General features: G+C 68.2%; 69 protein-coding genes and 2 pseudogenes (1 of these 71 only partly in view). 32 read left to right on the top strand and 39 right to left on the bottom strand.

The window, feature by feature from the left end; all coding sequences use genetic code 11:
- Nucleotides 1-101 carry the final stretch of a hypothetical protein gene (locus ACFPZ3_RS32910; RefSeq protein ID WP_379518195.1) on the top strand. The gene continues 688 nt to the left of window position 1, outside the view, so the window shows 101 of its 789 coding nt (coding positions 689-789); its start codon lies off the left edge, out of view; the stop codon is at nt 99-101.
- Between the two features lie 47 nt (nt 102-148).
- A pseudogene (locus tag ACFPZ3_RS32905) lies at nt 149-250 on the top strand (ArsR family transcriptional regulator); the annotation flags it as partial.
- A gap of 363 nt (nt 251-613) precedes the next feature.
- Here ACFPZ3_RS32905 and ACFPZ3_RS32900 read toward each other — a convergent pair.
- On the bottom strand, nt 614-1,912 hold the full coding sequence (locus ACFPZ3_RS32900) for a tetratricopeptide repeat protein (RefSeq protein WP_379518194.1): 1,299 nt from the start codon (nt 1,910-1,912) through the stop codon (nt 614-616).
- Nucleotides 1,913-2,190: 278 nt separating this feature from the next.
- Here ACFPZ3_RS32900 and ACFPZ3_RS32895 point away from each other — a divergent pair, with 278 nt between their 5' ends.
- Both ACFPZ3_RS32895 and ACFPZ3_RS32890 read left to right on the top strand, forming a co-directional pair.
- Nucleotides 2,191-2,655: an RNA polymerase sigma factor gene (locus ACFPZ3_RS32895; protein WP_379518193.1), complete on the top strand. Its 465-nt coding sequence runs from the start codon at nt 2,191-2,193 to the stop codon at nt 2,653-2,655.
- Nucleotides 2,609-2,914 carry a hypothetical protein gene (locus ACFPZ3_RS32890; protein WP_379518192.1) on the top strand — a complete coding sequence of 102 codons (306 nt, stop codon included), beginning with the start codon at nt 2,609-2,611 and terminating at the stop codon, nt 2,912-2,914. Before ACFPZ3_RS32895 ends, ACFPZ3_RS32890 begins: the two co-directional genes overlap by 47 nt.
- 257 nt (nt 2,915-3,171) lie before the next feature.
- Here ACFPZ3_RS32890 and ACFPZ3_RS32885 read toward each other — a convergent pair whose 3' ends face one another.
- Together ACFPZ3_RS32885 and pafA are read right to left on the bottom strand one after the other, a co-directional pair.
- Nucleotides 3,172-3,537 (bottom strand): hypothetical protein, encoded by a 366-nt coding sequence (locus tag ACFPZ3_RS32885; protein WP_379518191.1) that lies wholly within the window; start codon nt 3,535-3,537, stop codon nt 3,172-3,174.
- Between the two features lie 165 nt (nt 3,538-3,702).
- Complete coding sequence (gene pafA / locus ACFPZ3_RS32880; protein WP_379518190.1) at nt 3,703-5,061, bottom strand: Pup--protein ligase; 1,359 nt, start codon at nt 5,059-5,061, stop codon at nt 3,703-3,705.
- Nucleotides 5,062-5,223: 162 nt separating this feature from the next.
- Between pafA and ACFPZ3_RS32875 the strand changes: the two genes are divergently transcribed.
- On the top strand, nt 5,224-6,717 hold the full coding sequence (locus ACFPZ3_RS32875; protein ID WP_379518189.1) for a CehA/McbA family metallohydrolase domain-containing protein: 1,494 nt from the start codon (nt 5,224-5,226) through the stop codon (nt 6,715-6,717).
- A 305-nt stretch (nt 6,718-7,022) separates the two neighbouring features.
- On the opposite strand, the gene ACFPZ3_RS32870 is transcribed toward ACFPZ3_RS32875, so the two are convergent.
- Nucleotides 7,023-7,670, bottom strand: a complete 648-nt coding sequence (locus ACFPZ3_RS32870; protein ID WP_379518188.1) for an NAD(P)-dependent oxidoreductase — start codon at nt 7,668-7,670, stop codon at nt 7,023-7,025.
- Between the two features lie 88 nt (nt 7,671-7,758).
- Between ACFPZ3_RS32870 and ACFPZ3_RS32865 the strand changes: the two genes are divergently transcribed.
- Nucleotides 7,759-8,175: a winged helix-turn-helix transcriptional regulator gene (locus tag ACFPZ3_RS32865; protein WP_379518187.1), complete on the top strand. Its 417-nt coding sequence runs from the start codon at nt 7,759-7,761 to the stop codon at nt 8,173-8,175.
- Between the two features lie 274 nt (nt 8,176-8,449).
- Here ACFPZ3_RS32865 and ACFPZ3_RS32860 read toward each other — a convergent pair whose 3' ends face one another.
- Nucleotides 8,450-9,499 carry a saccharopine dehydrogenase family protein gene (locus ACFPZ3_RS32860; RefSeq protein WP_379518186.1) on the bottom strand — a complete coding sequence of 350 codons (1,050 nt, stop codon included), beginning with the start codon at nt 9,497-9,499 and terminating at the stop codon, nt 8,450-8,452.
- 142 nt (nt 9,500-9,641) lie between these two features.
- On the opposite strand from ACFPZ3_RS32860, the gene ACFPZ3_RS32855 reads away from it, so the two are divergent.
- The gene (locus tag ACFPZ3_RS32855) at nt 9,642-10,568 is read left to right on the top strand and encodes an AraC family transcriptional regulator (RefSeq protein WP_379518185.1); all 927 of its coding nucleotides are present in this window, start codon (nt 9,642-9,644) and stop codon (nt 10,566-10,568) included.
- A 293-nt stretch (nt 10,569-10,861) separates the two neighbouring features.
- On the opposite strand, the gene ACFPZ3_RS32850 is transcribed toward ACFPZ3_RS32855, so the two are convergent.
- A complete protein-coding gene (locus ACFPZ3_RS32850) occupies nt 10,862-11,722 on the bottom strand; it encodes an alpha/beta fold hydrolase (protein ID WP_379518184.1) in 861 nt (286 codons plus the stop codon).
- Nucleotides 11,723-11,968: 246 nt separating this feature from the next.
- On the opposite strand from ACFPZ3_RS32850, the gene ACFPZ3_RS32845 reads away from it, so the two are divergent.
- Entirely contained in the window at nt 11,969-12,235 is a 267-nt protein-coding gene (locus ACFPZ3_RS32845; protein WP_379518183.1) for a hypothetical protein, read from the top strand.
- 239 nt (nt 12,236-12,474) lie between these two features.
- On the opposite strand, the gene ACFPZ3_RS32840 is transcribed toward ACFPZ3_RS32845, so the two are convergent.
- Nucleotides 12,475-12,909 carry an ATP-binding protein gene (locus ACFPZ3_RS32840; RefSeq protein ID WP_379518182.1) on the bottom strand — a complete coding sequence of 145 codons (435 nt, stop codon included), beginning with the start codon at nt 12,907-12,909 and terminating at the stop codon, nt 12,475-12,477.
- A 196-nt stretch (nt 12,910-13,105) separates the two neighbouring features.
- Here ACFPZ3_RS32840 and ACFPZ3_RS32835 point away from each other — a divergent pair, with 196 nt between their 5' ends.
- From ACFPZ3_RS32835 to ACFPZ3_RS32825, 3 genes are all read left to right on the top strand, one after another.
- A complete protein-coding gene (locus tag ACFPZ3_RS32835) occupies nt 13,106-13,465 on the top strand; it encodes an STAS domain-containing protein (protein WP_379518250.1) in 360 nt (119 codons plus the stop codon).
- Between the two features lie 193 nt (nt 13,466-13,658).
- Entirely contained in the window at nt 13,659-14,009 is a 351-nt protein-coding gene (locus ACFPZ3_RS32830) for a PRC-barrel domain containing protein (RefSeq protein ID WP_379518181.1), read from the top strand.
- A 218-nt stretch (nt 14,010-14,227) separates the two neighbouring features.
- On the top strand, nt 14,228-14,563 hold the full coding sequence (locus tag ACFPZ3_RS32825) for a hypothetical protein (RefSeq protein WP_379518180.1): 336 nt from the start codon (nt 14,228-14,230) through the stop codon (nt 14,561-14,563).
- A gap of 40 nt (nt 14,564-14,603) precedes the next feature.
- Here ACFPZ3_RS32825 and ACFPZ3_RS32820 read toward each other — a convergent pair whose 3' ends face one another.
- From ACFPZ3_RS32820 to ACFPZ3_RS32800, 5 genes are all read right to left on the bottom strand, one after another.
- Nucleotides 14,604-14,831 carry a hypothetical protein gene (locus ACFPZ3_RS32820; RefSeq protein ID WP_379518179.1) on the bottom strand — a complete coding sequence of 76 codons (228 nt, stop codon included), beginning with the start codon at nt 14,829-14,831 and terminating at the stop codon, nt 14,604-14,606.
- A 264-nt stretch (nt 14,832-15,095) separates the two neighbouring features.
- The gene (locus tag ACFPZ3_RS32815; RefSeq protein ID WP_379518178.1) at nt 15,096-16,601 is read right to left on the bottom strand and encodes an FAD-dependent monooxygenase; all 1,506 of its coding nucleotides are present in this window, start codon (nt 16,599-16,601) and stop codon (nt 15,096-15,098) included.
- Complete coding sequence (locus tag ACFPZ3_RS32810; protein ID WP_379518177.1) at nt 16,598-17,221, bottom strand: TetR/AcrR family transcriptional regulator; 624 nt, start codon at nt 17,219-17,221, stop codon at nt 16,598-16,600. Before ACFPZ3_RS32810 ends, ACFPZ3_RS32815 begins: the two co-directional genes overlap by 4 nt.
- Nucleotides 17,222-17,440: 219 nt before the next feature.
- Nucleotides 17,441-17,797, bottom strand: coding sequence for a transposase (locus ACFPZ3_RS32805; protein WP_379518176.1), 357 nt, complete (start codon nt 17,795-17,797; stop codon nt 17,441-17,443).
- Nucleotides 17,798-17,849: 52 nt separating this feature from the next.
- On the bottom strand, nt 17,850-18,254 hold the full coding sequence (locus ACFPZ3_RS32800) for an ester cyclase (protein WP_379518175.1): 405 nt from the start codon (nt 18,252-18,254) through the stop codon (nt 17,850-17,852).
- A gap of 126 nt (nt 18,255-18,380) precedes the next feature.
- On the opposite strand from ACFPZ3_RS32800, the gene ACFPZ3_RS32795 reads away from it, so the two are divergent.
- From ACFPZ3_RS32795 to ACFPZ3_RS32785, 3 genes are read left to right on the top strand one after another with little or no spacing between them, the layout of a single operon-like run.
- Nucleotides 18,381-18,941, top strand: a complete 561-nt coding sequence (locus ACFPZ3_RS32795) for a TetR family transcriptional regulator (RefSeq protein WP_379518174.1) — start codon at nt 18,381-18,383, stop codon at nt 18,939-18,941.
- A complete protein-coding gene (locus ACFPZ3_RS32790) occupies nt 18,904-19,179 on the top strand; it encodes a hypothetical protein (protein ID WP_379518173.1) in 276 nt (91 codons plus the stop codon). Before ACFPZ3_RS32795 ends, ACFPZ3_RS32790 begins: the two co-directional genes overlap by 38 nt.
- On the top strand, nt 19,176-20,069 hold the full coding sequence (locus ACFPZ3_RS32785) for a hypothetical protein (protein WP_379518172.1): 894 nt from the start codon (nt 19,176-19,178) through the stop codon (nt 20,067-20,069). The genes ACFPZ3_RS32790 and ACFPZ3_RS32785 overlap by 4 nt, the downstream gene beginning before the upstream one ends.
- Nucleotides 20,070-20,297: 228 nt before the next feature.
- Here the strand turns inward: ACFPZ3_RS32785 and ACFPZ3_RS32780 are convergent, their stop codons facing one another.
- The 3 genes from ACFPZ3_RS32780 to ACFPZ3_RS32770 all read right to left on the bottom strand — a co-directional run bounded on the left by ACFPZ3_RS32780 (nt 20,298) and on the right by ACFPZ3_RS32770 (nt 22,089).
- Entirely contained in the window at nt 20,298-20,846 is a 549-nt protein-coding gene (locus ACFPZ3_RS32780; RefSeq protein WP_379518171.1) for an RICIN domain-containing protein, read from the bottom strand.
- A gap of 152 nt (nt 20,847-20,998) precedes the next feature.
- Nucleotides 20,999-21,502 carry a hypothetical protein gene (locus ACFPZ3_RS32775; RefSeq protein ID WP_379518170.1) on the bottom strand — a complete coding sequence of 168 codons (504 nt, stop codon included), beginning with the start codon at nt 21,500-21,502 and terminating at the stop codon, nt 20,999-21,001.
- Entirely contained in the window at nt 21,499-22,089 is a 591-nt protein-coding gene (locus tag ACFPZ3_RS32770) for a hypothetical protein (protein ID WP_379518169.1), read from the bottom strand. Before ACFPZ3_RS32770 ends, ACFPZ3_RS32775 begins: the two co-directional genes overlap by 4 nt.
- A gap of 228 nt (nt 22,090-22,317) precedes the next feature.
- Here ACFPZ3_RS32770 and ACFPZ3_RS32765 point away from each other — a divergent pair, with 228 nt between their 5' ends.
- The 4 genes from ACFPZ3_RS32765 to ACFPZ3_RS32750 all read left to right on the top strand — a co-directional run bounded on the left by ACFPZ3_RS32765 (nt 22,318) and on the right by ACFPZ3_RS32750 (nt 24,518).
- Nucleotides 22,318-22,800: an NUDIX hydrolase gene (locus ACFPZ3_RS32765; RefSeq protein ID WP_379518168.1), complete on the top strand. Its 483-nt coding sequence runs from the start codon at nt 22,318-22,320 to the stop codon at nt 22,798-22,800.
- Nucleotides 22,797-23,174 (top strand): hypothetical protein, encoded by a 378-nt coding sequence (locus ACFPZ3_RS32760; RefSeq protein WP_379518167.1) that lies wholly within the window; start codon nt 22,797-22,799, stop codon nt 23,172-23,174. The genes ACFPZ3_RS32765 and ACFPZ3_RS32760 overlap by 4 nt, the downstream gene beginning before the upstream one ends.
- Before the next feature lie 119 nt (nt 23,175-23,293).
- The gene (locus ACFPZ3_RS32755) at nt 23,294-23,557 is read left to right on the top strand and encodes a hypothetical protein (protein ID WP_379518166.1); all 264 of its coding nucleotides are present in this window, start codon (nt 23,294-23,296) and stop codon (nt 23,555-23,557) included.
- Between the two features lie 40 nt (nt 23,558-23,597).
- Complete coding sequence (locus tag ACFPZ3_RS32750; protein ID WP_379518165.1) at nt 23,598-24,518, top strand: phosphotransferase; 921 nt, start codon at nt 23,598-23,600, stop codon at nt 24,516-24,518.
- A gap of 126 nt (nt 24,519-24,644) precedes the next feature.
- On the opposite strand, the gene ACFPZ3_RS32745 is transcribed toward ACFPZ3_RS32750, so the two are convergent.
- The 4 genes from ACFPZ3_RS32745 to ACFPZ3_RS32730 all read right to left on the bottom strand — a co-directional run bounded on the left by ACFPZ3_RS32745 (nt 24,645) and on the right by ACFPZ3_RS32730 (nt 27,888).
- Entirely contained in the window at nt 24,645-25,160 is a 516-nt protein-coding gene (locus ACFPZ3_RS32745) for an ATP-binding cassette domain-containing protein (RefSeq protein WP_379518164.1), read from the bottom strand.
- A 228-nt stretch (nt 25,161-25,388) separates the two neighbouring features.
- On the bottom strand, nt 25,389-26,030 hold the full coding sequence (locus ACFPZ3_RS32740) for a zinc metalloprotease (protein ID WP_379518163.1): 642 nt from the start codon (nt 26,028-26,030) through the stop codon (nt 25,389-25,391).
- A 743-nt stretch (nt 26,031-26,773) separates the two neighbouring features.
- Complete coding sequence (locus ACFPZ3_RS32735; RefSeq protein WP_379518162.1) at nt 26,774-26,977, bottom strand: hypothetical protein; 204 nt, start codon at nt 26,975-26,977, stop codon at nt 26,774-26,776.
- Nucleotides 26,974-27,888: an NAD-dependent epimerase/dehydratase family protein gene (locus tag ACFPZ3_RS32730; protein ID WP_379518161.1), complete on the bottom strand. Its 915-nt coding sequence runs from the start codon at nt 27,886-27,888 to the stop codon at nt 26,974-26,976. Before ACFPZ3_RS32730 ends, ACFPZ3_RS32735 begins: the two co-directional genes overlap by 4 nt.
- Before the next feature lie 391 nt (nt 27,889-28,279).
- On the opposite strand from ACFPZ3_RS32730, the gene ACFPZ3_RS32725 reads away from it, so the two are divergent.
- Nucleotides 28,280-28,714, top strand: coding sequence for an STAS domain-containing protein (locus ACFPZ3_RS32725; protein WP_379518160.1), 435 nt, complete (start codon nt 28,280-28,282; stop codon nt 28,712-28,714).
- An 8-nt stretch (nt 28,715-28,722) separates the two neighbouring features.
- Here the strand turns inward: ACFPZ3_RS32725 and ACFPZ3_RS32720 are convergent, their stop codons facing one another.
- Complete coding sequence (locus ACFPZ3_RS32720; RefSeq protein WP_379518159.1) at nt 28,723-29,100, bottom strand: STAS domain-containing protein; 378 nt, start codon at nt 29,098-29,100, stop codon at nt 28,723-28,725.
- Between the two features lie 387 nt (nt 29,101-29,487).
- Between ACFPZ3_RS32720 and ACFPZ3_RS32715 the strand changes: the two genes are divergently transcribed.
- Nucleotides 29,488-29,958, top strand: coding sequence for an ATP-binding protein (locus ACFPZ3_RS32715; protein WP_379518158.1), 471 nt, complete (start codon nt 29,488-29,490; stop codon nt 29,956-29,958).
- A gap of 69 nt (nt 29,959-30,027) precedes the next feature.
- Here ACFPZ3_RS32715 and ACFPZ3_RS32710 read toward each other — a convergent pair whose 3' ends face one another.
- Nucleotides 30,028-30,171, bottom strand: a complete 144-nt coding sequence (locus ACFPZ3_RS32710) for a hypothetical protein (protein ID WP_379518157.1) — start codon at nt 30,169-30,171, stop codon at nt 30,028-30,030.
- A gap of 376 nt (nt 30,172-30,547) precedes the next feature.
- Nucleotides 30,548-31,165, bottom strand: coding sequence for an STAS domain-containing protein (locus tag ACFPZ3_RS32705; RefSeq protein ID WP_379518156.1), 618 nt, complete (start codon nt 31,163-31,165; stop codon nt 30,548-30,550).
- A 509-nt stretch (nt 31,166-31,674) separates the two neighbouring features.
- Between ACFPZ3_RS32705 and ACFPZ3_RS32700 the strand changes: the two genes are divergently transcribed.
- Entirely contained in the window at nt 31,675-32,067 is a 393-nt protein-coding gene (locus tag ACFPZ3_RS32700) for a MerR family transcriptional regulator (RefSeq protein WP_379518155.1), read from the top strand.
- A 106-nt stretch (nt 32,068-32,173) separates the two neighbouring features.
- On the top strand, nt 32,174-32,581 hold the full coding sequence (locus ACFPZ3_RS32695) for an STAS domain-containing protein (protein WP_379518154.1): 408 nt from the start codon (nt 32,174-32,176) through the stop codon (nt 32,579-32,581).
- A 338-nt stretch (nt 32,582-32,919) separates the two neighbouring features.
- Here the strand turns inward: ACFPZ3_RS32695 and ACFPZ3_RS32690 are convergent, their stop codons facing one another.
- The 7 genes from ACFPZ3_RS32690 to ACFPZ3_RS32660 all read right to left on the bottom strand — a co-directional run bounded on the left by ACFPZ3_RS32690 (nt 32,920) and on the right by ACFPZ3_RS32660 (nt 38,260).
- On the bottom strand, nt 32,920-33,096 hold the full coding sequence (locus tag ACFPZ3_RS32690) for a hypothetical protein (protein WP_379518153.1): 177 nt from the start codon (nt 33,094-33,096) through the stop codon (nt 32,920-32,922).
- A 230-nt stretch (nt 33,097-33,326) separates the two neighbouring features.
- Complete coding sequence (locus ACFPZ3_RS32685; RefSeq protein ID WP_379518152.1) at nt 33,327-33,728, bottom strand: arsenate reductase ArsC; 402 nt, start codon at nt 33,726-33,728, stop codon at nt 33,327-33,329.
- A complete protein-coding gene (gene arsB / locus ACFPZ3_RS32680; protein ID WP_379518151.1) occupies nt 33,721-34,821 on the bottom strand; it encodes an ACR3 family arsenite efflux transporter in 1,101 nt (366 codons plus the stop codon). Before arsB ends, ACFPZ3_RS32685 begins: the two co-directional genes overlap by 8 nt.
- 26 nt (nt 34,822-34,847) lie before the next feature.
- Nucleotides 34,848-35,189 carry an ArsR/SmtB family transcription factor gene (locus ACFPZ3_RS32675; RefSeq protein ID WP_379518150.1) on the bottom strand — a complete coding sequence of 114 codons (342 nt, stop codon included), beginning with the start codon at nt 35,187-35,189 and terminating at the stop codon, nt 34,848-34,850.
- A 191-nt stretch (nt 35,190-35,380) separates the two neighbouring features.
- The gene (locus ACFPZ3_RS32670; protein WP_379518149.1) at nt 35,381-35,713 is read right to left on the bottom strand and encodes a sialidase family protein; all 333 of its coding nucleotides are present in this window, start codon (nt 35,711-35,713) and stop codon (nt 35,381-35,383) included.
- 226 nt (nt 35,714-35,939) lie between these two features.
- On the bottom strand, nt 35,940-36,326 hold the full coding sequence (locus ACFPZ3_RS32665) for a hypothetical protein (protein ID WP_379518148.1): 387 nt from the start codon (nt 36,324-36,326) through the stop codon (nt 35,940-35,942).
- A 56-nt stretch (nt 36,327-36,382) separates the two neighbouring features.
- Nucleotides 36,383-38,260: a sialidase family protein gene (locus ACFPZ3_RS32660; RefSeq protein ID WP_379518147.1), complete on the bottom strand. Its 1,878-nt coding sequence runs from the start codon at nt 38,258-38,260 to the stop codon at nt 36,383-36,385.
- A 222-nt stretch (nt 38,261-38,482) separates the two neighbouring features.
- On the opposite strand from ACFPZ3_RS32660, the gene ACFPZ3_RS32655 reads away from it, so the two are divergent.
- Nucleotides 38,483-39,181, top strand: a complete 699-nt coding sequence (locus tag ACFPZ3_RS32655) for a TSUP family transporter (RefSeq protein ID WP_379518249.1) — start codon at nt 38,483-38,485, stop codon at nt 39,179-39,181.
- 75 nt (nt 39,182-39,256) lie between these two features.
- On the opposite strand, the pseudogene ACFPZ3_RS32650 reads toward ACFPZ3_RS32655, so the two are convergent.
- The 7 genes and pseudogenes from ACFPZ3_RS32650 to ACFPZ3_RS32620 all read right to left on the bottom strand — a co-directional run bounded on the left by ACFPZ3_RS32650 (nt 39,257) and on the right by ACFPZ3_RS32620 (nt 45,164).
- Nucleotides 39,257-39,926, bottom strand: a pseudogene (locus ACFPZ3_RS32650) (hypothetical protein).
- Nucleotides 39,923-40,294: a metalloregulator ArsR/SmtB family transcription factor gene (locus ACFPZ3_RS32645; protein ID WP_379518146.1), complete on the bottom strand. Its 372-nt coding sequence runs from the start codon at nt 40,292-40,294 to the stop codon at nt 39,923-39,925. The pseudogene ACFPZ3_RS32650 and the gene ACFPZ3_RS32645 overlap by 4 nt, the downstream one beginning before the upstream one ends.
- Nucleotides 40,295-40,325: 31 nt before the next feature.
- Entirely contained in the window at nt 40,326-41,570 is a 1,245-nt protein-coding gene (locus tag ACFPZ3_RS32640; protein WP_379518145.1) for an MFS transporter, read from the bottom strand.
- Nucleotides 41,567-41,839: a hypothetical protein gene (locus tag ACFPZ3_RS32635; protein ID WP_379518144.1), complete on the bottom strand. Its 273-nt coding sequence runs from the start codon at nt 41,837-41,839 to the stop codon at nt 41,567-41,569. Before ACFPZ3_RS32635 ends, ACFPZ3_RS32640 begins: the two co-directional genes overlap by 4 nt.
- Before the next feature lie 14 nt (nt 41,840-41,853).
- Nucleotides 41,854-43,227 carry an FAD-dependent oxidoreductase gene (locus ACFPZ3_RS32630; protein ID WP_379518143.1) on the bottom strand — a complete coding sequence of 458 codons (1,374 nt, stop codon included), beginning with the start codon at nt 43,225-43,227 and terminating at the stop codon, nt 41,854-41,856.
- A gap of 381 nt (nt 43,228-43,608) precedes the next feature.
- A complete protein-coding gene (locus ACFPZ3_RS32625) occupies nt 43,609-44,832 on the bottom strand; it encodes a GNAT family N-acetyltransferase (protein WP_379518142.1) in 1,224 nt (407 codons plus the stop codon).
- Between the two features lie 11 nt (nt 44,833-44,843).
- Nucleotides 44,844-45,164 carry an ArsR/SmtB family transcription factor gene (locus ACFPZ3_RS32620; RefSeq protein ID WP_379518141.1) on the bottom strand — a complete coding sequence of 107 codons (321 nt, stop codon included), beginning with the start codon at nt 45,162-45,164 and terminating at the stop codon, nt 44,844-44,846.
- 306 nt (nt 45,165-45,470) lie between these two features.
- Here ACFPZ3_RS32620 and ACFPZ3_RS32615 point away from each other — a divergent pair, with 306 nt between their 5' ends.
- The gene (locus ACFPZ3_RS32615) at nt 45,471-45,959 is read left to right on the top strand and encodes a DinB family protein (protein WP_379518140.1); all 489 of its coding nucleotides are present in this window, start codon (nt 45,471-45,473) and stop codon (nt 45,957-45,959) included.
- Nucleotides 45,960-46,014: 55 nt separating this feature from the next.
- Here ACFPZ3_RS32615 and ACFPZ3_RS32610 read toward each other — a convergent pair whose 3' ends face one another.
- The 3 genes from ACFPZ3_RS32610 to ACFPZ3_RS32600 are packed head-to-tail and all read right to left on the bottom strand — an operon-like array spanning nt 46,015 to nt 47,299.
- Complete coding sequence (locus ACFPZ3_RS32610) at nt 46,015-46,161, bottom strand: hypothetical protein (RefSeq protein ID WP_379518139.1); 147 nt, start codon at nt 46,159-46,161, stop codon at nt 46,015-46,017.
- Complete coding sequence (locus ACFPZ3_RS32605; protein WP_379518138.1) at nt 46,158-46,517, bottom strand: ASCH domain-containing protein; 360 nt, start codon at nt 46,515-46,517, stop codon at nt 46,158-46,160. Before ACFPZ3_RS32605 ends, ACFPZ3_RS32610 begins: the two co-directional genes overlap by 4 nt.
- Nucleotides 46,514-47,299 carry a hypothetical protein gene (locus ACFPZ3_RS32600; RefSeq protein ID WP_379518137.1) on the bottom strand — a complete coding sequence of 262 codons (786 nt, stop codon included), beginning with the start codon at nt 47,297-47,299 and terminating at the stop codon, nt 46,514-46,516. Before ACFPZ3_RS32600 ends, ACFPZ3_RS32605 begins: the two co-directional genes overlap by 4 nt.
- On the opposite strand from ACFPZ3_RS32600, the gene ACFPZ3_RS32595 reads away from it, so the two are divergent.
- From ACFPZ3_RS32595 to ACFPZ3_RS32560, 8 genes are all read left to right on the top strand, one after another.
- Entirely contained in the window at nt 47,255-47,764 is a 510-nt protein-coding gene (locus ACFPZ3_RS32595; RefSeq protein ID WP_379518136.1) for a hypothetical protein, read from the top strand. The two genes, ACFPZ3_RS32600 and ACFPZ3_RS32595, sit on opposite strands and share 45 nt — an antisense overlap.
- A gap of 88 nt (nt 47,765-47,852) precedes the next feature.
- Nucleotides 47,853-49,130, top strand: a complete 1,278-nt coding sequence (locus ACFPZ3_RS32590; RefSeq protein ID WP_379518135.1) for a CpaF family protein — start codon at nt 47,853-47,855, stop codon at nt 49,128-49,130.
- The gene (locus ACFPZ3_RS32585) at nt 49,127-49,993 is read left to right on the top strand and encodes a type II secretion system F family protein (protein WP_379518134.1); all 867 of its coding nucleotides are present in this window, start codon (nt 49,127-49,129) and stop codon (nt 49,991-49,993) included. Before ACFPZ3_RS32590 ends, ACFPZ3_RS32585 begins: the two co-directional genes overlap by 4 nt.
- Nucleotides 49,990-50,829, top strand: a complete 840-nt coding sequence (locus ACFPZ3_RS32580) for a hypothetical protein (RefSeq protein ID WP_379518133.1) — start codon at nt 49,990-49,992, stop codon at nt 50,827-50,829. Before ACFPZ3_RS32585 ends, ACFPZ3_RS32580 begins: the two co-directional genes overlap by 4 nt.
- A gap of 14 nt (nt 50,830-50,843) precedes the next feature.
- Nucleotides 50,844-51,053 carry a hypothetical protein gene (locus tag ACFPZ3_RS32575; RefSeq protein ID WP_379518132.1) on the top strand — a complete coding sequence of 70 codons (210 nt, stop codon included), beginning with the start codon at nt 50,844-50,846 and terminating at the stop codon, nt 51,051-51,053.
- Nucleotides 51,054-51,065: 12 nt separating this feature from the next.
- Nucleotides 51,066-51,455 carry a TadE/TadG family type IV pilus assembly protein gene (locus ACFPZ3_RS32570; protein WP_379518131.1) on the top strand — a complete coding sequence of 130 codons (390 nt, stop codon included), beginning with the start codon at nt 51,066-51,068 and terminating at the stop codon, nt 51,453-51,455.
- The gene (locus ACFPZ3_RS32565; protein ID WP_379518130.1) at nt 51,452-51,871 is read left to right on the top strand and encodes a hypothetical protein; all 420 of its coding nucleotides are present in this window, start codon (nt 51,452-51,454) and stop codon (nt 51,869-51,871) included. Before ACFPZ3_RS32570 ends, ACFPZ3_RS32565 begins: the two co-directional genes overlap by 4 nt.
- A gap of 3 nt (nt 51,872-51,874) precedes the next feature.
- Nucleotides 51,875-52,297 carry a pilus assembly protein TadG-related protein gene (locus ACFPZ3_RS32560; protein ID WP_379518129.1) on the top strand — a complete coding sequence of 141 codons (423 nt, stop codon included), beginning with the start codon at nt 51,875-51,877 and terminating at the stop codon, nt 52,295-52,297.
- Nucleotides 52,298-52,326 lie beyond the last annotated feature (29 nt).

The raw sequence follows: 52,326 nt of genomic DNA, 5'->3' as shown, positions 1-52,326 counted from the left end.
CGGAGGTCGGCGAGCGGTCCGGCGAGTGGGCGGTCGGCGTATACGACCACCCGGCCGCCGAGACCCCCGCGACCTTCGGACCCGTGCAGAGCACTCCATGACCGCCGGGCACGATGTCGAGCGGGCGGGTTGAGGTTGTGAAGAGCGGCGTCTGCTGCTGGAGCTGCTGAACGAGCCCGCCTACCCCGCCGACCTGGCCGAGCGCCTGGGCGTGACGCGCGGCAACGTCTCGAACCACCTGGCCTGCCTGGTGCTGCTGGTCGACCAGGGCGAGAGCGCCCCCGCCGACGAGGCCTGCTCGCCCGCCACTTCTGAGGAGTCTCGATGATCAGCCCCTGCTTCTCGCTAATGGCCATCGGCGGCGAACTTCACACGGTGACTGCGCCCGCAGGTTCGGTCTGGATGTTCGAAGATGTATCCGGCGCCCTGCACCGCGATAACACTGCTCCGGACGTTTCTGCAGGTCGCCGGGTTCCGGCCGCGCAGGGCTGCTGCGGCGCCCGGGACACTACCGTGTGCGGTACCTGTCGCGGGTGGAAGGGCTGTTGGTTCGCCCTTCCACCCGCGACCGTACGAGCCGGCGGCTCCTACGACTCCCGTGCGGTCGCGGTGATCAGGCGGCCTTGCCGCTGGCGACGTAGAGGTTCATGGCGGTGAAGTCGAGGGTGACATTGCTGGGCTTGAAGAAGCAGTGGAAGAAGGCGACTCGCGTGTCGAACCCCAAGGGGGCGATCTCGGCCCCTGGGTGATTCTCGCAGTAGATCCCCTTGGCGGTGATGTCGCCGAGGCGGAGCTCCTTCGGGTAGCAGGGGTAGGTGACGGCTGGGTGGCTGTGGGCGAACGTCCCGATCGAGCGGTCGAGGTCGGTGCGGACCCCCAGCTTCTCGGCAGTGTCCGCGAGCACGACCGCGGCCATCGTGCCGCCTCCGCCGAGGTTCACGCCCACCACCTGCTGGCCGGAGCCGGCGATGCTGCCCATGCTGTGCACATATTGCTCACGGGCCAGCCACATCGGCAGGGGCTCGGCACCCGCCTTGGTGGCGGCGGCGCGTGCCTTCTTGGCCGTTTCGGAGGTTCTGGGGCGCAGGATCAGCGACCGGCCCGCGTAGTCGAAGGTGGTCAGCAAGTGGTAGAACACCCACGTGCCGATCAGGCCGTCCTTGTCAGTGTCGACATCTGCGCCCGACTCCGTCGTCGACCAGCTCACGGGGACGTTGCGCAGTTCGATGCCGCCCAGCTTGAAGGAGTCCAGTATCCCGTAGTACATCCATATGCTGCCGTTCTCGTACTCGATCTTCTGACTGGCGACGGCGCTCAGCCCGGCTTCCTTGGCTACCGTCGCGCTCACGCTCAGATTCGGGGCGCCGGTGTAGAACATGAAGCGTTTCGGCGGTCCGCCGTTGACCGAGCCCTCTACCAGCGGAAGCGGGTCCATCTGCTGGAATGGCAGCCGCGCGATGTCGCCGTGGACCTGATAGGGCTTGCCGCTGAATGCCGCGAACCATTTGGCGTAGGCATCGTCGCCGGACGCTTTCCAGTGCGGTGCGGAGAGGGCGAACTTGTCCTGCCGGATGTAGCAGTCGGCCAGGAAGTAGTTGGCATCCTTGTCGTCGGGGGCCAGCCCGATGGCCATCTTGAGGTATTTCTCGGCGTCGGCGAACCTGTTGCCCAGGAGTCCGATATAGCCGCGCTGGCGGGCCGCCCGCACGTTCTTGGGGTCCTTCTTCAGGATCTCCTCGTACGCGCTGCCGGCCTGCTCGAACTTCCCGGCCTTGAACAGCGCGTCGGCGTCACCGTCGGCGGCCAGCGCCGTGGCCGCCCCGCCCAGCAGCGGCGCGGTCGCGGCAGCACCAGCCACCAGGGCGGCGCCCCGGAACAACGAACGCCGGTCCCATCCTCCGTCATCAGCCAAGACCTTCTCCTCTTCGTGATCACCTTCGGCGTGACTTTCTGTCCAGCGGGCGGTCAAAGCAGCTCCGGCCGGTTCCTCTCGCCCTGCTTGATGAAGGCGACGCCGCAGTCGCCGGGGCGCCACGATCACCAGCACCCGCGACACGCCCCGGGGTTTCACCGCGCACTCCGCGACTCGCCCGCCGGTCGACCCCGTCCACTCTCGACCGGCCGTGTTCCCGCCTCGTCCGCGCCGCGTCATGGTCGTGTCACGGCCGCAACCGACGATGACATGCGCCCATGTCGGTGGGGGTGAAGCGCGGGGTGTGCTGCTTCGTCGCGGTCTTCCACCGCGGGTGCGGCACGCGCTTCGCCGCGATATTCGACGCGCACTTCGCCGAAATCCACCGCTATGTGGCGAGCCGGTTGGGGCTGAGCGCCGCCGAGGACGTCGTCGCCGACACCTTCCTCACCGCGTTCCGTAACAGGTCGCGCTACGAGGCCACCCGCAGCGGCGTCAGGACCTGGCTGTACGGCATCGCGACCAACCAGATCAGCATGCAGCGCCGTGCCGAGATGCGCGCCCTGCGGGCGATGGGCCGCCAGTCGCCCGACCTCGCCGTCGAGGGACCGGAACACCGGGTCGTCACCAGCGTCACGGCCCAGGGGTTGCAGCCGGCCATCGCCAAAGCGATCACCTCGCTCAACGACGGCGACCGTGGCCTCCGCCGAGGTCAGGGCCGCGACGTTCCGTCTGCTCGCTGACCTGCCCGGTGTACGGACCAAGGGCGTCACGACCTCCGACGGCCGTAGCGGGATCGCGATCGCCGCGGACGGCGAGATACAGGATGGCAGCGCCGCCTTCGAGTACACGATCATCCTTGAGCCGAAGACCTACCAGCTCATCGGTGGCAGGCAGGTCGTCAAGGACGGGTCGTTCCGTGGGCTGGGGCCGGGCACCCCCCTGGAGGAGACCGACGTCTACACGGCAGGCTGGACCAGCGAGGAACCGCACCACGACTGATCGTCCTCCCGGCCTCCTGCGCATCAGCGAGAACGGCCCGCGCCCTTGACGAGGGCGGCCCAGGACCGCGCACTCCTCCCACGACATCAGCTGCGCGCCCAGCCACCGCGATGTCCCCGACCGCAGCTCGGCGGCCAGGTGAGAAACACACACACACCTCTAAATGGCGTCGCGCGAACATCCCGGACGATCCTGTGCCGCACCACCCTGCACCAGGCCACCGTCGCGTCGACGGTGACCGTACTCGCGCATCAAGGTCAAACCCAACGGCGAATGGCGTCGATCGTTGTTTCCGGTGAGGTGTTGAAGCAGAAACGAATTCCGGGAGTCGCCGCCAGAACGTTGATCAGCCGTTCGAACAGGAGGGTGTGCTCAGGGGCCATGCGCACCCCACCTCCGATCATGACCACGTCGAAGGGCCCCTCCGGCAACCGTTCGCGGACGGTCTTTTCTGCCTCGTCCGGGTCGGTGCCGACCATGCACGGCACCGCGTCGATGCCCGCCGCGCGCAGAGCCGCGTTGCCCTGCTCGATCCGGGCGGTGAGCGTCGCCTCGTCAAGGCCGGGGAACGCGGTGTAGTCGATCGTGCTCGGATGCAGGCCGATCGTCAGGATCTTGGTCATCTTCACTCCTACCGTGGGACGGGGCCATCACTGCCGAAGACGCCACTCGTCGGCCCGCCGGGGTCCAAGGTGGCCAACCTGATGATCGCATCGGTTCCCTCCTCGACGGTGTGGACACCCGTGTGACCCTTGCCGGCCAGGCGGTGGCCGGAGCCGGCCGCTCGGTCACATGCCGGCGATGAGCTTGTCCACCCGCTCGTCAACGCTGCGGAACGGGTCCTTGCACAGGACGGTGCGCTGCGCCTGGTCGTTCAGCTTGAGGTGCACCCAGTCCACGGTGAAGTCGCGCCGCTTCTCCTGCGCCTTGCGGATGAACTCGCCGCGCAGCCGCGCCCGGGTGGTCTGCGGCGGCACCGACTTAGCCTCGAAGATCTTGATGTCGGCGGCCACCCGCTCCACCGCGCCACGGCGCTGTAGCAGGTAGAACAGCCCCCGCTTGCGGTGCACGTCATGGTAGGCCAGGTCGAGCTGCGCCACCCTCGGCGAGGACAGCGGCAGGTCGTACTTCTTCCGGTAACGCTCGATGAGCTGGTATTTCGTCACCCAGTCGATCTCCCGCGAGACCAGGTCGAGGTTGCCCGTGTCGACCGCGTGCAGCGTACGCTCCCACAGCTCCAGCACCCGGTGCGCGATCGCGTCGCCACCGCGGCGGTCGACGAAGTCCTTCGCCTTCGACAGATATTCCCGCTGGATCTCCAGGCTGGAGGCCTCACGCCCGTTGGCCAGACGCACCCTACGCTGGCCGGTCATGTCGTGGGAGACCTCGCGGATGGCCCTGATCGGGTTCTCCAGCGACAGGTCGCGTATCACCGTGCCGGACTCGATCATGCGCAGCACCAGGTCGGTGGCGCCGACCTTGAGCAGCATCGTGGTCTCGCTCATGTTGGAGTCGCCCACGATCACGTGCAGCCGCCGGAACCGCTCGGCGTCACCGTGCGGCTCGTCACGGGTGTTGATGATCGGCCGGGACCGGGTGGTGGCGCTGGAGACGCCCTCCCAGATGTGCTCGGCCCGCTGCGAGACGCAGTAGACCGCCCCGCGCGGCGTCTGCAGCACCTTGCCCGCCCCGCAGATGATCTGCCGCGTGACCAGGAACGGGATCAGCACGTCGGCCAGCCGCCCGAACTCGCCCTGCCGGCCCACACAGTAGTTCTCGTGGCAACCGTAGGAGTTGCCGGCTGAGTCGGTGTTGTTCTTGAAAAGGTAGATATCGCCCGCGATGCCCTCTTCGCGCAGCCGCTTCTCGGCGTCCACGAGCAGGCCTTCGAGGATGCGCTCGCCCGCCTTGTCGTGCGTGACGAGCTCGATGACGTTGTCACATTCGGGTGTTGCGTACTCGGGATGGCTGCCCACGTCGAGATAGAGACGTGCGCCGTTGCGGAGGAAGACGTTGCTCGATCGGCCCCAGGACACGACCCGCCGGAACAGGTAGCGCGCGACCTCGTCGGGGGACAGCCTGCGCTGTCCCCTGAACGTGCAGGTCACGCCGTACTCGTTCTCCAGGCCGAAGATGCGACGATCCATTGCCTCACGCTACTCCCCCATCACGGTCTCGCCCAGGTCGCCCAGCAGCTCGCCATGGTGGATTTGTTCTTGATTGTCCCGTTGCCCGTTAATGCTGCGTTCAGCGCCTCCTTGGACACTCGCTGGTTAGCACCCTCTCCCTGCAGCACGAAAGGCATCGCTGTGAAGGACAAGAAGACCGAGGAGTCCGAGCACTCCGGGCTTTCACGACGCCGTCTGGTCAAGTACGCCGGTGTCGGCGCGACCCTGGCCGCGGCGGCCCCCCTCGTGGGCGGCACCCCCGCGCAGGCGGACGACGAGCGCACGTTCGGAAACGGCGGCAACAACGGGCGGATGTGGCGCGCAGGCGATCACCACATCCATTCGGAGTACAGCGGTGAGTTCGACACCAAGACCAACCCGCCCACCTTCCACAAGGGCGCGGACGCGGTCTACCCGATCGTCACCAACGCGATCATGGCCAAGTACTTCGGCCTGACCTGGGCGATGTGCACCGACCACGGCGGCCCGACGCACTCGAAGGTGAATCTGGAGCAGGCCTACCCCGACCTGCTGCGCTCGCGCGTGCTGGTGCCCGAGGTGCTGCAGTTCTGGGGTATGGAGTTCGACGCCCCGGCCCTGGACCACCACACCCTGATGATCCCGCACCACGGCGACGAGGCTCAGCAGTTGTTCGAGTTGGAGAGCCGCTTCGCCAAGTTCGACGCCTTCCCGACCGACCCGGGCCGCGACACCGAGGCCAAGATGGTGGAGTTCCTCAAAGCGGCCCGTGGCATGGGGCAGAAGCCGCTGGTGATCGCGCACCACGCGTCGCGGTCGGCGACCGGTTTGGGCGTGTGGGGCCAGGACACTCCGCGCGAGTTCCGTAACGGCAACAACGTGGCGCCCGACGTCTATGTCGGTTTCGAGGGTGCGCCGGGCCACCAGGCGGGCCCGCTGAACGGCGGCGCGCGCGGCGGGTACGGCAACCACCCGACCTACGGCGGCTTCGACCAGATGACCGCCCGGGTGGGCGGCCTGTGGGACTCGCTGCTGGGTGAGGGCCGGCACTGGTGGATCACCGCCACCTCCGACTCGCACGTGCACTGGACGCGCGGCGGCTCGGACTTCTGGCCGGGCGAGTACAGCAAGACCTACGTGGCGGCCCGGCAGGACTACGGCGACATCATGGACGCCCTGCGCAACGGCCGGATCTTCGTCACCACCGGGGACCTGGTCACCGCGCTCGACGTCACCGCGAGCAGCCAGGGCCGACGGGCCACGGTGAGCGAGACGCTCACCGTCAGCAGCCGCGACCGCAACGACGTCGAGGTGGAGATTCGCTTCCGGCCGCTGGACGGGAAGAACGGCAACGGCGACCGTCCGCAGGTGCGGCGCGTCGACCTGATCGTCGGCCAGGTCACCGGCGTGAGCGCCGACCTCGACGCCGCCACCAACCCCACCACCAAGGTCGTGGCGCGCTTCGGCCCGAACGACTGGCGCCGCCAGGGCCGCGACTATGTCATCAGGCACACGCTGCGTGAGGTGGGCCAGGACAGCTACCTGCGGGTACGCGGCACCAGCACCGACGAGATGGAGCCGCAGGCCGACGGCAAGGAGAGCCCGTGGGAAGACCTGTGGTTCTACTCCAACCCCGTCTTCGTCCGCGTCCGCTAGCCGACCTCAAGAACTAGACGGGCCTCGCCCGCGAGACCTCGGGCGTGAACATGAGCGTGGTAACTGGCGAAAGCGTATCGCCGGTTACCGGCTCAACCCCTGGCAGCCCGTGCTTCCCGACCAACTCCACGCCCTCGGCGCGGGCCTGGTCGACCAGTTCCCCATGTCCTTGGGGCTGCCTGTGCGCCACTGCGGCGTCCTCCAGGTCGATCTCCGTCGACGGCTCCTGAGCTTGGTGGTTGTCCCAGCCAGAGGCTGAACGTCGCAGCAACGGACCATATGCGGACGGCATCGCCTGTGACGCTCTAGTGGCCGAGGTTGACCTGTGCCCTGTGGTGGTCGCCTTTCTCGATCAGGTCGACGAGCCCGAGGGCGTAGTCCGCTGCGGAGATCGCGCCGCCGTCCTCGGGCTGAACCGCGACGTCGTCGCCGAGCCGATAACGGCCGAGTCGTTCGCCGGGCATATGTGCGCCGAACCTGAGCGCCGGGCTCACAAAGACCCAGTCGAGTGTCGCGGGCGTGGCCGGGAGGTCCTCGATGATGAGCGCCGCCCCGGCGCGGATCTCGTCGTGGAGCTCTGCGGGGATGTGGCTGAGGTCGGTGACGAAGCGATCCGCCCCGGGCGCAGGGCGCAGCGAGGAGTAGCCGCCGACGACGAACAGGGGTACGCCTGCGGCATCGGCCAGACGCGCGATGGCCCTGTAGACGTCGCGGAAGGTGCCGGCCAGCGGGCCGCGTGGGGCGAGTGCGGCCACTACGACGTCCGCGCCCTCGATGGGTGCCGAGAGCGTTGCTTCGTCGGTGGCGTCGCCTTGGACATAGGTCACGTTCGGGATCGGCGCGTCGGGGAGGGAGCGGCTCAGTGCGGTGACCTGGTGACCGCGAGCAGCGGCCTCCGCGACGATGGCCGAACCGGCATAGCCGGTCCCGCCGAAGACGGTGATGCGAGACACGAGATGCCTTTCTACGGTACGGGTGGCGTCGGACGACGCGCTGCGATTACCGTATGAGAGCAGCTCTCCATTGGGAAGAAGGCACCTTGTGGTAACCACCCAGGCCGAGTCGGTGCTCCGCGGCAGCCCCTACCGCGCGGACTGCCCGACTCGCCGCATCCTGGATCGCATTGGCGACCGTTGGACGGTGCTCATCGTGGGCGCCCTCTGGGATGGCAACGTCCGCTTCTCAGAGTTGCGCCGACGCATCGAGGGCGTCTCGCAGAAGATGCTCACCCAGACTCTCCGCAGGCTCGAACGAGACGGGCTCGTGCGCCGCACCGTCTACCCCGAAGTTCCGGTCCGCGTCGAGTACACGCTCACCGAGGCGGGCCGCACCCTGCGCGAGCCGTTGCGCGCGCTGGAGGAATGGTCGATCGCGCACCTCGGCGACGTGTCAGCCTCGCAGGAGGCCTACGACCGCGCGGATCGACCTCCTCCTGACTCCACGGATCGCGACAAGTAACACTGCGATATCGGCGCTACTTACTGCTGAGGGGCCACGGTGGTTTAGCGAACGACTTTTGGGTTCTGGATCAAAGGTTGTGGAGTAGTGGCGGCGTGTGATCATGGTCCGCCGCTTGGCATGAGGATTGCGAAGTCCCTGCTCCATGAAGTTGATCTCTAGGCAAGACCACTTCTAGCAGGGGCTTCACGTCGTTCTGGGACCTTCGCTCAATCCAGCGGACCGTCCAGACGATCACACACCGTGGCCGATTGTTACCGGAGAAGGCTCATTGTCAGGTTGCCGGCGCGTCCTCGATGATCCACTGGATCCCATGCGGGATGAGAAAGTCGAGGAAGGCGGTCGGGTGGTAGGCCTGGGCGGGTGCGAGTACTCCCGGCTTGGCGGGGTCGGCGATGAGACGGCGGGCGCTTTCGACGGCGATCACCGCGGTAGTGCCGTAGGTGTCGGGGCCGTGGACGATGCCGCGGGCGCGGCGGCCGTCGGTACTGGTGGCGTCGAGCACGTAGGTGAAGTGCTGGGTGCGTCGGCTGTTCTCATCGGGTCCTTCAGGCAGGCTTTCGATGATCTCCGGCGTGAGCGGGGTGTTCAGCTGGGCGCCCAGCGCCGCCTCGGTCAGGCCCTGGACATGCCGGACGCGGATGTGACGGGGGATGGTCACCACCTCCGACACGGGGAAGGCCATCACCGGGGTCGCCTCCGACTGTCCGGGCAGCGTGATCGCGGTGCGGCGGGCGGGCATGCCGGGGCGCCAGGCGCCGTCGTGGTAGGTCATGCCTCCCGCCTTGATGGCGTCGGTCGTTTCGACCAGCGAACGCAGCGAGCCGCGTGACATGCCGCCGCCGACGACCACGTGGGTGGTGACAATCTCTTCGACCGATTCAAGGCGGTCGGCCAGGATGTGGGCCATGAGGTCGACCGGGACGCAGCCGTCGTTGGCGGCGGGTACGACTGTGACCCCGGCGTTCTCCGCCTCCGTGGTGAAGGTGTCGAAGATTTTCTTGACGTAGAGCTGCTCGCCTGAGGTGTCGACGTAGTGGCAGCCGGCGGCGATCGCGGCGCGGACCACGGCCTCACCTGAGGAGGTGAAGGGTCCGGCGCAGTTGATGACGCCGTCGCAGCCGCGGAACGCGCGCACCAGCGCCTCATGGTCGCTGGTGTCGGCCACGCGTCGTTCCGCGTCGGGGAGACCGGCCGCCGCGGCGGCCTCCTCCAGGCGCGCGAGATCACGTCCGGCCAGGACCGTCTCGATGTCGCGTCGCGCCAGTTCGGTGAGCACCAGCTTCCCCTGGTATCCACTCGCGCCATAAACGGCGATCTTCATGTCATCTCCTCACGATGAGAGCTGCGCGGTTGCTCAGCCCACAAGCACAGTAAGGCGCTGATACAAGACGATTGAATGCGCGATACGCTCCGGAGTTTGCGTCATCGTCTTCGCCGAGGCCGTCGTTGGTTACACTGGCCGCGTGGATGTTCTGTCTGATGTGGTGAGTGCGGCGCGTACCGGTCGACCCCACTCGGGCCGGGTGACCAGGTCCGCTCCCTTCTCCCTGCGGTCTCCGGCGATGCTGTCTGCCGGATTCCACATCGTTCTCCAGGGAACGTGCTGGCTTCTCCCAGCGCAGGGTGAACCGATCGCGCTCGCGCCGGGCGACGTGGCGTTCCTGCCGCGCGGATCCGCACACGGTCTGGCCGACGACCCGTCCACCCCTGTAGGCGAGCCGCCCACAACGCTCACCGGAGTCCATGATGGCCGCGAGGACGAACCCTCAGCCGACCGACCGCCCACGGTGGTCATGCTCTGCGGCGCCTACCTCCTTGACGGATCCGGGCCACATCCACTCCTGAACGACCTGCCCGAGGTCATCCACCTACCGACGCGGGTAGGGCGCCACAGCGAACTCCGCGCCGCGATCGAGCTCCTCGGCGTGGAGTTGGACAGCGACGCCCGCCCAGGTTCCGACACCATCCTGCTCACCCTGCTGGATCTTCTCCTGCTCTACATCCTGCGCGCGTGGTTCGAACAGCAGCGCGTCTCCGGCCACTCCGCCACCGGCTGGGCCGCGGCCCTGCACGACCCCGCCGTCGCCGCCGCCCTCCGCTCCATCCACGAAGATCCCAGCCGACCATGGACCGTCGAGGAGTTGGGCGCGCAGGCACGCCTGTCCCGCGCCGCCTTCGCCCGGCGGTTCACACATCTGGTCGGCCAGCCACCGCTCACCTACCTGACATGGTGGCGGATGACCACCGCCGCCCGGCTCCTGCGCGCCTCCGACGCGCCCGTCAACACGATCGCCCAGCAGGTCGGCTACAGCTCGCAGTACACCTTCACCCATGCCTTCAAACGCCAGTACGGGTCACCGCCCGGCAGTTACCGGCACCACGCCGGCTGAAGCACAATCCCGCGTAGGGATCTTCGAGGTTTGGCGAACACCGAGCTGCGCAGGCGGCGTGAGGATGAAGGATCTTCCAGCTCTTCAGCTGGGCGTTCGTGCGCTCGCCGGGGCCGCGGAGCCTGGCGTGGGAGCGGTTGGCCTCGGGTCGGTATGGATCAGCATGCCGTCCAGCACCAGGTAGTGCAGCCCATGAGGCTCCCAATCCGGCGTTTGAGGAGCGGAGGCCGGCGCTGTGTTCGATGTCCTCATCGCCCCTACCCCACGAGCGGTCCGATCGTCCCCCAAGGCCGTCACAGACGGAGGAACGCCAGCAGCGCCGCCGCCACCTCGTCCGGTGCCTCCTCGGCCATGTGGTGGCCGCTGTCGATCCTGTGGCCGGTCACGTCATCGGACCATGTGCGCCAGATCGCCAAAGGGTCGCCGTACAAATCTTCCATGTCGTCCTGGGCCGACCAGAGGAACAGGGTGGGGCAGGTGAGGCGCCGTCCTGCAGCGCGGTCGGCGTCATCGGCAGCGCGATCCACGGTCAGGCCGGCGCGGTAGTCCTCGCACATCGTGTGGACGGTGTCGGGGTCGTGGATGGCCCGGTGGTAGTCCTCGTACGCCTCCTGGCCCATCTGCTCAGCGGTCGCGGTGTACCAGGCGTCGGGATCGGCGTTGATGACGCGTTCGGCGGGCTTGGCGGTCTGGCCGAGGAAGAACCAGTGCCACCAGGACGTGGCGAACCTCGCATCGGCGCGAGCCAGCGCCTCGCCGATGGGAATGCCGTCCATCACGATCAGGCGCGTGACCGCGCCGGGGCGGTCGGCGGCGAGACGGTGTGCGACGTACGCGCCGCGGTCGTGTCCAGCTACGGCGAAGCGGTCGTGGCCCAACGTCCGCATGAGGGTCACCATGTCGCCGGCCATGGCGCGCTTGGAGTAGGGCGCATGGTCGGAGGTCGTGGCCGGCTTGCCGGAGCGGCCGTAGCCGCGCAGGTCCGGGCAGAACACCGTGTGGTGCGGAGCGAGTTGAGGGGCGACGCGGTGCCAGGTCGCGTGCGTACGGGGGTGGCCGTGCAGGAGCAGCAGCGGGCTACCGGAGCCGCCGTGCCGGACGAACAGCTCTGTCTCGCCCACGTCGATCACGCTGGTCTCGAAGTCATCGAACATCCGTCGCTCCTGCCCAGAGCCGATGTCGATCAACGCGGGTGTTGGCGGGTCCACGACTGATGCGCTGGATCCACCGGAAATATATGCCGGAAAGGCCCGCCGGAGTTCGCCGTCACCTTCTGCGACGTCGGCTGGAGGATCGCCATCAAGGATGAAATGTCCGTATGTGAAAACAGGTAAATGCTGGGCAGTTGACGATCACCCGATTCGACTCCTCGGGGCGTGATCGCGAAAGGATCCCATGTGATGATTCTCGCCGAGTGCGCCTGCGAAGTTCCCGAAGATCTTCGTCTCGGACCTTGCGCCACACACGAGGAACTCATCTACCGGATATGGCTCGCCGATCACGCCCCCCGTCTTGCCGCTGCCGAGGGAGCCGAAGACCCCTTGGAAGACAGCCACATGCTCGCGGAGGCGAACCGGCTCGCCGACTTCATCAGGCAGGCCCGGCAGCTCGAAGAAATGCCCCGCGACCACGCCACCGGCGGCCGGATCCAGGCCGACGCCGCCTGACCCACCTCGGCCAGGAGCGGCCCGCACCGCCCGCGAGGTGATACGCACCTTGCACGAGTCGCCATCGAGCCGGCCGGGGCCACGCCGGCTGCCCGTCGTGGGGGCCGCGACCCGCAGGCGGCGCGGCCGTGCCGCAGGCTGAGTATTCGCGATCGAGCCGGGGACAGCGATGGCTGATCGCCTTCCCTCTTCCGACCCGGGGTCATGGAACACATCGACCGCCGGCTCGGTGAGTTGCCCTAGCGCGGAATGTCCTCTCCTGGCCCCGGGCCTGGCAGGCGGTCTCCAGGTGGGCGGTGGCGCATGTGCAGCCGCAGGCGTGAGCTTTGGTGGTGGCTCTGTTCCAGATCAACGCGGTCACACAGGTGCTGGATCACCCACAGGCCGAACCCTCGGGAGCCGGTGGGATCGATCTTGGCCGCGGCCAGATGCTCATCACTCAGCCGGCCTGCGGAGTCGACGATGTCCACGACGATCTCCTCAGCGCTGTTTCGGACGATCACCATGCCGACGGCGCCCCCGTGGTCGAGCACGTTGGTGACGGCTTCGTTGACCGCGATCACCAGATCCTCCAACCGCTGACCCTGCAGACCGCCGCGGCGGGCATGCACGCTTATCAGGCCACGCATGCGTTCCAGGTCTGCACTGATGGGAAACCGGAACTCGAACTCCATGTTCATGCTCGTTCGATCCGCTCAAGCGGTAGTGGGAGGAACACGAACCGTTCCCACTATCCCCGCAGGACACGGTCAGAGAGCAGGATACTGCCGATCGACCCGCTTGCTCCCCTGGTCGTGGCCGGTTCGAGCTGGAACAGAGACGTCCGAACGCGTTCGGCCCTCCGTTCATCGCACATACGATGGCGCCGTGATGATGCCTGCCGACAAAGACTCGGAATCTGTGACATTACGCCTGGCGACGTCTCACGTCGGCGACATCGCCGTGATCACCATCGAGGGATACCTGGATGCCACCCGCCGCGAGCAGTTCGCCGAGTATCTGTCCCAGGCCGGCCCGTCAATGATCCTCGATCTGTCCGGAGTCACGTTCATGGATTCGCGCGCCCTGGGCCTGATCATCCACCACTGGCAGGACAGCCAGGCCGCCGGTGGTGCGTTCGCCTTGATCGGCGTCGACTACTCCCGTGCCAAGATCATGTGGATCACCGGTCTGGCCAAGGTCTTGCCGCTGCACGACAGCCTGGAGGATGCGCTGGCCGCCCTGGCCTGACCAACGATGACGTCAGGCCGGAGATCGCTCGGTGCCGTCGCGGGCGAACTCGATCCTGACTTGGGCAACGCTGCGGCAATGCCGATCACCACCATGGAGCAGCGTTCCGGCGATGCGGAGCACTCCCAGGTTTGCCGCCACCGCGCCGGGTAGAGGAGCGGCCTTCACCCTCGACCCCCAGGGAGTCACCTTCATGACACAGCCGTGGACCTACCGCGAAGGCGTCATCTCCGACACCGGCCTGAGCCTGGTCGGCTTCGACGTCGAAGCCACCGACGGCAAGATCGGTTCGGTGGACGAGGAGAGCAGCGCGGTCGGCGACAGCTACCTGGTCGTCGACACCGGCTTCTGGATCTTCGGTAAGAAGGTCGTCATGCCCGCCAGCACCATCACCCGCGTCGACCCGCAGGAGCGCAAGGTCTATCTCGCCCGTACCAAGGATGAGATCAAGGACGCTCCCGAGTTCGACGAGAACACCTACAAGGACCCCGACTACCGCCAGCAGGTCGGCGACTACTACGGCCAATTCCCGTTCCCGCCCTGACCGCGTAGCCGTCCGGGCATCGACGGTCGGGCCGTGTTCCCTCTCCCTCAGAGGGCCGCGGCCCTTTCTTCTGCCGAGCTGATGGCCCCAAGACAGCGCCCCGAAACGGTGAGCCACGGTTGATGGCGAGGTTGTTCACCAGGCGAGCGTTCGTTCTGTGGTCCCAGCAGGCTCATCTAGCAGGAAAGGTGACTACTGTTCCCATCCTTCCTGGTACGTTGCTCACCGAATCCATGACTATTTCTGCCGCTTCCGAGCACGTCACCGGCATGGCGCTCGTCGGACTGGAACTCAAGCCCGGCCAGATCCCAGGCGGTCTCGAACCTGGCTCCCGGGTGCGGATCGTTCACACGCCCGAGGCAAGCTCTAACCGCCAAGGCCAAATCCTCGTGGAAAGCGCACTCGTCGAAAGCATCAACGCGCGAGAGAGCTCAGGCGGCGGCAAGGTAACAGTGCTAGTAAACAGTCGCTTGTCCCCAGACGTTGCCATGTACGCCTCCAGAGACGAGATCGCCGTCAGCGAGCACCTTCCCCGGCACGGGCCGGTCGGCTAGCCCTCGGCTGACGCGAGTCCACGAGCCGGAGTCCCGCGATTCAGGCATCACCCTTGCGAAGGCTCTCCCGGGGTGTACGCCACGACGCCCTTAACGGCAGGGCGGTCTGGGCGGAAGTGCGGAGCATCGCCTGTCCATAGAGCAGGAAGTTATCTTGCCGCACGGCTTCCTCGAAGGCGACGCGGTTCCCCGACTCATCAGACAGGTCCAGTACTGCAACCGGCACCAACATCAGGCCACGCCAGATCAAGCCGACTGGTGTCAGCACGGCTGAGCACAGCACCATGCACCAACCGAGCATGTCGTGGGCACGAGAAGACCTTGACAGTAACTGTTCGTGAGGTGGACGAGCCGGAACGCGATCGCGCAGCCGGCTGTGCCTGACGCTGAACGCGAAGAAGGGCGACTGCTTCTACCAGGAGGTTGGCTTCCACAACCGGCAAGGTGTCCAAGGTGGCTTGCAAGGACGTTCCCAACTGGACCAAGTCCCCTGACGAGTTGCCGCACGCGATCGTGTACCGCAGCCCCCCGCTCACGCTCTGCGCCGACCACCCGTGACCGTGCCTCCCGGCACCGGCTCAGCGAGGCTGTCGCCGAACCAGGTTCGCAGTGCCTCGTCCAGAGACTCATCGGGAGTCCCGGCCCAGGCTACGTAGCCGTCGGGCCGCAGGAGCAGCGCCTGCGGCGCCTGAACGGGCACGACCTCAACGCGGGAGCGCTGGACCCTGAGGCCGCCGGTGGGGTCGAGGAGCAACGGCCGCGCTCGCGCTGCGGGCTCGTGGAGCCGGGCGGGCAGGTCCGTCAGGAAGCGGCCGAGGAGCGGGTGCGGCGGGGCGGGCATCGGGTACGGCAGATCCGCGCCCGCCAGGAGGGCGGCGACGCGGCGGCGGTTGACCTCCTCGGACAGCAGTTCGCCGAACAGTTCGCGCAATGCGGTGACCTCCGGCCCAGGGGCGGTCAGGGCGAGTTGCGCCTTGGAGTGCGTCGCGACGCGCAGGGCGGCCGGGCGGCGTTCGGCCTGGTATGTGTCGAGCAGGCCGGGCGCGGCCCAGCCGCGCACGGCCGCGGCGAGTTTCCAGGCCAGGTTCGCGGCGTCCTGCAGGCCCAGGTTGAGGCCAGGGGCGCCCATGGCGGAGTGGACGTGGGCCGCGTCCCCGGCCAGGAACACCCTGCCCTGGCGGTAGCGGTCGGCCACGCGGGTGTTGCGCCCGTTCAGGCGGCGCAGCAGGTGCGGGCCGTCGCCCTCGGGGGCGGCCAGGGGCAGGTCGGCACCGGCCACGCGCGCCAGGCTGGCGCGCAGTTCGGCGATGGTCATCGGCACCTCATCGCCGGGTACGAAACCGCCCCATTCCATCGCGCTCACGGTCAGCACACCGGCTCCGGTGGGCAGCATGGCGTAGGCGCCGCGCTGGGTCCGGTGCCAGGCGTACAGTCCGAACGTGCCGACTCCGGGCACCTCCAGCTCGGCGCGTTCGGGCCGCAGAGTCGCGCCGGGCACGGTGACCTGGGCGGCGCGGCTGACAATGTCGCTCTGGGTGACTCCGGGGAAATCGATGCCCGCGAGTTTCCTGACCGCGCTCTGCCCGCCGTCACAGCCGACCGAATAGCGGGTACGCAGCTCGTACGGGCCGTCAGGACCGATCACGCCCAGCGTGACGCTATGGCGGTCCTGCGTGAGGCGGGTCAGCTCGTGCCCGCGCAAGATCCGCGCGCCGAGCTCGACTGCCCCGCGCTCAAGTTGCTCCTCCAGCTCCGGCTGCTTGATCTGCATGCCGGTCAGAGGATTGTCCTCGAGGTCGGCGAGATTCAGCGGCAGCCCGCCGAAGGCGAAGACGGGCGCGGGTTCGGGCTGTCCGCTGCCCAGGCCACGTCGGTGCAGCAGGTGCACGACCTGGCCAACGATGGCGTTGGCCCTGGGCTGGTCGGTGCGGCGTGGCAGGCGTTCGATGACCAGCGACCGCATGCCGGCCAGCCCGAGCTCGCAGGCCAGCATCAGCCCGTTGGGGCCTGCGCCGACGATGACGATCTCCTCGCTCACGTGTCTCCTCGCGTCGATGGGTCGGGAAGTCCCGCCGCGAGCTGGCGCAGCGCGTCGCGCAGGAGCGGAACGATCGGGACGGGTGGGTCGGCGTGCAGCCAGTGCCCCACGGTGGCCTGCACGGCGGCGGTCACGGTGACGGCGACCAGGTGGGGGTAGAGGTCGCTGCCGGGATCGCTGCCGGTGCGCTCGGCCACCGCGACGGCGAGCTCCCGCTGGGAGGCGAAGGCCAGCTTCAGCCCCTCCGCCTGCAAGCTGGGTTCGTCGGCCAGCAACCGGGTGGCCGCCAGTCGCTCCGGCTCGGGGACCGTGTCCTGCGAGCCGGCGTGCAACTCCCACGCCTGGACCGTCGCCTCCGTCAGCGCCTGCCACAACGGTTCACGGGCGGGCCGCGTGCGCAGCGCCGCGACCTGGTGCTCGGCCCGGTCGGTGTGCCGGGCGGCCAGTGCCTCGTACTTGCTGGAGAAGTAATTGCTGAACGTACGCGGCGACACGCCGGCCTCGGCGGCGATGTCCTCGATCCGTACGTTCTCCAGTCCCCGCTCCAACGTCAGCAGCAGCGCTGCACTCATCAGCGCATCGCGCGTGGCCTGTTTCTTGCGCTCCCTCAGCCCGCTCATGCCGGCAGACCGTACTCAAAAGGTGCGGTCTAGGCAAATTTTCTAACTCAGCAAACTAAGCGCGGCACGCACGGCAGCGGGCGCGGGGCGTCGTTCCGTTCTCGCAGGTACGAAGTGATCCGGTCGTAAAGGTACTTGAGGATCTCGGCTTCGACGCGGGCCTTCTCCCCTGGGGCGTGGCCGCGGTCCCACGCCACGACGGCTGACTTGATGCCCGTGTCACACTGCCGCTGCTGCGCACCTGGCAGCGTGCCGCGTCGGGCAGGAGTGGCCTGCGGCACGGCGGCCTTCCTCCGGGGTACGCCTCGGTCCGCCGCTGGACGCCGCCGAGGCCTCGATCATGCATTGCATCAGCTGCTCGGAGACGCCTGTCATCGCCCAGGACCGGAACGGGTCGTAGATGGTGGACCATGGCCCGTACTCGGCGGGCAGGTCCCGCCACGGGCTGCCGGTACGAAACCGCCACATCACGGCGTTGAACTGCTGCCGCAGGTCCGGGATCGGGCGTCGCCCGCCCAGGGGCAGGTGCGGCTCGATCAAGGACCACACTTCATCGGTGAGGTCTCCACGTGCCATGGCGATGGCTTACCAGGTCCGCAGACCAGAGCGCAGGCGAATCGCTCCGCTCTCAACCGCGTTCAGGCTCTAGCTGGTTCAGCAGTCCCAGCATGTTCAGTTGTCCGAAGTGCTGGGAGATCGTCCCGCGTTCGAAATGATCGATGTGAATGACTCCGACCGAGACACTTCTACCGGTCGGCGCGATCTGCTGGAACGCACCGGTGTGCGTACCCACAAAACGACAGCGAGTCACGACCGCATCGTCACCGACCACGTACTCATCGATGACGTGGTGCCCGTCCGGGAAACCCTGATGAAACGCTTCCAGCTGTTGACGCCACTCCGCGAGCCCCATCGGCGACCGGTCGCCCACTGACGCTACGAAGTCGGGTGCCATCAGCCGCTCGACCGCGCTCCAGTTCTGGGAGTCGAGCGCCGCATAGAACTCACCAGTGATCGTTTGTAGATTCTCCATAATGCTGATTATCGCAAAGTTGCGGCGCCTGCTTAGAGCTCGCGCAGGTAGGCGCGGCGATGGCACCCAGTGGCAGTGCGGGCACGTCTTGATGATCATGGAGCGGCCGCTGAGAGGAGATCCACCGTGGGGCGACCCGCAGATCTCGCCCGGCGCGAGCGCACGCTGGCGCGGGCGACCGACTACGTGCTGGCGCACGGGTTGGCCGGGCTGAGCCTGCGGCCTCTGGCCGCGGCCCTCGACACCAGCCCACGGATGCTGCTCTACGACTTCGGCAGCAAACAGGAGTTGGTTGCTGCGGTGCTGGCCGAGGCCCGTCGCCGAGGTGCGGTGCGCCTGGCCGAGCACCTTCCGCCGGAGACGGGCTCCGCGCAAGAGCGGCTGCGTGGCATCTGGGCATGGATCAGCGCAGACGAACGTGCGCCGTTCGTCCGGCTGTTCTTCGAGGTGCACGCCGACGGCCTGGTCCACCCCGAGACCTACCCCGACCAGGACGAGGCGATCACGGACTGGTTCGACACTCTCGGTGCCACATTCCGCGACGTCTCCACCGGTCCTGACGACACCGTCACACCCACGTTGGTCATGGCCGTCGTCCGGGGCCTGCTGTTCGATCTCACAACCACCGGCGACCGCCACCGCACCGATCGTGCGCTGGACCGCTTCGCTGAACTCCTCAGGCAGTGAACGCACGAGAGACTGCGGCGCGCTGGTCGCCGGACTCCTCGCTCTGGCCGAGCAGTCCGCACGCCTCGTCAAGCGCTTCCCGGGGCTGGTGCGGCTGGACGTCGCACAGCAGGCCGACGCCGCCGTCGCATTGGACGACCTGGACGTCTTCATGACCTGGGCACGCCAGGCCACCTCGATCCGCCCGGTCGCCGTCCCGGCGCAGCGTCGCGCCCCGCGCAAGACCGTGACCACGTGACGGGCGGGGACTCGACTGGGCAGGCGGCCGACGCCACCCGCGACGGTGTCCGCGATGACGGCGACGATGCCCTGCGCGCGGACATCGCCCAGTTCGTCACGCTGGAGCGCAAAGGCCCCTGGCTGATGGCCTACCTGGTCGCCAGACGGGTCGAGCCCGGTGAGGGCGACGGCGTCCGGCTCGAACATCAGTCCAGGTGTTTCGACCGAAACACCTTCCGGCGCGTCAGCGCCCGGGAGTTCGCCCGCCTGGCCGGCACCAGCGCCAAGCGCGTCCTGGCCCTCTGGCAGGCATGGAACCGGCTGGCCGCCGAAGGTGTCGTTCCCCATGCGATGGCTCTGCAGCCGGGCACGGACGTCGAACTCCCCGATGCCAAGCAATATCCGTTCTATGGCGAGAACGGCTATTACCGCAGTCTGGATGGCCGGTCCATCTCGCCCGAGCGGCGTGAGGCGATCGAGCGGGAGGCGGCCACGTCCGGCACGCGCCCGTCGGCCATCACCTACGTCATCGGCCACCCCAAGGCGGTCAAGACCGCCCTGCTGGCCGACGAGGCGACCCGGGCAGCGGCGCGGGAGGCCCTTGCCGAGTTCGACGCCCGCCAGGCCGCCGCTGATGCGGCCGACCGCGCCGCCGCCGACGACGTCACCAGCCATCGGCAGCGCGAATTCGATGACGCCCAGCGCCGTGAGCGGGAGTCGCCGGCCGCCGAAGCCCGCGCGGCCCGCGACGGGTCCGAGTCCGAGGCGTCCATGGACGTCTTCAACGCCATGGCCGAGATCCGCATGGCCGCCTCGCGGGCGCTGGCGCTGCTGCACAGGCGGCAGATCCGGTTCACCGCCGACCGCGCCGAGGCCATCGCCGAGCTCTGTGACGGCGCCGTTATGTGATCCGTCAACCTGTCTCAGGCGTTTGTCTCATGCAGGCGTGGGCGGCGGAGCCTCCGTCCGCGCGCGCGGGTCATGACACAGCGGCGGCCTGCCTCCTCGATCGAGGGGGCAGGCCAGTGTTCGTCAGAGGCGGCTGGAAGCCGGTCAGCAGGCCGTGGTGGCGGTGACGGCTGTCCGGATTAGGGGCGTGGGGCCTGGGTGATCAGGGGTGGGCCTGCGGACGCGTCACTAGTCTGCCAGGACGAGGCTCCAGCGCTGCGCGTCGGATCCGTCTGCAGCACGCAACTTCACGTCGCCTCGCGGGACGACGGGAGCCTCCGCGTTCCAGAGCAGGTCCTGGCCGGGAACCTTGATGACGTAGGTGCCGTTGCCGGCCGGCTCGATGGACCAGTCGGTGGCGTCGCGGCTGGTGACGACCGGCTCCTCGGCCGCCGTCTGCCGCACTGCGGCGTAGCTGTCGAGCATGTTGATGATGTTGATGCCGACGTTCTCGATGGTGTAGCTGCCGTCCCTGCTGTTGGTGATCTGCCAGAGTTCGAACGGGCCAGGATTTTCCCTGGTGCTGGAGACGAAGGCCTCCCCGCCTGCGTAGTAGGTCCGCATCGTGCTGCTCGAGGCCACATTGGTGATCCGGTAGGTGCCCTCGGCGAGCCGGGCTTGGGCGCTGCCGGCGGTGGCGGTCAGACCGGTCATCGCCCAGGAGCAGGACACCAGGGCCGTCACCACGGCGGCCCTGGTGAGGGCGCGTGCGCTGCGGCTTCGGTGCATCTTCAACACCACATTCTCCTTCTGTGATTGATCGATCACGGAATGCTAAAGTGATGCTCTCAGCACCGTAACGACCAGTCACTTAAAGTAAGATCAATGTGACGTTGAGTTATGGAAGTCTCAGAGAAGCGCCCTAGCGAGTCGTGCAGCAGCGCCCCCGCTCAGCGACTGCTCAGCGACGTGACGTTGCCCGCGGCCCCTTCCAGCTTCTCGCGCAGGAGCCTGTTCTCCTCCTCCAGCTCAGCGTTGCGCAGCGTGAGCACCTGGATGTGGTCGGCGTAGGTGTTCACCGTGTCGGTCAGCTCCCGGATGTCGGCGGCGTTGTCCGACCGCAGCTTGCGCTCCGTCTTCTTCAGCCGACTGATTTCCGCGCGCAGCTCCTCGGCCTCGGGCCGGGCGACCGTCGGGGCCGCGAGGAGCTCCTTGACCACGGCGGCGACCGGCGAGCGGTAGTAGGACGCGCGGGACACCCCCGCCTCGACACAGATGTTGGTGACGGTGACGGTCCCGTCGCTGATCTCCGGCCGGCCCAGCATGAGCCGCTCGAAGCCGTCCATGATCTGCCGGTAAAGGTCGGTGAGCGCGCGTTCGCCGGCCAGACGCGCGAACGCGGCCTGAACGACCGGGTCGCTGTCGGTCGCGGTGTCGGTGGTGGTGGCGGTCATGCGCAGGGTGCTCCGTCCTGGTGAAGTTCGGCGATGAGCTGGTCGAAGTCGTTGACATGCTGCATGAGGGCGAGCCGCTGCAGCGGCGGTAGCTCCGCCGAACCGTCGAGCGCCTCCTGGGCCTGATCGCGGACCAGGCGGAGACGCGGCAGGTGAACGGCGGTCCGCCGGGAGTTCGGGCAAACCGAACACATGTTGATCATCGGCAACGGCCGGCCACCGAGCGGCTTCGCCCGCTTGGCGCAGACGGCGACGCCAGGCTGGAAGAAGCAGTCGTTGAGCGCGCCCGGATGCAGCACCTTGGTGAGATGGCGCAGCATCGTGCGCAGCCGGGCCGGGCTGGCCACGACCCCGGGCAGGTCGCCGAGCTCGCGCCGGATCCGGTCGAATTCGGCGTCGATGCGCTGGACGGCACCGCCGCCGGCGCGGCCTCCGTCGTCCCAGTCGCGATAGAGGTCCTCGAGGTAGTCGAGTTTCGCGACGGCTTCCTCCGCGGCGACCTCGGCGGCGAACCCGGAGGCCGAGGTGCCCGCGTAACCTTCGAACATGATCGTTTTTGCGTGATGAAACTGCCGAGCGCCGGCCACGACGCCGAACGGCTGGTGAGCGATGTGCCAGGCTAGAGTCTTCCTTCTGCCCGCACTCGCTGTGTGCGGTTGTGTTCGTGTGGCGATCGAGCAGGCGGCTTTCCGTTGGGGTGTTCGCGCTGGGGGTCGTCGCTTGTGTTGCGTTTCCGGGCAGGTCATGTGACGCAGATCGCTGGCTTGGGGTGCTCGTAGAGCAGGTTGTCGGTGGTGCCTGCGATCGTGTCCTGCATGGGCGAGTTGGTCGAGCGGGTGGATGAACGGGACCGCGTGCTGGGGGTCGTGGATCGGGCAGAGGCGGAGCGCCGGCGATGGATGCATCGGATTGCGACGACGATCTGTCGCGATCCGATGCGGCGGATCCTCGTGCTGCGCCGAGCCGAGGGGCATGTTCGCTTTCCCGGCCACTATGACGTGATGGTCGGCGGTGCCGTGGACGTGGGCGAGTCGTATGAGGACGCGGCGGCCCGTGAGCTGTCCGAGGAGGTGGGCGCCGGCGTCCCGGTGCGTTTCGTGTTCAAGTTCCTGTGCCGGGATGGGTTCAGCCCTGTCTGGTTCGGGGTGCACGAGGCCGTGATCGCCGAGCCGTTGGTTCCAGATCCGTCCGAGGTCGCTTGGCATGCCTGGCTCACAGAGCTCGAACTGCGGGAGGTCGTTGATCGATGGCCTTTCGTTCCCGGTGGGCGAGAGGCGTTGCGCCGATATTTGGCATGAGGGAACGAGGGCCGGCCGTCGGCTGGCTGATCGGCGGCATCATGTCGAGTGGGTGGCTCAGCTGCATGGCCCGATTCCTGCCCTCGCAAAGCCCCGCCCGGCGCCGGGTCTTCGTCACCCGCTACATGCGGCGCGGCCTGGGCGATGAGTTCGGCGCCCGCGACGCGATGTCCGCCGCCCGCACCGCGATGACCGCGACGAAGGACATGCACCGCGCCACCACCTTCGAGGCCGCCAACCCCCACTCCATCGCCCGCACGGAGTTCGGCACGATGGCCAAGGCCGCCGACGAGTGCATCACCAAGGTCTCCGGCATCGACAAGGTCGGCCCGCAGGTGGTCCGGCAGGAGAACACCGGCCTGCTCGCCAGATGATCGCCGAGATGGAAGCCCGACTCACCGAGCCGGCAGCAGGCTGACCAGGGCCGCCTCCCGTGTCGTGTCAGCCGCCCCGGGACACGCCTCGCAATCCGATGACCAGTCAGGAGCCCATCGTGACCCCGCTCGAACACACCCTCGCCAAAGCGCTTACCGAGATCGTCATCTGGCTTGATCACAGCAACCACGACGACATCACGCCCGAGGCCACAACCAAGTTGCTGGAGCCGGTGGTCATCCTCCTGGAGGGCCTCTCCGACCAGGACCGGCAGGCCCTCGCCGACCTGATCAACCAGTTCGCGCAGGAAGAAACCGACCCTGACCGGCAGCTGATCGCCTGGGAAGCGCCCGAAACCCTGGCCCTCCTGGCCCGAGACTGAGGGATCTGGGTCCCTCATCATCCGGCTAATGTTGCTCCGCATGACGCACACCGAGATCGAGATCACCGCGGAGTTGGTGCGGGATCTGCTGCGCGACCAGCACCCCGACCTGGCCGATTATCCGGTGAAGCTCGGCGCGCGGGGCTGGGACAACCAGCTCTGGCGGCTCGGCGACGACCTCGCCGTCCGGTTGCCCTGGGCAACGCAGGACGCGGACGCACTGCTGCGCAAGGAGCACACCTGGCTGCCCGCCCTCGCCCCGCGGCTCCCGCTGCCGGTTCCCGTCCCGCAACGCCTCGGCGAGCCCTCACCGCGGTTTCCACGCCCCTGGATTGTCACCACCTGGGTGCCAGGCGAGCCCGCCGACCGCGCCCCCGTCACGCGCGGCGCGAAGGCGGCCATCGCCCCGGCCGCCTTCCTGACGGCACTGCACCAACCCGCACCCGAACAGGCGCCCGCCGGCCGCTTCGGCCGCGGATCACCGCTGGCCGACTGCTCTGCGGGGTTCGCCAAACAGCTCGCCGAGGCCACCGAGAGGGGGCTCATCGCCGACCCCGACGCCGTCCGCGCGGTCTGGGACGACGCCGCCGCCGCGCCCGACTGGGCAGGCCCGGCGCTCTGGCTCCACGGCGACCTGCATCCGGCCAACATCCTCACCGCGGACGGCACCCTCTGCGGCGTGATCGACTTCGGCGACCTCTTCGCCGGCGATCCGGCCTGCGACCTCGCCGCCGCCTGGAGCCTGCTGCCGGACGACACCGCCGACCTCTTCCACGCCGCCTACCAGCCGGCCCCGGAGGCCGCGACCCTGCGCCGCGCCCGCGGATGGGCAGTGCTCCGCGCCCTCAGCGGCCTCCTCATCGGCGACGCCGGCGTCCACGGCCGGCCAGGCGGCAAAGCCACCTGGGGCCCACCCGCCCACGCCGCACTGCAACGCCTCATCGCAACAGCCCAGCGCTGATCGATCACACTCGCATACCTTCGCGCCGGACCCACCATGCTCGGCATGCTGGGGTCTACTTGCCATACGTGAAAGAAGAGATCATCGTCCTCTGAGCTGCTGAAAGGATTCCACAACCCTAGATAACTATGGGATGCTCAGGCGGCGCTCTAGCTGCTGCTCCAGGCCGTCGGTGTCGTGCTCGCCGAACAGGTGGCCGTGGTGGATGATGCCGATGCGGGTGGCCAGGCGGGCGACCTCGGCCAGCAGACGGCTGGACAGCAGCACGGTGGTGCCGTGCTGGTGGGCGAGGCCGGCGAGCAGGGTGCGGATCTCCACGACACCGGCGGGGTCCAGGCCGTTGACCGGCTCGTCCAGGATGAGCAGGTCGGGGGCGTGGATGAGGGCTTTGGCCAGGGCCAGGCGTTGCAGGTTGCCCATGGACAGGGTGCGGGCGCGGCGGTCGGCGTACGGGGTCAGGGGCCTCGGGACTCTACTCGTGAGTATCAGCGCTAAGCGCCAAATCAGCAGGTCGGCGCATCGACGTTGATCAGTAAGTGCGGCGGCGGGGTGCCAGGACCTCGGTGACCTTGGCGATCGCTTCGGCGCCGGGTTTGACGTAGCGCATGGCGGTGCGGGGTTCTTGTGCCGGGTCTTGCCCATGATGAGCTACAGCGGCACTTCGGCCTCGCCGAGGAGTCGCGCACCGCCCCGGCGAGGCGTTCTCCTCATCGGCGCACCGTCATGATCGCTCAGGTGCTCGTAGCGGGGAGCACTACGTGCGCTGGCCGTGAAGCCGAGGGGTCCAGCGTCGCCGGTCTTGGTCTTGTAGTTCAGGACCACCTGTGCCGGCTGGCCCGGCGAGGTCGGTCGCCGGGCGCCTTGCGGCGGTCAGCCCACGCCGCGGTACTGCCTGGCCGTCAGATGCATGCGCTTGATCTGGCCGGGGGTGAACTGGTTGCGGCAGGTGTCGTAGGTGGTGTTCATGTAGTTGTGGATCGGGTCGGTGCCGGGCAGAGGGCAGGTGTCGCGGCCTTCGGGGCAGCCTTGCATGGGGGCTGCCGTGGGCGGGGTGTCCTCGACGTGGTCGCCGGGGGAGGTGCAGCCACCCTCGAAGACGTCGAAGAGGCCGAGCCAGTTTCCGACCTCGCTGACCAGCACCTTGCCCTGGGTGTACCCGTGCATCCATCCTCCGGGAAGCGCCGCCCAGTTCAGGACGACACCGTCGTTATCCGGGTTGCTCGCGAAGTCCCAGGGGAAGGTGGCCCACCCGAGGTAGTCCTTGGAGTCGGTCAGGTAGACGTTGAGTTCGCTCACGCGGCCGCGACGCAGGGTGTGCTTCATCTGGTTTTCCTCGGTGCTGCCCCGCTCGGCCTTGTGCCAGTCCGGCCGCATGGTGCGGTCCACCCCGGCGAGCCGGAACGAGAACTCCGTCCCGGCGAAAGAGCTGTTGAGCACGTTGATCTGCTCCCGGAGCTTGGTATCCGGGACGTTGCCCTCGGTCGCGCTGTCGCCGGCTGTCACGACGTGCATGAGGACGTTAATCGTTGCGCCGGCGGCCCTGCTCGGCGCCGACGTTTCAGCTCGCCCCTGTCCGGCCTGCCGGAGGTCCGCCTCAGCCTTCGCCGCCCCACGCGGGCTGACGAGGTTGGGGTCCGCTGCGGGGCTCTCGGCGGAAGCCCTCTGCGGCACGGCACACGAGGCCGAGGCGACGGCGGTCTGGACGGGCATGGTGAGGCTGGCCGCGGCCAGCACGGTGGCGGCGAAGAGAGCGACGGATGGGAGAACGCACGAACACTCCTCACGTGAACACGCAACGAACTTGTATGATCACTCTAAGTATCATCAGGTACTTCATGGGGCGCTGGCAAGAGTCGCGCCGCACGGCCCAAAGCGACGGTGCGCACCTGGGTGCTCCCGAGCGGCTTGACATAAAAGCAGTCAGCAAGCAACCCGAGTGGTGCGGGTCACACGGTCATCAGCTTGACTTGATCAGATGACTGTGAAGCCCCAGACGACCGCGATGTATACCCCCACAGCGTTGCCATCCACGTCATGGGTCCTGTTGGCATATCGGCGCGTTTTGCAGCAGACCTCCGGTCGTGCAAGAACCCCCGGAGGTTCACTGCAATCGACCTTGATCATCGCGTTGCCCTCAGCCTAAAGAATGTCGTCGGGAGCGGGTTGCCCAACTCCCCATTCTTGACGCTCAGGCGTCGTCCCAGGCGGAAACGTGAAGACCAGCACGCTGTCGTATCCCGTATCGATCACTTCGGTCACCATGTGATGGAACCGTCGTAACTGCGCAGAGCTGAGGTTGCCTTCGGGGGTTCGGGCCGGCGCGGCAGTTCGAATCCGGTGAAGCTGAACCAGAAGACGGTGTCGAAGCCTTCCTGTTCGAAAGTGGGCAGCAGGTCGTTCCTGTAGCGGACCTGCTCGTCCTCATCGCGTATGGTGCCGGGCACCCCGCCGTCGATCATGCACGGAGTGAAGCGACGCCCTCCCGGTAGGTCGCATAGGCCGGTGTCCAGCCGAGCTCCGCCTTGGCCTTGACGTTCGACACCCGCAGCGAGGTGTCGATCATGAGGGTGGCGAAGTACGGCGCCGCCAGGCGGATCACCCACCCGGGCAGCCGGCGCGGCGGCCGGGCGCCGGCGACTCTGGCGTGCTCAGCGAACATCTCCCCCCACGTGGCCGGCTCGTCGTCCACGATGTTGTACGCCTGCTCGGGGGCGCCCTTCTCCATGGCGGCGACCGTGGCCGTGGCCGCATCGGCCAGATGGATCCACGACATCGTCCCGCTGCCCCCGCTCGGGATCGGCAGCTTGCCGGCCCGCAGCATCTCGATGACACCCTCCGAGCCGGACAAGCCGTAGAAGGCGCCATAGCGCAGGACGATCCCTTCGATGCCCTCGGCCGAGAAGACCTGCTGTTCGGTGGAGAGCATCGCGGCCACGGTCGGATCGACCTTGCTGCCGCGCGGTTCGCCGAACGGATCCTGCTCGGTCAGCGGGCGCGAGCCGTGGTCGACGTACCCGTAGCCGGGCACCATCGACTGGGTCAGGAACCGGCGCGCACCCACCGCCCGCGCCGCCTCCAGCAGGTGCTTGGTGCCGGTGATGCGCAGCGTGTTGGTCGGCTCCATGTCCCGGAACCTCATCGGCGGCTTGCGCAGCGCGGTCAGCTCGTGGATCACCACATCGGCCGCGATCCCCTTCACCGCACGCAGCAAACCCTGACGATCCAGCACGTCAGCGACCACCGAGCGGGCATCCGGGACGCTCACGCCGACCTTGCGGGTGATGGCCAGCACCTCGTGTCCGGCCGTACGCAGGGCGGCGACCAGGGGACGGCCGATCGCGCCGGTCGCACCGGCGATCAGAACTCTCATGAGCGTGCCCTCCATCGAACGCGCAGGAAGATCGCGGCAAGGGCGATCACGGTGACCAGGCCGAGCATCGGCACGCCGGTGCCGTGGCCGCCCAGGTGCCTGTCGCCCAGGTGCCTGTCGGTGTCGTGGGACAGGGGGTGCGGACGCTCGCGACGGCGAACCCGGACAGACCCAGGCGAGAGGAACGCCCAGAACCGAAAACCAGCATGCTCGCCGCGCACAAGAGGACCGCTGCGACCATGAGATGTCTCATGGGCCCAAGGATGAGCGTTCTCCATACGAAAACTCCGCATCGAGTGGAACACGTTCATGTCTAGCCGCACCGACACATCTTGCTTACCTGGGCTGCGGGCGGGAAGAACGACGCCGCGTCCGGGTAGCGCGAAGGCAGATGTCCGATATCGCCGCCGCTACCCCGCAGGCGTGGGCAGCGGCACAGACCTTGGGGAAGAGCGGCGCCATGACGGAACTGTCCATCGACGTTCAGCGCTTGCCAGGCTGTCATGTGGTGCATCTGGAGGGCGAAGTCGATCGCACGACCCAGCAGCCGCTGGCCCAGACGTTCAGCCGGCTGCTGCAGGCGGACCCGCCACCGAAGATCGTGGTGGACGTGACGGACCTGGCGTTCTGCGATTCCGGCGGGTTGTGGACCCTCATCGGCAGCCAGCGCCGGGCCGAGGAACGCGGCGGCGCACTGCGGCTGATCGGGGTGCACGGAGCCCTGGCGCGGCTGTTGACCATCACCCAGTTGGTGCATCTGTTCCCGCCCTATCGCAGCCTGGCGCAGGCCAGCACGTGGGCCCGGCCAGGCGGGCAGTCCAGGTGAGCGCGCTCTCACCCGGGCGGCGGCGCTGGATGCGGCCCCTGCGGATCGCTCGCGTCCGTTGCCGGCCGCAGCCGCTGGTCCGGGCCGAGTTCCCAGCCGAGCAGAGCGAGCAGATCTCTCACGGTGGCCGGCGCGTCCTGCAGTACCAGCGCGCGGGGCGGCGGCAGGCCGGCAGCGGTGTGCAGGATCAGCCGCAGACCGGCGACATCGATGAAGGTAAGCTCGGACAGGTCCAGGTGGATATCGGCCCTGCTGATGCGTACGGCCCGGGCCAGCGCGCGGGCCAGCACCGGCCGACTGGCACGGTCGATGTCACCGCGCACGCGCAGGCCGAAAGGGTGCACCATGGCCAGCACGTCAGCAGCACCGTCGGTTCGCTCGCTCATCACACTCCACGCCACGAGGGGCAGTTCAGGGCAGAGCCGAGCCACACCGCATGCTCAGGCGGGGCGGGACAGCTCAGGACAAGATCAGGGCACCCGCAGCGCGAAGGCGCCGCGGCAGGATCGCCGAAAGCAAGAACGCCCGGCGTGCCGCGCGAGCGCTCAGCAGCGGCACATCGGGCAAAGCAGGGAGCAGATGTCGGGCGATCAACCTTTCCCGCCAGGCGCCGGCCAGGCCACCGCGCCGGCTGCCAAGGAGCCGGCCGCGGATGCTCCGGCCGGAGGCGCCACGGACGCGCCCGGCTCGGCTCGCTTACTCGGTCGCCTTACCCTCTGCCCTCACTCGCTCGCTTTAGGCCATCCCCCAGCCGATCCGGGGGTGCCATGACCATGCACCCACCCATCCGCCTGCACTGCCCCATCACCTACGACCTGGCGCTCATCCGCGACCTGATCCGGGTCTACGCCCGGCATGCGGAACTGTCCGACGCGCGAACAGATCATCTGGTGCTCGCGGTCAACGAGGCCGTCACCAATGTCCTCGAGCACGGCGCGGGCGGCGGCACCATCACCGCCTACATCAGCCCTGCCGGTGTCATCGTGGACATCTGCGACAACGCCGGCCGACTGCGGCCCGACCACCTGACCGCCGCCGCGCGCCTGCCCTCACCCCCGGCCGACACCCAGCATCTGGGCCTGTGGCTGATCCACCGCCTGTGTGACGAGGTCACGCTCGACCACCCCCACGACCAGGACCAGGCCCACGGCCACAGCCGGCTGCGCCTGCGCATGAACCTGCCCCTCACCACCTACCTGCGGCCATGGCAGAAGGGCGGCGACCCCTCCTCAGCGGCAAGCTGACCACTCTGCTGCCCGCTTCCGCCGCCGGGTCTCCCGTTCCCAGGCTCTTTTCCGGCCTATTTCGCCCGTTCAGCTCAGCAGCCCTGGCCGCCGCTCATGCACATCAGCGGCAGCTGCTGGGGCGGGCACCAGGCGGGCCACCCCTTCGGCGGGCGGGGGCCGGTGGCTGGCCAGGTGGAACAGGTGGTCGCGCTCGTCGTCGGAGGACCGCAACGCGCGGGCCAGCGCGCCGAGCAGGTGCGTCGAGGGCTGACTGCTGCGGCCCTATCGCCGGCCTGCAGATCGAGTACTCACTGATCTCCCGCACGGTGGAGGCGGAGGTTCTGCCCACGCTGCGGGAGCTCGGCATCGGCCTGACCACGTACGGCCATCTGCCGTACATGTTCACCGAACCTCCGCCGTACACATGCGCGGACCTCGCACAATCACCAGCCGGTGCCGGCGCATAAGCCCACGATCACTGCACGACCAGATCAACAAACGCGCCTCGCGCAGCGTCTCCTCCCGCGCGAGCCTCTTGATCGTCAGCCCACCCGGGGGCAGGGCCGGGCTTTGCCGTGCCTGTCGTGATCCTTGCCCTGGCCCGGGTTTACGTGCCGATCACCTGCGGCGGGTGCCTCTGTCCGCCGGTCTGGCCGACGTCTGTCATGCCCCTGGCGCCGCCCTCGGTCCGGCCGGGAAGCTGGGGGAAGACGTGGTCGAGGCCGGTGCGGCGCAGCAGCCGTGCGCATCGGCCTTGGGCTCCGGTCAGCACCAGCTCGCCGCCGAGCTGCCGTGCCCGGCGGTGCGCGCCGATCAGCGCCCCGATGCCTTCGAAGTCGCAGAACGCCAGCCGGGACAGATCCACCACTACCGCAGCGGGCCGCCCGGCCAGGACACGCTCCACCTCGCGCACGAGATCGGCTGCCGTCGCCGCGCCCAGCTCGCCCCGCAGAGCGATCACCGGGCAGACCGCGGAGCTCCACAGCACCACGATCGCCAGCTCATCACCCCGCCCGTTCCCCTGCCTGTTTCCCTGCCTGTTTCCCTGCCCGTGACTCCGCCACTGGCTCTGCCCGTAAATCCGCCCGTGGATCTGGACCTGGCCGTGCTCGTACTCGCCCATCGCCATCACCTCACTGCCTGGGGCTCTGCCCGCTCTGGCATCGATCATGTCGGGAGAGGGCAGGTTCTTGCCCTTGGCAGGCAGAAAATCTGTTGTCGTCACGGTAGACATTCGCGCCGGTTGGGGATAGTGTCTGTGACATCGCAAGGACGGATCCACGAGGGCAGCGCAGCACGAGCACCATGACGAACTGCCCGGACGGACGTGGACAGCAGCACGGGAACGAAGGAAACGAAGGAAAGGCAGAAGGTCGGACTGCCGCGGCCAGCGCAAGTGGGAAGAGGGCCGGGGCGGTGGACGCGCTGCCGTTGCACGAAGGTCGACGCACGTTCTCGACACGGGTGCCGACGTAGGGAAAACCGGAAAGGAGTGTTGAACGCCATCAGGATCGCCCGTAGTCGGCTGGATGTCATCGCCGCACGGGTACCGCAGCTCCACGAACAGGACGGTGGTCTACGGTCACGCTTACGCGATCCCCGCACCCCGCCTCAGCGGGCGGGCATCTGCGGAAGAGGTGAACCGGCCGAAGGGCCGGTCGATGGTGTTAAACCTCAATTCGGGCCCCGGCGCATCCATGCGCCGGGGCCCCTGTTCGCATTCGGGAAGGTTGCATGGATCAACAAGACCAGGTGTCGCACTCCAGGCGGACCCCGCACCGCCGCGCCAACGACACGGCGGCTGCCACGGCGGCCGCCGCCTCCAGCAGTCCCGGGCAACGGCTCGATGACGAGGACTACCCGGCATACAGCATGGGCCGGGCCGCCGAGATCCTCGGCGTCAGCCCGGCATTCCTGCGCAGCCTCGGCGCCGCCAAACTGATCGAACCGCTGCGCTCGGAAGGCGGCCACCGCCGCTTCTCCCGCTACCAGCTCCGCCTGGCCGCCCGCGCCCGCGAACTCGCCGACGCCGGCACCGCCCTGGAGGCGGCCTGCCGCATCATCATCCTTGAAGACCAACTCGCCGAGGCGCTCCGCATCAACGAAGAACTGCGCCAACGCGACTGACCGCCTGCGTTCCGGCCCCGGCACAGCCGGGGTCACCGGGGATCCCGCCGCACAGCAACGAACGGCAACGACGTCAGACAGCGCCGCGACCAAAGGAATGGCCCCCGTGACCGAGGAGAACGATTCCGCCGAGCGTTTCACCGTCACCATCGGCCTGCACGAGGGCTTCATCGTCGCCCGCGTGGTCGGCGAGCTGGACTATCAGACCTCGGAACTGCTGCACCGCCAGGTCAAGGACGCCTGGCAGGCCACGCAGGGCCTGGTCCTGGACTTGAGCGGCGTGACGTTCTGTGACTCCATGGGCATCGGCGTGCTGGTGCTCCTGCTCAAGCAAAGCCGCGAACAGCACAGCAACCTGATCCTGTCGGCCATCCCGCCCCTGCTGGAGCGCATCTTGACGATCACCGGCCTGCGCACCGCGTTCCAGGTCGAAGCCTCAGAGCAGGAGGCTATCCAGACCGTTCAGCCGCCGCCCCAGCCGGACCCGCCGAAGACAACCACCGCGGGTGACTAACCCCGGGACGCGGATCAGCCGGCGCAACCGCTACGACCTCCACCCAGACCGGCACTTCCCCGAGCCCGGCCCTGCCCATCAGCCTGCTGATCGCCCTGTTCGCCGGCACCGCCATGGGCGGGTCCTGCCCGTCTTACGAAAGCGCAGGTGCAGCCGCGTGATGCCATCGCCGAGGTCGACGCTGACCTCGTCACTCAGCCGGCGCATCAGCCAGATCCCGACGACCGCCACCTTCCGCCAGCCAGCCCTCCTCGTGGGGCGATTGTGCCTACTAATGCCCCGCTACCTTCTCCCTACACCGACCCAGCCCCGGTAGTCAGCCCACGGCGCACCGATCGTCACAGCTCCGGGTCGTCGTCGGTGTTGGGGTCGCGCAGCTCCCGCAATCGGCCGGGCAGTTCCGGCCGGTTGAACGGGTAGGTCCCGTGGAAGTTGATGTGTTCCCATTGCAGCGGGGACAAGTGAACTCGGATCTCCGGGCCGATCTTCATACTGCTGGCGGCGAGTTTCTTCACTGCGGCGAACGGTGACGAGACGCTCAGCATCTCGCGGGGCGGTCTCACCGGCCCATTCGCGACGAGCCCGAGAAAGCCCTACAACCGCAGATGCACCGCGGCCAGGTGGGCGGGTAAATCGTCGATCTGAATCTCAACGAGCCCGGAGCACTTGTACCGCTCCTGCCGTAGCTGGACGGATTCGGCGCGGCAGATTGCGGGCTGTCCCGGTAGTCGGCGGGCGTGGCGCGTCAGCCGGTGAGTTCGCCGATGAGCTTGTCGATGCGGGTACGGATCTGGTCGCGGATCACCCGGACCGCCTCGATGCCCTGGCCGGCCGGGTCGTCGAGTTTCCAGTCCTCGTAGCGTTTGCCGGGGAAGATCGGGCAGGCGTCCCCGCAGCCCATCGTGACGACCACGTCGGAGGCCTCTACCGCGTCGACGGTGAGGATCTTGGGCTGCTCGGCGGTGATGTCGATGCCGACCTCGCGCATGGCCTCGACCGCGACGGGGTTGACCTGGCCGGCGGGCGCCGATCCGGCGGAGCGGACCTCGATCCGGTCGCCGGCCAGGTGGGACAACCATCCGGCGGCCATCTGCGAGCGCCCGGCGTTGTGTACGCAGACGAACAGCACGCTCGGCCTGTCAGTCACGGATGAGCTCCTTGGTGAAGAGGCGGCGGCCGGCCAGGCTGACGTAGACCAGGGCGACCAGGACGGGGACCTCGATGAGCGGGCCGACCACTCCGGCCAGTGCCTGGCCGGAGGTGACGCCGAAGACGCCGACGGCCACGGCGATGGCCAGTTCGAAGTTGTTGCCGGCGGCGGTGAAGGCCAGCGTGGTGGCGCGCTCGTACGGCAGGCCGATGATTTTGCCCAGCAGGAACGAGCCGCCCCACATGACGGCGAAGTAGGCCAGCAGGGGCAGGGCGATGCGGGCCACGTCCAGAGGCCGGTCGCTGATGGTGTGGCCCTGGAGGGCGAAGAGGATGACGATGGTGAACAGCAGCCCGTACAGGGCCAGCGGGCCCACCCTGGGCAGGAAACGCTCCTCGTACCAGGCTCTGCCTTTGGCACGCTCACCCCAGGTGCGCGAGAGGTAGCCAGCCAGCAGCGGAATGCCCAGGAAGATGAGCACGTACTGGGCGATGTCCCACATCGAGACCTGCAGCGCGGCCTGGGACAGGCCGAGCCAGCTCGGCAGCACCTGCAGGTAGAACCAACCAAGCGCGCCGAACGCGATCACCTGGAAGACGGAGTTGATCGCCACCAGCACGGCGGCCGATTCCCGGTCGCCGCAGGCCAGGTCGTTCCAGATGAGGACCATGGCGATGCAGCGGGCCAAGCCGACGATGATCAGGCCGGTACGGTATTCGGGCAGGTCAGGAAGGAAGGTCCAGGCCAGCGCGAACATCAGCGCCGGTCCGACGATCCAGTTCAGCAGCAGGGACGAGATGAGCATGCGGCGGTCGCCGGTGACGGTGTCGAGCCGGTCGTAGCGGACCTTGGCCAGCACCGGGTACATCATCAGCAGCAGTCCGAGCGCGATCGGCAGCGAGATCTCGCCGATCTTCACCGCCTCCAGAGCGGTGTTCAGCCCGGGGACGAACCGGCCGAGCAGCAGTCCGGCGGCCATCGCGGCGCCGATCCACACCGGCAGGAACCGGTCGAGGACCGATAGTCGGCCGACGACGGCTGTGGTGATCTCCTGCGCGGGCGCCTGGGCGCGGGCGGCATTCGAAGACATGTCTTTCTTCCCTGGTGAGATGGTCGTCAGACCGTGGCCGGGATTCCCAGCAGGGCCGACAACTGGGTCAGGTTCTCCGGGATGAGCCGGTAGTAGACCCAGGAGCCGCGGCGTTCGTGGGTGAGCAGACCGACATCCCTGAGCACCTTGAGGTGGTGGCTGATCGTCGGCTGGGTCAGGTCGAAGGCGTCGGTGATGTCGCACACGCACACCTCGCCGCCCGCGTGGCTGGCCACGATCGACAGGATCCGCAGCCGGACCGGGTCACCCAGAGCCTTGAAGACGCGAGCGAGCTCGACGGCCTTCTCGGTGTCCAACTGCTCACGCACCAGCGGCGGGCTGCAATCCAGGATCTGCAGCGGCTCCACGTGACCCCCTGATATAGATAGCTGTCGAAGTCCTTAACCATATTGACATACATCTATGAGCCCACGCCAATCGCCCAGAGGCAGGGGCACGGCTCCAGATCTTGTGGTGAAGCGAGGTCAGGCGGGTAGCTCGGTCGCCGCCGTCGCTGGTGATCCGGTTGACGGCGCCCCAGGTGGTCTCGCTGGTGGACTTACTGAGCACGATGTCGTTGCCGGTGCAGCCTGCCTGGAAGCGGCAGTCCCGCCAGGCCACGTACGCGGTGCCGGCCGAGCCGATCTCGGCCGTCGGCAGGGGCGAGGTGCGCTGGCCGCCCGCGACGGTGCTGTTGGACGGACGAGACGAGCACGGTGGCCCGCCATGTGACGCCGCCGTCGACGGAGCGGAAGGAGCGGACCTGGTTGTTGTTGCTGAGGTAGGGCACGAGCACGGTGCCGGTGGGCCGCACGACCGGCTGTCCGCCGAGCCCGGTGGCCGAGGTGTTGACCACGGTCCAGGTCAGGCCGCCGTTGGTGGAGCGGGCCATCCGCACCGCGTTGCTGGCGCTGCTGTCGTCGAACTCGGTGTAGCAGCGGCCGAAGAACGGGCTGGAGGCGGTGTTGTCGCAGACGATCCAGTTCTTGTCCAGGTTGCCCCGCCCGCCGAGGCGGTGACGACCGGATTGCTCCAGGTCAGGCCGCCGTTGGTGGAACGGCTGGTGAGGACGGCCGCGCCGACGACCCCGGCTGTGTCGGTCAGCGCGAGCGTGGAGATCATCCAGACGTTGTGCATGGCGTAGGCCACGGCCGCGTCGCTGACCCGGTTGAACGTCCCCCGGCGAACCTGGTGATGCCGGGCAGATTGCCCCGGGTCCAGGTGGCGCCGTTGTTGGTGGAGGTGGCGAAGGCGACGTCGGAGGCGCCGCCGTCGAAGAATCTGCCCGTCTGGTGGGCGGCGACGATGGTGCTGCCGAACTGGAAGGTGTCAGATTCGACCTGCGTACGGTGCTGGCTGGTGGCGTTGGTGAAGGTGTCGGCGCCGATCTCGATCACCGCGACGTTCGCCAGCGCCGGGGTGGCCGTGAGGATCAGTGCCGCGGCGATGACGATCGGTGGGGCCGTCAGCCGGGCAAGTCCTCGGCGGGTTGCGGAGGTGGTCACTGGGTACCCCCTGCTGGGCTGCCGCGGGAACGCAGCGGCAGCCCATGATCCTGACGTCAGAACAGGGACTTGCGGGCTGTGAAGATCTCCTGTTCGTTGGCGGGGTCGGCCTGCGGCGCCGGAGCGGTGCAGGTCCTGGGCGGGACGCCGGGCACGCCGGTGCCGGGGCAGAGGAAGAGTTCAGGCGAGCGCGTGTCCGACCAGGCGGGCAGCGCGTGCGTGGCGGTCGCGGTGACCTGGATGTAGTCGCCGTAGAAGGTGCCGACGAACTGGGTGGGCGGCGGCATGCTGGAGGAAGTCACGCGCTGGACCTGAATGCCGGTGCCCGAGCGGACCGACAGCGAGATGTCGGAGAAGCCGCTCCTGTTGTCGTTGCCGTACTGACGGTCGTAGTAGGTGACCGCCAGCCTGCCGGTCGGGCTGTAGTCGGCGCCGTGCCAGAACTGGTCGGTGCCGCGCTGGCCGGGCCGGTCGGTGACCGACGGCAGGGTACGCACGTCGGCGGCGGTCCCGGTGAAGGTGGCTCCCGCGTTGGCTGACTCGGAGATGACGATGTCGTTGTTGCAGCCGCTCTTCACCCCGGTGTAGAGCGGGTTGCCGAGGAGCCCGGTGAAGCCGACGGGGGTGCAGCCGGAGGATTCGCGGGAGTTGCGGCTGATGTAGGAGCCGTAGGTGACCGTCACCTGGGCGGCGTTGCGCGGGTTGACATTGACGTACGGGTAATTGGCGGCGCGGAAGATCGAGTTGGTGGTGGGACCGCTCTCCGGCACGCATGAGCGGCCGGGGTCGGCGCCGCCCTGGTAGGTGGCGCAGTCGGGCAGCTCGAAGTAGTCGCCCGCCTTCACCGGGGCGGAGAAGCTGGCGCCGCCGTTGGTGGACTTGGCCAGCAGCACCTGCAGGTGGTTGTCGTTCGCGCCGGTCGGGGTGGTATTGAAGTTGGCCCATACGACGTACAGCGCGCCGTCAGGGCCGACGGCCGGGTCGGAGAACTGGTTGACGTTGCAGGCGCCCTGCGGCGTTGGGACGCCGAAGGTGTTGGAGCACAGCGCCGAGTTGCTGCTGATCAGGACGGGAGCGCTGAACGTCTCGCCATAGTCGGCCGAGTAGGCGCCGAAGATGTAGGCGGTGCCGTCGGCGTCGAACGTCGTCCATGTGACGTACACGCGGTCCCTGAACGGGCTGGTGGCGTAGTGGTCGACGGTCATCAGTTGCTTGTCCAGCAGGAAGGTGCCCGCTCCGGCCAGGTCGGCGTGCTCGGCCACCGGGCGGCCGGGGAAGTTGAACGACGCGCCGCCGGTGCCGGTGGAGCGGTAGACGTAGAAGGCGCTGGACTGGTCGGGGTCATTGGTGACCGCGGTGCCGCGTTTGAACTGCTGGCACGACAGGTAGACGTTGCCGCGGCTGTCCCAGGCCATTGAGGTGTCGCCGCCGGCCTGCCAGTATTCGCGGGCGAAGCCGCCGAACGCCGTCCCTCTGGTGAAGCCGTTGGGGGTGGTCGCGTCGGCCCAGGAGGAGCCGCTGTCGGCGGAGTACGACACGCCGCAGGTGCCATCCCCGCGTCGGTAGTCGTTGTAGGAGGCCACGACCTGCTTGGGGTTGTTCGGGTTGGCCGAGATCCAGGTCTCGTTCTGGGCTTGGGCCCGGCCGGCAAGATCGGGGTCGGTGAGGTTGGCGCAGTTCTGGTTGATCTTGACGTTGTCTCCGCGCCGCCCGTCACAGTCCGGGGTGGCGGTCTTGTAGCCGGTCAGCGAGTGCCGGGCCGCGGACTGATCGGCCAGCGCGTCGGTCAACGCGCCCGAGGCCAGCCGTTTCTGCCAGGGCTTGAGGTCATCGTAACCGAACGCCCGCGCGCTGGCCGTGGGAGCGACCAGCGATGTCACCGCCACGACGAGCGTGCCTGCCGCGATCAGATTGAGGGCATGCCGGAATCGCATCCTGCCTCCAAGAGACGGACGGAACAGAGCCGGGCTCTCCCCGACGCCACCCACCCGCCTCCAGAAACCTGAGAACGTCACGATATGCCCGGCCTAACAGTCCGGACGGTATGCCCGGCCTACCGCTCAGCCAAGACCCAAAGGTGGCCGCATCCGGACAGCACCGACCCGCCATCCTCGCCTCGGCCGGTGGTGCGCGTGGTCATGGGGTAGACGCCCTGCATACACGCCACCCTTCGCGAGTTCGAGTTGCTCGCCCATGTGATGGGGAACGTCGGGCGGGTGATCAACCGTAACGAAATCACCCGAAAGGTATGGCACAGCACCATGCCCCCGCCCAACAACGCCATCGCGGTACACATCAAACGGCTGCGCCGCCGCATCGGCGACGACGAGAAGAACCCGACGAACAACTGCGGTCAACTCTCACGAACGAAACCACGCACCACTACCCTCTACAAGGTCTTGGCGGTGTTGATGGTGCTTATGGCCGCCGCCCTGGTGCTCACCCACACCACCGCTGTGGGCACCCTCGCGCTGCCCGGACCAGCACAAGCCATCGTCGGTGTAGTGGCCGAATTCGGCATCGGCGTCGTGGCCGCCATCATGGGCGTGGCCGGCGGCGAACTGCTGATCCCCACGATCGTGCTGCTCTACTCCGCGGACATCAAATCCGCTGGCAGCCTGTCCCTGCTGGTCTCCCTGCCCACCATGCTGGTGGCCTTCGCCCGCTACAGCCGCGACGGCAGCTTCGCCGTCCTGGGCGCCAACCTGCGCTTTATCACCATCATGGTCGCCGGCTCCATCACCGGTGCCCTATTGGGTGGCCTGCTGCTCGGCGTGATCCCCGATGTGGTCCTCATACCTGTACTGGCCGTCATCTTGCTGATCTCAGCGGTCAAGATGGCTCGCCACAACTGAGCTCTACGCCCACCAGCTGTCGCGCCGGCTGGTAGTCCTGAATAGCTGTTGTCCCGCAGGTCGCCAACCGTCCCTTCATTCGGAAGGGATAATTGGCGAGCCGTCGATGGTGAGCGGTGAGGTCATGATCTCGGCGACGGTGTCCCTGGCCGTACGGCTTGCGCCGATCAAGGTGGCGGAGGCGGGGCCGGTCCAGTCGCCGTAGCCGAGCAGGTGCAGGCGAGGTTCACCCACGGCGCGGGTGCCCTCGACCGGGATGAGCCCGTCCGGACCGCGCAGCTTGAGTGGTGCCAGATGGCCCAGTGCGGGGCGGAAGCCGGTGCACCAGATGATGGCGTCGCAGTCGAGGGTGGTGCCGTCCGGCCAGGTGACCCCTTCATGCCTGATGCGGTCGAACATCGGCTGGGCCTTGAGCACGCCGCGGTCGCGGGCCTCGTTCGCCTCGTCGCACGGCATGGACGGTCGTCGGCCGGACGATCGGCAGCCGGTAGCGCTGCTCGTAGTCGGCGAGGTAGGCCATCGTGTCGATTGCGCTGGGGTAGCCGTCACCTTGCGGCGCGGGCATCATCCGGCCGGGCAGCGAACTGTACTGGGCAGGGGAGAACAGCCGCAGCGACGGCCACGTGTGCCGCCATGCTCCACCCGGCCCCTCCGCCTGGGCGCGGCGCAGGTAATACCCGGCGGCCAGCCCGGCCTGGCCGCCGCCGATGACCAGGACGTCGACTGGGCGCGGAGCTTGGGTCATACAGTGACGAGCTCGACATCCACCGGCTTGCTGGGCGCGGGCTCGGTCAGCGGGGCGAAGAGCGCGCCCAGCCTGTTCACTGATTCGGGGACGATGCGGTAGTAGACCCAGGTGCCGCGGCGCTCGCCGTCGATCAGCCCGGCGGTGCGCAGCACCTTGAGGTGGTGGGAGATGGTGGGAGCGGTCAGGTCGAAGGCATCGGTCAGATCGCAGACGCACGCCTCGCCGCCCGTGTGGGAGCCGATCATCGACAGCAGGCGCAGCCGGACCGGGTCGGCGACCGCCTTGAGCATGACCGCGAGGTCGGCCGCGTCGGTCTCCGAGAGCGGCTCACGCGCGATCGGCGCACAGCACGGTGTGGCGGCCATCCGACCCTCCTTGATTCGAAGACTGTCTAAATTATAGGCGATGGTAGGCCAGCAGGGCGAATGCCGCGATCGCGCAGGCGATGGCCACCGCGCCCATCACCCAGCCATAGCCGACCACCTGGGCCAGCGCGACGGCGGCGAGCGGGGCGGCTGCTTTGTCCGCGACGGAGAACAACGCGATCCGGCCTGACAGGCTCGCGTAGGCGGCGGTGCCGTACCGCTCGGCAAGCAGGTGCGGCAGGGTGATCGTGCCGACGCCGAACCCGATGCCGAACAGCAGCACGCACCCGATCGCTCCCGGCACGCTCGCCCCCACGAGAGGTAAGAGCAGCGCACCGGCGCCTTGCAGGGTGAAGATGGCGGCGGCGACCGGGGCGGCGGACCAGCGCCGGCGCAGTCCGGTGGTGACCAGGCGGCCGGTCACCGACAGCACACCCAGCAGCCCGGCGATGGCGGCGGCGAAGACCGGCTCGTGGCCGAGATGGATCAGATAGGTGATCAGCAGCACACCGATGGTGGCCACTGCGCCGCCGTGCGCGGTGAAAGCCGCCACCAGCAGCCAGAACGGCCGCGCACGTACGGCACCTTTGACCAGGTCACCGCGGGCCTCGCTCTTGGCCGTGGTGGTGTGGCGGGCGGGGTGGCGCAGGACGAAGGCGTGCAGCGGGATCGCCAGGATTCCGTAGGCGAGGCCGAGGATGATGAGGGCTTGGCGCCAGCCGTGGTGCTCGACCAGCAGGCCGGTCAGCGGCAGGAAGATGGAGGAGGCGAACCCGGCGACGATGGTGAGCGCGAGCAGCGCGTTGGCTCGGCCGTGCCCGTAGGGCGGGCCATCGAACCAGGCGATGATGACGGCGAAGGCGGGCTCGTACAGCACCATGGCCGAGGCGATGCCGATGGCGACGAACACGCCGTACAGCTGGGGCAGGCTGTTGACCTGGGACCAGGCCAGCACGGCGAGTGTGCCCAGCACTGACCCGGTGCTCATCAGGCCGCGCCCGCCGTGCGCGTCCAGCCATCGGCCGACCAGCGGCGCGCACAGGGCGGTGGTGAACACGGCGAGGGTGAGGGCGGCGGCGACCTGCGTGCTGCTGGCGTGCAGGTCACGGGTCATGGGGGTGAGGAAGACGGAGAAGGCGTAGTAGAGCACGCCATAGCCGATGGTCTGGGTGATGGCCAGGGCGGCGACGATGCGCCAGCCCTGGTGGAAGCGGCGCCGGCCGTCACCCACGGTGGTGGGGGCGGCGGCCGGGCCGCTGGTGGCGGTGGAGCTCACGAGCCTCCGCCGGTACATGAGATCAGCGCCCGCCCGGTCGGGGTGGTATGCCAGGCGTCAGGGCCGCTGTTGGCGATGAAGCCCTGGGCGTGCAGCCGCCAGGCGAGGGTTCCGGCCATGTGGGTCACGGCGCGGGCGTAGCCGGGATTGGTGCTCGGCCTGCGAGCGGCGAGCAGCCGCTCGGCCAGCCGGTCGGTGGGCATCGGCTCATTGCCACAGATCAGGCGCAAGGCCTCTTTCTGTGCCGCGGTCGGGTAGCCGTCGGACATCTCAACCCCTCCGTTCAGCCGCAGCAGCCGCCGCCATTGGCGGAAGCCGACACGGTGACGAGCGGGAGCGGGGTGGACAGCAGACCGCCGCTGACGCCGGTGGCCAGGCCGACGCGCTGTTCCTGGGCCTCGGCGAGGTTGGAGGAGCAGACGCCGGTCTCGGGCAGGTCGAGCCGTACGTCCCTGGCCGCCTCCCAGTCCCCGGCGATGGCGGCGACGACCGATCGGGCCTGCTCGTAGCCGGTGGCCATGAGGAATGTCGGGGCGCGGCCGTAGCTCTTCACGCCGACCGCGAAATAGCCGGGCTCCGGGTGGGCCAGCTCGTCCACGCCGTGCGGTGGCACGGTGCCGCAGGAGTGCTGGTTGGGGTCGATCAACGGAGCCAAGGCGCGGGTGGAGCCGAGGACCGGGTCCAGGTCGAGCCGCAGCTCGCTCGCGATGGAGTGGTCAGGGCGGTAGCCGGTGGCCGACACGATGCGGTCCACGGTGATCGTCTGCTCCGCTCCGGACGGGTCGCGGCTGACCACCTCGACGCCGTCGCCGTCGGCGGTGACGCGGTGGGTGTAGAAGCCGGCCAGCAAGGTGATCCGACCGGACTCCACGAGCGCGTGCAGACGGGTACCGAGCGCGCCGCGTGCGGGGAGCGCGTCGGCGTCGCCGCCGCCGTACGTGCGGCTGGCGTTGCCCGCGCGGATCGCCCACGTGATCGGGGTGTTCTCCAGCTGGGCCAGGGCCAGCAGGGTCGTCGCCGCTGAGTGGCCGGCACCCACGACCAGCGTGTGCCTGCCCTCGTAGACGGCGCGGTCGGCGCCGAGCACATCGGGCAGCGCGTGGTCGATCAGCGCGGCGACCTTGTCTTCGCCATGCGCGGGCAGACCGCTCGCGCCCAGGACGTTGGGGCTGGTGTAGGTGCCGGAGGCGTCGATGACCGCCCTGGCATACAGCTCCTCACCACCTTCCAGGCGAATCAGGAACGGTACGTCCTGACGCCCGTTGGTGCGTACCCGATCGAAGCCCAGCCGGGTGATCGCGGACACGCGGGCGTTGAGGCGTACGCGGTCGCCCAAAGCCTTGGCCAGCGGGGCGAGGTAGCCGTCGATCAGTTCCGCACCGGTCGGCAGCCAGTCCTCTTCCGGAGCCTGCCATCCCGAGCCGTCCAGCAGGCGGCGGGCGGTGGCGTCGATGTTGTAGCGCCACGGGCTGAACACGCGCACGTGCCCCCACTGCGCGATGGACGCGCCGGCCTGCTGCCCCGCCTCCAGGACGAGGAAGTCGAGCCCGCGCCCGGCCAGGTGGGCGGCGGCGGCCAGGCCGACCGGGCCCGCGCCGATGACCACCACGGGCAACAAGCTGCTCTCCAGGGTGGTCGTGGGCTGCTCCGCCTCCATGGGGGCAGTTGTGCTGCAGCATCCGTCACTCATGATTACCTCTCAGGTCTCGTCGTTCGAGGTCAGCGGAGCCATCAGGCTGAGGAAACGCGTGCGACCGATCAGCGCCTTCGTCAGGCGTACGGAGTCGCAGGCCTCGTCGCGGCGTTCCTTGTGCCGCTGTATCCGTGCGTCGCCAACGCTGCGGGGCGCGCATTGCGTCCTCCTGCTTAGATGTTTATCGAAGTAGCATTGCATCATGCCTCGCTGATTAGAGGGTTGTCAAATTAGACAGCGGCCTAAGTGGTGGCCGAGGAAAGGGCGCAGCCGCCGGATGCGTTCATGGCCACCAGTAGGGCCGTGCGTCTCACGAGATCGCAGGAACGGTCGCCAGGCTCTCGATCAGCCGAATGAGCTCCGCCGTTCGATGAAGACCACGTCGCGCCAGGTGCCGTGGTGGCGGCCGATGCGTTCGCGCGTGCCGACCACACGGAAGCCCAGTGCCTGGTGAAGGGCGATGCTGGCGGTGTTTTCCGGGAAGATGCCGGACTGGATGGTCCACACGCCGGCATCCTCGGCCGCGTCGATGAACACCGTGAGCAGGGCGCGTCCGATGCCGTTCGCCTGGCAGCCCGGGTGCACGTAAATGCTGTGCTCCACGACCCCGGCGTAGACCGGCCGGGCGGACACGGCAGAGGCGGCGATCCAGCCGACGACCTCGCCGGTTTGGGCGTCGGTGGTCACGTAGCGCAGGTGCGCCAGCTTTCCCGCGGTGAAGCCTTCCCAACTCGGGGCGGTGGTCTCGAAGCTGGCCTGACCGGTGTCGAGCCCTGCCTGGTAGATCGTCAGCACCTGCGCGGCGTCGGCGTCCCGCATGGGACGGATCTCCAGGCCCGGGCCGATGGCGGGCTTGGCAGCCTGAACGATGGCGGAGTGCACGCCATCGCCATGATCGGCGGTGAGCGTGATACGCAAACCGGTGAACCCGGCTGCCCGCAGCAACGAGCGGTAGTCCTCCACGGACAGGGCACCAGCCACACATCCCACGCGCTGTTCGACCGCTGCCCGCCGCTCGGGCGCGACCTCCCCGTCCGTGACGACGTCGCTGACGCCGAACCGCCCGCCCGGCCGCAACACCCGGAACGCCTCCGCCAGCACGGCGGCTTTGTCATCTGACAGGTTGATCACGCAGTTGGAGATGATCGCGTCGACCGCGTGCGCGGGCAGAGGAATGTCCTCGATGCTGCCGTCCAGGAACTCCACGTTCGTGACCCCGGCCTCCCGGGTGTTGCGCCGCGCGAGGCGCAGCATGTCGTCGCTGGCGTCCAGCCCGTACGCCATGCCGCGCGGACCCACGCGGCGGGCCGACAGCAACACGTCGATGCCACCACCCGAACCCAGATCGAGCACCGTCTCCCCAGGCCGCAGATCCGCTACGGCGACCGGGTTCCCGCAGCCCAGGCTGGCCCGGACCGCACCCTCGGGCAACGCGGAGATGTCGTCGTACCCCGCCAGGCCGAATCCTCCCTGCTCGAAGGCATCGGTTCCGCAGTCGACGATCCGTTCGCCGCCCGCGGCGGCCCGCGCCAGGCCGGAATAGCGATCGATGATCTCGTCGTGTGCCATGGCGGGTCTCCTCAGTCACATGTCGGCGCAGGTACGGGCTTGCCCATGACCACGTCGGCCGCCGTCGGAAAGCAGCTCACGCAGTTGTCGTTGATCCGGTACAGGCTCGAGGTGCCCTGCCGCTCCACCAGCACGAACCGCACCTCGGCGAGGATCTTCAAATGGTGTGAGACGGTCGACTGCCCTACTCCCGAGGCCGCGACGATCTCCCCGACGGTCATCGGGGCACGCCTTCTGGCCAGCAACGACACGATCTGGATGCGGGTGGCGTCGGCGAGCGCCTTGAACCAGCTCGCATACTCTTCGGCCTCGGCCCTGTCCAAGATATCCATCGATAATCGACGATAGTAGATGTAGTTGCGAGGCGCAATACGGCCTGCCGAGCACGATGTTCCTCGACGGGCTGTCCTTCGCCTGCGACGCCAAGCGCGAAGCCGAGCGTCAGGACAACTACGCCTGCCCCCGGCTATAAGAGCGCCTAACAGAATGACTCTTGACCGGTCGTGCATCCATGCTTCGATGGCCATCGAGATGTCTGGGGCCTAGATTGCGTTCCGGAGCCATTGTCGTCTCCGCCGGGTTGGGGTCGGTGAGTGTGCCCTGTCCGGTCGTGTAACGCACTGAGTTGGAGGCCGTGGATGTCCGATGAGATTCCGACCACTGATGATCGCGAACCGGCGCTGGTCGTCACGTCGATGATCGACCACGTACTCGACCTGGCGGCGACCTGGACAACGTGGGACGGTCGCCCGGTGCGCGCCGATGAGCGGGTCTACACCCCGCACAAGGCGATCCGCAGAGTCACCGATCACCTCATCGATCACCTCGCCGAGGTGGAAGCACGGCTGGTCGGCAATCTCACGATTCCTGATCGCTGGCATGCGTCGGCGAGCACGACTCCTGCCGATCTGGCGCCTTTCACCGACCAGGACCTGAACGAGGCCAGGAGCCGGCTCACCCGGCTCAGCCGGATCTGGGCCGACCGACTGACCGCGCTCACTCCGGACCAGCTCGACCGCTCGCCCGGTGAGGGCTGGACAGTCCGGCAGATCGCGTTCCACCTGGCAGACTCGACCTACTACGCCGACTCCGTCGGGGACCTGTCGGCAGTTGGATCCGATCGCTGACCTGCTTGTCAGCCTCTCGCGAGCCGCCGCCAGCAGATGATGGCGGCGGCGAGGGTCATGAAGGCTCGTGGATGTCGTCGCGGATCTCCCAGCGGATGCGCAGGCGGCGGAACCAGTGCAGCAGCGCGATCGTGCGCGGGATGCGACGTCCGTCCTCGCGCAGCATCAGCCGCGAGACGGAAGAGCTATGCGCCGGTATCACCTGATCACCTCGACAGCGATGGCGAGGACTCCCAGGTTTTCCTTCTCCGGTGGGTAGATGCCTCGGATCACTGCCAGCAACTCATCGGTGTTCTTGCCGAGGTCGCCACCGATGGCAACCGGGTCCTCGTCTTTCAGCATGTCCTCGAAGGACGCGTACTCCGACATCCGCAGGACGCGAGTGGCCAGCCTTTGATCGCCGGAGACGAAGTCGAGTTGCTGGCCGGGCTGGATCTTCCGCATGCTCGGGTACCCGACGCGCACTTCGACCGTCTTAATGCCCGTGGCGATGAGGTCGAAGTACGGCTTGCGGATATTGAGCTCCCGCCGTGGCGGGGCGTCATCATGCTCACTCACGGTGTGGCCCCTTCCAGGTGGGTGGCGGTCAGGCTGGCCTGGAACTCCGCGGCCTGGCTCGTTCCGGGGTAAGTGGTGGTCAGGACGGTGTTGAACGTGGCGGCCCGGGCGTGGACCGAGGCGACCATCCGCGGGGCGGCGAGGGCTTTGAGGCCGTACGTCACTGCTTCTGTGGCGGAACCGAGGAAGGCCAGGGCCAGCTGAGTGATCGCTTCGCGGCTCAGGGAGCGTTGGCCGGCCGGGGTTGCCGCGTGCGTTTCGACGGCGCGTTCGGCGTGATGGCGGGCCTGTTCGTAGTCGCCGAGCCAGAGGTAGGAGGAGGCGGTGTAGGTGGTCATGGCGTAGGCGGCCAAGGGACCGGTGTCGATGCCGCCTGTGCGTCGGGGTGTGCGGCTGGGCAGTGCGTTCCACAACCGGTCGGCCTGCTGGTAACTGGCATCGAAGGCGTCGCGGTCGCCCAGCCGGGCATGGCCGCGCGACGCTTGGGCGTGCAGCCGTACCGCCAGGGGGTGATCGGCAGGGACGCGGCGCAGGCCTCGCTGTGCCGCGTCGATGGCTCTCTTGGGCCGGTCGGCGTGCAGGGCGATGGAGGCCATGGCGTCGGCCGCCCAGGCACACAACTCGTCGTGACCAGCCTGGTCGGCATGTTCGAAGCAGTCGAGGGCGTATGCCTGTCCGGCCAGCGGATCGCCGAGGTCGTGGGCCAACCAGGCAAGGATCTCCGACAGCCATCCGGCGTGGACGAACAGCTTCTGTTGCCGGGCCTGCGTGACCCCCGCCACCTGGTTCAGCTTGACGGTGCGTGGGACACCATCGCCGCGCTCCTGAAGGCGGCGCAGGATAAGGCGGACGTGGTGATCGACGTGGGCCAGATCGGGGGTGCCGATACACCCATGAGCCTGATCACTGCCTCTGACCTGGTGGTGATGCTGTTGCACCCCACGCTTCGCCATGTCGCCCAGGCCCGTCCACGCCTCGATGCGCTGGGCCGCTACGTCGGTACTGACGTTCCGGTCGAGCTCTGCGTGGTGGGCAACGGACCGTACTCCCTCAAGGAGGTCAGCGTCGCGCTGTACGACCTGCCGGTGCTGGGCTGGATCCCCGACGATACGAGGTCCGCCGCGGTGCTGTCCGACGGTAAGCAGGCCAGGAAGTCCTTCCATCGGTCGGCGTTGGTGCGTGGCGCCTCGGCCTTGGGGTCGGCGATGAGGCGGCGCGTGTCATCGAAGCAGGCGGTGGCCGGATGAGCAGTTCCTGGCCGCCTCGGACGATGGCCCGCCCATCCCCGAGGCCAGTAGTGCGTCCCCCAGCAACGAGCACGCCTTTCGCGCGGCCGTGCTGGCGATCACGACGTCGATCGCCGACGACCTCAAGGACACCGAGGACAGGAAGGCTGCCCTCCAGGTCATCCAGACCCAGGTGCAGAGGTGGGCGCAGGAGCAGATCGCGGCCGGCAACGCCGTCAGTTTCACCGCGCAGCGCAGGCTGGTCGAGGCGGTGGTCGATGAACGGTTCGAGCTGGGTGCGCTGACCCCGTACATCAGGGATCGTCGGGTGGAGAGCATCGACCTGAACGGCTGCGATCAGGTGTGGATCACCTACAACGACGGCTCCTGCCATCGCGGGCCCGCCGTCGCCGGCAGCGACGATGACCTGATCAAGATGATCCAGATGTGGGCTCTGCACAAGAGCTACAACCCTCGGGAGTTCTCCGCGGCGAACCCGCTGCTCAACACCGCGCTGCGGCCGGGGGACGGGGACGCAGGGGTGGGGGTGCGGCTCAGCGCCACCATGGCGGTCACTCCGCGGCCGTGCGCCAGTATCCGCTGTCACCGGCTGGTCGATGTCACCTTGGATGATCTGCTCAAGCTCGGCACCATCAACCGCAGCCTGTACTTCTTCCTGCGCGCCGCCGTGCTGGCCCGGCTCAACATCGTCATCACCGGCGGCACCGCCGCCGGTAAGACCACCCTGCTGCGCGCGCTGGCGTCGGTGATCGACCCGGGCGAGCGACTGGCCACGCTGGAGTCGGACTACGAGCTGTTCCTCGACAAGCTCACCGAACGCCACCAGAACGTGATCGCCTTCCAGGTCCGGCAGGCCAACTCCGAGAGCGCCAGCGGGATCGGGCTGAACGATCTGATCCCGCACTCGCTGCGCAAGAACATCAAGCGGATCATCGTCGGCGAGGTGCGCGCGGATGAGATCGTGCCGATGTTCGAGGCGATGAACACCGGACGTCCCGGCTCCATGTGTACGATCCACGCCTCCGGCACGGAGGAGATCTTCAACCGGATCGTCATGCTGTGGACCAGGGGTGTCGGCTCCCAGACCCCACCTGCGGTCATCCACCTCAACACCGGCCAGACCATCAACCTGGTCATCCACCTACGGCTGGACCCGGCGACCAACACCCGCTTCGTCTCCGAGGTCCTGGAGGTGCTGCCTCCGGCCGACAGTGAGCTGCCGAGCCTCAACCACCTCTACCGCTCCGCCGGGCCCGGTGGCCGGGCGGTGCCGGACATCACTCCGCAATGCCTGCCGCGGCTGAAGGCGGTGGGCTTCGATCCCGCTCTGCTGGATCCCATGGCCGCCATGTGGGAGTCCCGGTGAACATCAACGCTCTGCTCGCCGCGCTCAGCGCTGCCATGATCTTGGGCGGCGTGGTCTGGATCGTCACTGCACTGCGGACACCGTCCTCGGATGCTCCCGTTCGTCCGCCCTCGCGGTGGGCCGATGTGCTGGCGATGGTCGCTGCGCACTACCGGCTGATGATCGTGGCGTTGGCCGCGGCGATCGTCATCTTCTTTGCGACGCGCTGGCCGGTGGCCGCCGTGGCGGTCGGGGTGGCCGTGTTCGGGCTGCCCAAGGCGGTGACCGGCCGGGCGGCCAAGGACCGCATCCGCAAGCTGGAGGCCCTGGAGCAGTGGACCCGCCGGCTGGCTGATCTCCTCGTCGCCGGCAGTGCCCTGGAGCAGGCGTTGGAGCACAGCGCCGCCCGCAACGTGCCGCCCGCGATCGCCGCGCCGATCGGCGCGCTGGCTCGGCGGCTTCGCGTCACGCGGATGCCGACTGAGGAGGCGCTGCGGCTGTTCGCCGACGAGGTGGACGACCCGATCGGTGACCGCATCGCCGCCGCGCTCATCCTGGTCGCGCGCCGTCGCGGCCGTGGCGCGAGTACCGTGCTGCAGCAGCTCGCCGAGCTCGTCGCCAAAGACGTGGCCGATCGGCGGGAGGTGGAGGCGGCGCGCGCCGAGCACCGCACCACGGTGCGCTGGATCATCGGCATCCTGGCCGCCTTCAGCGCCCTGGCCGTCTTCCAGAAGGCGTACGTCGCGCCCTTCGGCACGCCGCTCGGCCAGGTCGTGCTGGCGGTGGTGGCGCTGTTCTACGGCGTGACGCTGCTGTGGCTGCATCGGCTCGGCCACGCCGCCCCCGGCCACCGGTTCCTGAACGCCCCAGGGGAGAAGCCATGAACCTGCTCTCCGGCATTTCGGGAGCGCTGATCACGCTCGGCCTGCTGATCGTGATGCACGAATGGATGCCCGGCCCACCTCGCCTGAACGCGGCGATCGCCCGGCTCGAAGGCGCTCCCGCACCTGGGCGCGGAGCTTGGTTCAAGACCCGGCTGACCCGTCTGCCGATCCCGCGCGGGGACCTCGCGCTGCTGGGCATCAGCGTGGAGCGCTTCACCCTCCAGCGCATCGTGTTCCTGCTGGTCGGCCTGTTTCTCCCGATCCCGCTGAACCTTCTGTGCACGCTCACCGGCTTCCCCCTGCCCTGGGCTATCCCCGCAGGTGTCGGCCTCGTGCTCGCCGTCCTGTTCGCCCTGATCCCCGACATCAGTGCCCGCCGCCAGGCGCAGGAGCGTCGCCGGGAGTTCCGGGCCGCGCTGGCGACATACCTGGACATGGTGGCCCTGGAGCGGGCGGCCGGCGCCGGCCCTCCACAAGCATTGCAGGCGCCTGTGGATATCTGCCAGGGGTGGGTCTTCGGCCAGGTCGCGCAGGTGCTCCAGCACGCCAAGCGCGCCGGTGAGCAGCCCTGGCACGGGCTCAGCTCACTCGGCGAGCGGGTCGGCATCTCCCAGCTGACCGAGCTGGCCGATATCGCCGAAGACGCCGGGTCCGAGGGCACCCGCGTGCTGTCCACGCTGCAGGCCAAGGCCCAGTCCATGCGGACGGCCGCGCTGGCCGATGCCCGTGCTCAGGCCAACAGCCGTACCAGCGAGATGCCCATCGCCATCGGGGTGTCCATCTTCGGCTTCCTGGTGCTCGTCTGTTTCCCCGCCATCTACCGCATCATGAGCTGAAAGGGGAGCCGACCATGAAGCTCCTGCCCCCGCAAGCCGCCTACTGGCAGGCCGTTCGCGCGCTGCTTCTGGATCGCTTGGAGCGGGCCCGTGCCGATCCCGAGAAGGGCGCCATGTCGGCGGAGGCGATGATCATCATTGCGGCGCTGGTGCTGGTGGCGGTCACGGTCATGGGCATCGTCACCGCGAAGATCGTCGACAAGGCGAACACCATCGATTTCTAGGTAGGTGCCCCGGTGCGTAGCTGTGAACGGGGCAGCGTCACCGCCGAGGCGGTGATTGCCCTACCTGTGGTCATGGTCGCCATTGTGGCCTGCATGCAGGTCTGCCTGCTGTTCTTCGCGCAGTCGGTCGCGCTCGCCGCCGCCCAGCACGGCGTACGAGCCGCGCGCGCCCACGACGCCGACCACACCTCTGGCGGGAGCCTGGCCAAGCGCTACGCCGAGCAGACCGCCAGTGGCTTGCTGACCTCGATCAGCACGACCAGCTCCGGGGATGCCACCACGGTCCGGATCTCCGTCCGCGGCCGTTCCCTGTCCCTCGTGCCGTTCCTGCCCCCCATCGAGATCGTCGAGCAGGCCGCCGGAGCCGTCGAACGCTTCACCACGCCAGAGCGGACGCCATGAGCCAGCGAGGCAGCGTCACCGTGGAGGCCATCCTCGCCATCGCCGCCATCATGCTGATCCTCCTGCTCGGCGTGGCCGCCGGCCGGATCACCATCGCCGGCGCCGCCGTCGAGGCCGCCGCCCGGGACGCCGCACGCCAGGCCTCCATCGCCCGCACCGCCGCCGCGGCCAAAGCCAACGCCGAGGCCAGCGCCCGCGAATCCCTGGCCGATCAAGCGGTGAGCTGTACAGCGGTCAAGGTCACCATCAGCACGAAAGGCTTCAACCGCCCGGTCGGCGAGCCGGCCGAAGTATCGGCGACGATCTCCTGCACCGTACCTCTGGCGGACGTGGCCTTTCCCGGGCTGCCGGGCCGTGTCGAGCGGCATGCCACTTCTACGAGCCCTCTTGATCCATACCGCTCACGGGGGACGTGACGCATGCCAAAGATCGCCTGGCGGGATCTTGAGCGAGGCTCGATCACGCCGTACGCGCTCGTCTTCATCACGGTCCTCCTGCTCTTCGTCGGGCTCGTCGTGGACGTGGGGAACAAGCTCCGGGCCGGATGGGAAGCGGTCGGCATCGCCGAAGAAGCCGCCCGAGCCGGCGCCGGGCAGATCGACCGCGCGGCCGCCTACCGAGGCGACGAACTCGTCGTCGACCGGGCCGCCGCCGTGCGCGCGGCTCAGGCGTACCTGTCCAGCAGCGGCCACCAAGGCGAGGTAGCCGTCTCTGGGCCCGCCTCCGTTCGTGTCACCGTCACCGTGACCAAGCCGACCTGGCTGCTGCACCTGGTGGGCCTGCCTGAGGTGTCGATGACCGCCAATGCCGATGGGTGTAGCTCTTTTGTAGTGAGTTGCTGAGCTGGGCGTTTGCTGTCCTGGCTGTTTGA

This window comes from Nonomuraea insulae (assembly GCF_042656245.1).
The sequence above is the reverse complement of the archived record's forward strand: the minus strand, read 5'-3'. Positions and strand labels throughout refer to the sequence as shown.

Bases quoted from the DNA above. Each gene is read 5' to 3' on its own strand.
- ACFPZ3_RS32775 (WP_379518170.1), bottom strand. From the start codon at position 21,502: ATGACCGCCACCACCACCGACACCGCGACCGACAGCGACCCGGTCGTT.
- arsB (WP_379518151.1), bottom strand. From the start codon at position 34,821: ATGTCTTCGAATGCCGCCCGCGCCCAGGCGCCCGCGCAGGAGATCACC.
- ACFPZ3_RS32565 (WP_379518130.1), top strand. From the start codon at position 51,452: ATGAGCCAGCGAGGCAGCGTCACCGTGGAGGCCATCCTCGCCATCGCC.
- ACFPZ3_RS32715 (WP_379518158.1), top strand. From the start codon at position 29,488: ATGCACCCACCCATCCGCCTGCACTGCCCCATCACCTACGACCTGGCG.
- ACFPZ3_RS32835 (WP_379518250.1), top strand. From the start codon at position 13,106: ATGATGCCTGCCGACAAAGACTCGGAATCTGTGACATTACGCCTGGCG.
- ACFPZ3_RS32575 (WP_379518132.1), top strand. From the start codon at position 50,844: ATGAAGCTCCTGCCCCCGCAAGCCGCCTACTGGCAGGCCGTTCGCGCG.
- ACFPZ3_RS32745 (WP_379518164.1), bottom strand. From the start codon at position 25,160: ATGGGCAAGACCCGGCACAAGAACCCCGCACCGCCATGCGCTACGTCA.
- ACFPZ3_RS32845 (WP_379518183.1), top strand. From the start codon at position 11,969: ATGATTCTCGCCGAGTGCGCCTGCGAAGTTCCCGAAGATCTTCGTCTC.
- ACFPZ3_RS32580 (WP_379518133.1), top strand. From the start codon at position 49,990: ATGAACCTGCTCTCCGGCATTTCGGGAGCGCTGATCACGCTCGGCCTG.
- ACFPZ3_RS32805 (WP_379518176.1), bottom strand. From the start codon at position 17,797: ATGGCACGTGGAGACCTCACCGATGAAGTGTGGTCCTTGATCGAGCCG.
- ACFPZ3_RS32660 (WP_379518147.1), bottom strand. From the start codon at position 38,260: ATGCGATTCCGGCATGCCCTCAATCTGATCGCGGCAGGCACGCTCGTC.
- ACFPZ3_RS32635 (WP_379518144.1), bottom strand. From the start codon at position 41,839: ATGTCCGACGGCTACCCGACCGCGGCACAGAAAGAGGCCTTGCGCCTG.
- ACFPZ3_RS32830 (WP_379518181.1), top strand. From the start codon at position 13,659: ATGACACAGCCGTGGACCTACCGCGAAGGCGTCATCTCCGACACCGGC.
- ACFPZ3_RS32735 (WP_379518162.1), bottom strand. From the start codon at position 26,977: ATGATCGACGGCGGGGTGCCCGGCACCATACGCGATGAGGACGAGCAG.
- ACFPZ3_RS32560 (WP_379518129.1), top strand. From the start codon at position 51,875: ATGCCAAAGATCGCCTGGCGGGATCTTGAGCGAGGCTCGATCACGCCG.
- ACFPZ3_RS32810 (WP_379518177.1), bottom strand. From the start codon at position 17,221: ATGAGCGGGCTGAGGGAGCGCAAGAAACAGGCCACGCGCGATGCGCTG.
- ACFPZ3_RS32765 (WP_379518168.1), top strand. From the start codon at position 22,318: ATGGGCGAGTTGGTCGAGCGGGTGGATGAACGGGACCGCGTGCTGGGG.
- ACFPZ3_RS32850 (WP_379518184.1), bottom strand. From the start codon at position 11,722: ATGTTCGATGACTTCGAGACCAGCGTGATCGACGTGGGCGAGACAGAG.
- ACFPZ3_RS32615 (WP_379518140.1), top strand. From the start codon at position 45,471: ATGTCCGATGAGATTCCGACCACTGATGATCGCGAACCGGCGCTGGTC.
- pafA (WP_379518190.1), bottom strand. From the start codon at position 5,061: ATGGATCGTCGCATCTTCGGCCTGGAGAACGAGTACGGCGTGACCTGC.
- ACFPZ3_RS32895 (WP_379518193.1), top strand. From the start codon at position 2,191: ATGTCGGTGGGGGTGAAGCGCGGGGTGTGCTGCTTCGTCGCGGTCTTC.
- ACFPZ3_RS32750 (WP_379518165.1), top strand. From the start codon at position 23,598: ATGACGCACACCGAGATCGAGATCACCGCGGAGTTGGTGCGGGATCTG.
- ACFPZ3_RS32725 (WP_379518160.1), top strand. From the start codon at position 28,280: ATGTCCGATATCGCCGCCGCTACCCCGCAGGCGTGGGCAGCGGCACAG.
- ACFPZ3_RS32840 (WP_379518182.1), bottom strand. From the start codon at position 12,909: ATGGAGTTCGAGTTCCGGTTTCCCATCAGTGCAGACCTGGAACGCATG.
- ACFPZ3_RS32800 (WP_379518175.1), bottom strand. From the start codon at position 18,254: ATGGAGAATCTACAAACGATCACTGGTGAGTTCTATGCGGCGCTCGAC.
- ACFPZ3_RS32760 (WP_379518167.1), top strand. From the start codon at position 22,797: ATGAGGGAACGAGGGCCGGCCGTCGGCTGGCTGATCGGCGGCATCATG.
- ACFPZ3_RS32620 (WP_379518141.1), bottom strand. From the start codon at position 45,164: ATGGATATCTTGGACAGGGCCGAGGCCGAAGAGTATGCGAGCTGGTTC.
- ACFPZ3_RS32670 (WP_379518149.1), bottom strand. From the start codon at position 35,713: ATGGCCCGCTCCACCAACGGCGGCCTGACCTGGACCGTGGTCAACACC.
- ACFPZ3_RS32860 (WP_379518186.1), bottom strand. From the start codon at position 9,499: ATGAAGATCGCCGTTTATGGCGCGAGTGGATACCAGGGGAAGCTGGTG.
- ACFPZ3_RS32700 (WP_379518155.1), top strand. From the start codon at position 31,675: ATGGATCAACAAGACCAGGTGTCGCACTCCAGGCGGACCCCGCACCGC.
- ACFPZ3_RS32645 (WP_379518146.1), bottom strand. From the start codon at position 40,294: ATGGCCGCCACACCGTGCTGTGCGCCGATCGCGCGTGAGCCGCTCTCG.
- ACFPZ3_RS32740 (WP_379518163.1), bottom strand. From the start codon at position 26,030: ATGCACGTCGTGACAGCCGGCGACAGCGCGACCGAGGGCAACGTCCCG.
- ACFPZ3_RS32630 (WP_379518143.1), bottom strand. From the start codon at position 43,227: ATGGAGGCGGAGCAGCCCACGACCACCCTGGAGAGCAGCTTGTTGCCC.
- ACFPZ3_RS32730 (WP_379518161.1), bottom strand. From the start codon at position 27,888: ATGAGAGTTCTGATCGCCGGTGCGACCGGCGCGATCGGCCGTCCCCTG.
- ACFPZ3_RS32885 (WP_379518191.1), bottom strand. From the start codon at position 3,537: ATGACCAAGATCCTGACGATCGGCCTGCATCCGAGCACGATCGACTAC.
- ACFPZ3_RS32625 (WP_379518142.1), bottom strand. From the start codon at position 44,832: ATGGCACACGACGAGATCATCGATCGCTATTCCGGCCTGGCGCGGGCC.
- ACFPZ3_RS32720 (WP_379518159.1), bottom strand. From the start codon at position 29,100: ATGAGCGAGCGAACCGACGGTGCTGCTGACGTGCTGGCCATGGTGCAC.